The 42,530-nt window shown below is 73.1% G+C and carries 45 protein-coding genes and 1 pseudogene; 26 read left to right on the forward strand and 20 right to left on the reverse strand.

Annotation, left to right across the window (positions count from 1 at the left end; genetic code table 11):
* Positions 1-156 precede the first annotated feature (156 nt).
* Positions 157-1,110, forward strand: coding sequence for a universal stress protein (locus GV155_RS19350; protein WP_160011776.1), 954 nt, complete (start codon positions 157-159; stop codon positions 1,108-1,110).
* Positions 1,111-1,117: 7 nt separating this feature from the next.
* Here the strand turns inward: GV155_RS19350 and GV155_RS19355 are convergent, their stop codons facing one another.
* Positions 1,118-2,815 carry a sensor histidine kinase gene (locus GV155_RS19355; protein ID WP_160011778.1) on the reverse strand — a complete coding sequence of 566 codons (1,698 nt, stop codon included), beginning with the start codon at positions 2,813-2,815 and terminating at the stop codon, positions 1,118-1,120.
* Positions 2,816-2,969: 154 nt separating this feature from the next.
* Here GV155_RS19355 and GV155_RS19360 point away from each other — a divergent pair, with 154 nt between their 5' ends.
* The gene (locus tag GV155_RS19360; RefSeq protein ID WP_160011780.1) at positions 2,970-5,696 is read left to right on the forward strand and encodes an HAD-IC family P-type ATPase; all 2,727 of its coding nucleotides are present in this window, start codon (positions 2,970-2,972) and stop codon (positions 5,694-5,696) included.
* Positions 5,697-5,720: 24 nt separating this feature from the next.
* Here the strand turns inward: GV155_RS19360 and GV155_RS19365 are convergent, their stop codons facing one another.
* Complete coding sequence (locus tag GV155_RS19365; protein WP_160011782.1) at positions 5,721-6,620, reverse strand: carbamate kinase; 900 nt, start codon at positions 6,618-6,620, stop codon at positions 5,721-5,723.
* Positions 6,621-6,665: 45 nt separating this feature from the next.
* Between GV155_RS19365 and GV155_RS19370 the strand changes: the two genes are divergently transcribed.
* Positions 6,666-7,430, forward strand: a complete 765-nt coding sequence (locus GV155_RS19370; RefSeq protein WP_160011784.1) for a response regulator — start codon at positions 6,666-6,668, stop codon at positions 7,428-7,430.
* Between the two features lie 198 nt (positions 7,431-7,628).
* On the opposite strand, the gene GV155_RS19375 is transcribed toward GV155_RS19370, so the two are convergent.
* The 7 genes from GV155_RS19375 to GV155_RS19405 all read right to left on the reverse strand — a co-directional run bounded on the left by GV155_RS19375 (position 7,629) and on the right by GV155_RS19405 (position 14,597).
* Positions 7,629-8,690, reverse strand: a complete 1,062-nt coding sequence (locus GV155_RS19375) for a universal stress protein (RefSeq protein WP_160011786.1) — start codon at positions 8,688-8,690, stop codon at positions 7,629-7,631.
* Positions 8,691-8,875: 185 nt separating this feature from the next.
* Positions 8,876-9,403 carry a flavodoxin family protein gene (locus tag GV155_RS19380; protein ID WP_160011788.1) on the reverse strand — a complete coding sequence of 176 codons (528 nt, stop codon included), beginning with the start codon at positions 9,401-9,403 and terminating at the stop codon, positions 8,876-8,878.
* Positions 9,400-10,494: an ornithine carbamoyltransferase gene (gene argF / locus GV155_RS19385; protein WP_160011790.1), complete on the reverse strand. Its 1,095-nt coding sequence runs from the start codon at positions 10,492-10,494 to the stop codon at positions 9,400-9,402. The genes GV155_RS19380 and argF overlap by 4 nt, the downstream gene beginning before the upstream one ends.
* The gene (locus GV155_RS19390) at positions 10,491-11,720 is read right to left on the reverse strand and encodes an arginine deiminase (protein ID WP_160011792.1); all 1,230 of its coding nucleotides are present in this window, start codon (positions 11,718-11,720) and stop codon (positions 10,491-10,493) included. The genes argF and GV155_RS19390 overlap by 4 nt, the downstream gene beginning before the upstream one ends.
* Positions 11,721-11,749: 29 nt before the next feature.
* On the reverse strand, positions 11,750-13,150 hold the full coding sequence (locus GV155_RS19395) for an amino acid permease (protein ID WP_160011794.1): 1,401 nt from the start codon (positions 13,148-13,150) through the stop codon (positions 11,750-11,752).
* Positions 13,147-13,818, reverse strand: coding sequence for a BON domain-containing protein (locus GV155_RS19400; protein WP_160011796.1), 672 nt, complete (start codon positions 13,816-13,818; stop codon positions 13,147-13,149). Before GV155_RS19400 ends, GV155_RS19395 begins: the two co-directional genes overlap by 4 nt.
* A 110-nt stretch (positions 13,819-13,928) precedes the next feature.
* Positions 13,929-14,597, reverse strand: coding sequence for a BON domain-containing protein (locus GV155_RS19405; protein ID WP_160011798.1), 669 nt, complete (start codon positions 14,595-14,597; stop codon positions 13,929-13,931).
* A 107-nt stretch (positions 14,598-14,704) separates the two neighbouring features.
* Between GV155_RS19405 and GV155_RS19410 the strand changes: the two genes are divergently transcribed.
* The 6 genes from GV155_RS19410 to GV155_RS19435 all read left to right on the forward strand — a co-directional run bounded on the left by GV155_RS19410 (position 14,705) and on the right by GV155_RS19435 (position 19,255).
* Positions 14,705-15,619 (forward strand): universal stress protein, encoded by a 915-nt coding sequence (locus GV155_RS19410; protein ID WP_160011800.1) that lies wholly within the window; start codon positions 14,705-14,707, stop codon positions 15,617-15,619.
* Positions 15,620-15,678: 59 nt separating this feature from the next.
* Positions 15,679-16,725, forward strand: coding sequence for a zinc-dependent alcohol dehydrogenase (locus GV155_RS19415; protein ID WP_160011802.1), 1,047 nt, complete (start codon positions 15,679-15,681; stop codon positions 16,723-16,725).
* 37 nt (positions 16,726-16,762) lie between these two features.
* On the forward strand, positions 16,763-17,260 hold the full coding sequence (locus GV155_RS19420) for a DUF2231 domain-containing protein (protein ID WP_160011804.1): 498 nt from the start codon (positions 16,763-16,765) through the stop codon (positions 17,258-17,260).
* Positions 17,261-17,310: 50 nt separating this feature from the next.
* A complete protein-coding gene (locus GV155_RS19425; RefSeq protein ID WP_328820828.1) occupies positions 17,311-17,982 on the forward strand; it encodes a VIT1/CCC1 transporter family protein in 672 nt (223 codons plus the stop codon).
* A gap of 184 nt (positions 17,983-18,166) precedes the next feature.
* Positions 18,167-18,604: a hypothetical protein gene (locus GV155_RS19430; RefSeq protein WP_236554525.1), complete on the forward strand. Its 438-nt coding sequence runs from the start codon at positions 18,167-18,169 to the stop codon at positions 18,602-18,604.
* A 57-nt stretch (positions 18,605-18,661) separates the two neighbouring features.
* Entirely contained in the window at positions 18,662-19,255 is a 594-nt protein-coding gene (locus GV155_RS19435; protein WP_236554526.1) for a DUF4389 domain-containing protein, read from the forward strand.
* A gap of 165 nt (positions 19,256-19,420) precedes the next feature.
* Here GV155_RS19435 and GV155_RS19440 read toward each other — a convergent pair whose 3' ends face one another.
* Complete coding sequence (locus GV155_RS19440) at positions 19,421-19,747, reverse strand: hypothetical protein (RefSeq protein WP_201300378.1); 327 nt, start codon at positions 19,745-19,747, stop codon at positions 19,421-19,423.
* 240 nt (positions 19,748-19,987) lie between these two features.
* On the opposite strand from GV155_RS19440, the gene GV155_RS19445 reads away from it, so the two are divergent.
* The 7 genes and pseudogenes from GV155_RS19445 (at position 19,988) to GV155_RS19470 (ending at position 24,056) form a co-directional block, all read left to right on the forward strand.
* Positions 19,988-20,920, forward strand: coding sequence for a universal stress protein (locus GV155_RS19445; RefSeq protein ID WP_160011808.1), 933 nt, complete (start codon positions 19,988-19,990; stop codon positions 20,918-20,920).
* Positions 20,913-21,854 carry an ABC transporter ATP-binding protein gene (locus GV155_RS19450; protein WP_201300379.1) on the forward strand — a complete coding sequence of 314 codons (942 nt, stop codon included), beginning with the start codon at positions 20,913-20,915 and terminating at the stop codon, positions 21,852-21,854. Before GV155_RS19445 ends, GV155_RS19450 begins: the two co-directional genes overlap by 8 nt.
* The gene (locus GV155_RS19455; protein ID WP_160011810.1) at positions 21,851-22,651 is read left to right on the forward strand and encodes an ABC transporter permease subunit; all 801 of its coding nucleotides are present in this window, start codon (positions 21,851-21,853) and stop codon (positions 22,649-22,651) included. Before GV155_RS19450 ends, GV155_RS19455 begins: the two co-directional genes overlap by 4 nt.
* Positions 22,652-22,722: 71 nt before the next feature.
* A pseudogene (locus GV155_RS21170) lies at positions 22,723-22,857 on the forward strand (universal stress protein); the annotation flags it as partial.
* Positions 22,858-22,897: 40 nt separating this feature from the next.
* Positions 22,898-23,041, forward strand: a complete 144-nt coding sequence (locus tag GV155_RS20915) for a hypothetical protein (protein ID WP_236554527.1) — start codon at positions 22,898-22,900, stop codon at positions 23,039-23,041.
* 83 nt (positions 23,042-23,124) lie between these two features.
* Complete coding sequence (locus GV155_RS19465; protein WP_160011814.1) at positions 23,125-23,604, forward strand: MarR family winged helix-turn-helix transcriptional regulator; 480 nt, start codon at positions 23,125-23,127, stop codon at positions 23,602-23,604.
* Positions 23,601-24,056, forward strand: a complete 456-nt coding sequence (locus tag GV155_RS19470) for a group I truncated hemoglobin (protein WP_160011816.1) — start codon at positions 23,601-23,603, stop codon at positions 24,054-24,056. The genes GV155_RS19465 and GV155_RS19470 overlap by 4 nt, the downstream gene beginning before the upstream one ends.
* On the opposite strand, the gene GV155_RS19475 is transcribed toward GV155_RS19470, so the two are convergent.
* The 5 genes from GV155_RS19475 to GV155_RS19495 form a co-directional block, all read right to left on the reverse strand.
* Positions 24,051-24,773, reverse strand: coding sequence for a hypothetical protein (locus tag GV155_RS19475; RefSeq protein WP_160011818.1), 723 nt, complete (start codon positions 24,771-24,773; stop codon positions 24,051-24,053). The two genes, GV155_RS19470 and GV155_RS19475, sit on opposite strands and share 6 nt — an antisense overlap.
* Positions 24,774-24,785: 12 nt before the next feature.
* On the reverse strand, positions 24,786-25,502 hold the full coding sequence (locus GV155_RS19480; RefSeq protein WP_160011820.1) for a CDP-alcohol phosphatidyltransferase family protein: 717 nt from the start codon (positions 25,500-25,502) through the stop codon (positions 24,786-24,788).
* A gap of 77 nt (positions 25,503-25,579) precedes the next feature.
* The gene (locus tag GV155_RS19485) at positions 25,580-26,041 is read right to left on the reverse strand and encodes a GtrA family protein (RefSeq protein ID WP_160011822.1); all 462 of its coding nucleotides are present in this window, start codon (positions 26,039-26,041) and stop codon (positions 25,580-25,582) included.
* A gap of 9 nt (positions 26,042-26,050) precedes the next feature.
* Positions 26,051-26,866, reverse strand: coding sequence for a M15 family metallopeptidase (locus tag GV155_RS19490; RefSeq protein ID WP_160011824.1), 816 nt, complete (start codon positions 26,864-26,866; stop codon positions 26,051-26,053).
* Positions 26,867-26,930: 64 nt separating this feature from the next.
* Complete coding sequence (locus GV155_RS19495; protein WP_160011826.1) at positions 26,931-28,607, reverse strand: amidohydrolase; 1,677 nt, start codon at positions 28,605-28,607, stop codon at positions 26,931-26,933.
* A gap of 194 nt (positions 28,608-28,801) precedes the next feature.
* Between GV155_RS19495 and GV155_RS19500 the strand changes: the two genes are divergently transcribed.
* From GV155_RS19500 to GV155_RS19515, 4 genes are all read left to right on the forward strand, one after another.
* Positions 28,802-29,308: a DUF2231 domain-containing protein gene (locus tag GV155_RS19500; protein ID WP_160011828.1), complete on the forward strand. Its 507-nt coding sequence runs from the start codon at positions 28,802-28,804 to the stop codon at positions 29,306-29,308.
* A gap of 4 nt (positions 29,309-29,312) precedes the next feature.
* On the forward strand, positions 29,313-29,975 hold the full coding sequence (locus tag GV155_RS19505) for a response regulator transcription factor (RefSeq protein ID WP_160011830.1): 663 nt from the start codon (positions 29,313-29,315) through the stop codon (positions 29,973-29,975).
* Positions 29,972-31,354, forward strand: coding sequence for a sensor histidine kinase (locus GV155_RS19510; protein ID WP_160011832.1), 1,383 nt, complete (start codon positions 29,972-29,974; stop codon positions 31,352-31,354). Before GV155_RS19505 ends, GV155_RS19510 begins: the two co-directional genes overlap by 4 nt.
* Before the next feature lie 231 nt (positions 31,355-31,585).
* Entirely contained in the window at positions 31,586-32,134 is a 549-nt protein-coding gene (locus tag GV155_RS19515; protein ID WP_160011834.1) for a hypothetical protein, read from the forward strand.
* 17 nt (positions 32,135-32,151) lie between these two features.
* Here the strand turns inward: GV155_RS19515 and GV155_RS19520 are convergent, their stop codons facing one another.
* A complete protein-coding gene (locus tag GV155_RS19520) occupies positions 32,152-32,952 on the reverse strand; it encodes a CPBP family intramembrane glutamic endopeptidase (protein ID WP_160011836.1) in 801 nt (266 codons plus the stop codon).
* Positions 32,953-33,190: 238 nt separating this feature from the next.
* Here GV155_RS19520 and GV155_RS19525 point away from each other — a divergent pair, with 238 nt between their 5' ends.
* Positions 33,191-34,081, forward strand: a complete 891-nt coding sequence (locus GV155_RS19525) for a M48 family metallopeptidase (protein WP_160011838.1) — start codon at positions 33,191-33,193, stop codon at positions 34,079-34,081.
* 56 nt (positions 34,082-34,137) lie between these two features.
* Here the strand turns inward: GV155_RS19525 and GV155_RS19530 are convergent, their stop codons facing one another.
* Positions 34,138-34,563 (reverse strand): pyridoxamine 5'-phosphate oxidase family protein, encoded by a 426-nt coding sequence (locus GV155_RS19530; protein ID WP_160011840.1) that lies wholly within the window; start codon positions 34,561-34,563, stop codon positions 34,138-34,140.
* On the opposite strand from GV155_RS19530, the gene GV155_RS19535 reads away from it, so the two are divergent.
* Positions 34,562-35,437, forward strand: coding sequence for a TetR/AcrR family transcriptional regulator (locus GV155_RS19535; RefSeq protein WP_236554528.1), 876 nt, complete (start codon positions 34,562-34,564; stop codon positions 35,435-35,437). The two genes, GV155_RS19530 and GV155_RS19535, sit on opposite strands and share 2 nt — an antisense overlap.
* Positions 35,437-37,050 (forward strand): MFS transporter, encoded by a 1,614-nt coding sequence (locus GV155_RS19540; RefSeq protein WP_160011842.1) that lies wholly within the window; start codon positions 35,437-35,439, stop codon positions 37,048-37,050. Before GV155_RS19535 ends, GV155_RS19540 begins: the two co-directional genes overlap by 1 nt.
* A gap of 84 nt (positions 37,051-37,134) precedes the next feature.
* Here the strand turns inward: GV155_RS19540 and GV155_RS19545 are convergent, their stop codons facing one another.
* Positions 37,135-37,788, reverse strand: coding sequence for an HAD family hydrolase (locus GV155_RS19545; protein ID WP_328820829.1), 654 nt, complete (start codon positions 37,786-37,788; stop codon positions 37,135-37,137).
* Positions 37,789-37,976: 188 nt separating this feature from the next.
* The gene (locus GV155_RS19550) at positions 37,977-38,612 is read right to left on the reverse strand and encodes an isochorismatase family protein (RefSeq protein WP_160011846.1); all 636 of its coding nucleotides are present in this window, start codon (positions 38,610-38,612) and stop codon (positions 37,977-37,979) included.
* A gap of 252 nt (positions 38,613-38,864) precedes the next feature.
* Between GV155_RS19550 and GV155_RS19555 the strand changes: the two genes are divergently transcribed.
* Positions 38,865-40,025 carry a sensor histidine kinase gene (locus GV155_RS19555; RefSeq protein ID WP_160011848.1) on the forward strand — a complete coding sequence of 387 codons (1,161 nt, stop codon included), beginning with the start codon at positions 38,865-38,867 and terminating at the stop codon, positions 40,023-40,025.
* Between the two features lie 48 nt (positions 40,026-40,073).
* Here the strand turns inward: GV155_RS19555 and GV155_RS20920 are convergent, their stop codons facing one another.
* The gene (locus tag GV155_RS20920; RefSeq protein WP_236554529.1) at positions 40,074-40,733 is read right to left on the reverse strand and encodes a hypothetical protein; all 660 of its coding nucleotides are present in this window, start codon (positions 40,731-40,733) and stop codon (positions 40,074-40,076) included.
* 79 nt (positions 40,734-40,812) lie between these two features.
* On the opposite strand from GV155_RS20920, the gene GV155_RS19565 reads away from it, so the two are divergent.
* The gene (locus GV155_RS19565; protein WP_268892626.1) at positions 40,813-41,349 is read left to right on the forward strand and encodes a SigE family RNA polymerase sigma factor; all 537 of its coding nucleotides are present in this window, start codon (positions 40,813-40,815) and stop codon (positions 41,347-41,349) included.
* On the forward strand, positions 41,346-42,080 hold the full coding sequence (locus GV155_RS19570) for a hypothetical protein (protein WP_160011852.1): 735 nt from the start codon (positions 41,346-41,348) through the stop codon (positions 42,078-42,080). The genes GV155_RS19565 and GV155_RS19570 overlap by 4 nt, the downstream gene beginning before the upstream one ends.
* Positions 42,081-42,530 lie beyond the last annotated feature (450 nt).

A 42,530-nucleotide genomic window follows, 5' to 3' on the forward strand; every position in this document is an offset into this window, starting at 1 on the left:
CCGTGGCCCGGGTCGAGGGACGTCGTCATCCCTCCAGCCTGTGGTCGTCGGTGTCCTGCACTCAGGGGCCGAGGGCCTGGCGTAGCGGGACCTAAGACCGTACGGAGTGACCGATGGACCATGTCCCGGGAGCCCCGGTGCGGCGACGGTGGTCCGGTGACGACCCGCAGGCCGACCCGCTCGCCCGCACCAGGCAGCACCACGCCCGGCAGCACCGCGCCGCCGCCCGGGACCGTGCTCGTCGGGATCGACGGCTCCCCGCAGTCCGACCGGGCGCTCGACTGGGCGGTGCTCCAGGCGCGTCTCGAGCACCGGGCGCTGACGCTCGTCCACGCCGCCCACCTCGGTGCCGCCGCCGAGACGCTGTGGTTGGGGACCCCGGGCACGGACCTGCGTGGAGTGGCCGACGACCTGCGGCAGACCGGTCACGCACTGCTGGTCGCGGCCGAGGCCCGGGCCGCGCGCGCCGACCCCTCCTTGGTGGTGCGGTCCGTGCTGAGCACGCACGACCCCCGCGACGCCCTCCTCGAGCTGGCCGGTGACGCCGCCCTCACCGTGGTGGGCTCACGTGGTCGCGGTCCCGTCGTCAGCCTGCTGCTCGGCTCGGTCAGCGTCGCGGTGGCCCGCCTCGCCGCCGGCCCCGTCGTGGTGGTGCGGGGCGAGGAGCGCACCCGCCGCCCGCGGTGCGTCCTGGTCGACGTCGACGGGACCGCGGACTCGGTCGCCGCCGTCGAGCTGGCCTACCGCACCGCGGCCCAGCGGCACCTGCCCCTCACGGCCCTCAACGTCGTCTTCGACGACGTCTTCCGCCGGACCGGCGTCCACCTGGTCCGCGAGGACGACGACCGGGTCGCCGACCACCGGATGCTGCTGTCGGAGTCCGTGGCCGGCATGCACGAGCGGTACCCCGAGGTCCGCGACGAGCTGGTCGTCGAGCGGGGGCTCCGGGTCGACCAGCTGGTCGGTGCCTCCCGCCACGCCTCGCTGCTGGTCGTCGCGGCCCGTCGCCGGGGCCGGGTGGACGACCTGGTCCACGACTCCGTCGTGACCAGGGTGGTCGAGCACGCGCACTGCAGCGTCGCGGTGGTGGCGGCTGGCCCGACCGCCTGAGGCGCCCTCACCCCGGCGGGGCGTCACCCAGTGGCACCGTCCAGGTCAGCAGGGTGCCGCCCCCCGGCGGCGTGGTCGCCGTGAGGGTGCCCCCGAGCCGTACGGCCCGCACCCGCAGGTTGTCGAGCCCGCTGCGCCGGGAGCCCTCGCCCAGTCCGACGCCGTCGTCGGCGACGGTGACCACCAGGGTGGACGGGTCGGCCTCCACCGACACCGCGACCTGCCGGGCCCGGGCGTGACGGGCGGCGTTGCTGAGGCCCTCCCGGACGACCGCCTCGACGTCCTCGTGCATCGGCGGGTCGACCAGCAGGTCGAGCGGGCCGCGGAAGGTGACGGCCGGTGGCTCGGCCAGCAGCATCCCGACCCCGGCCACCACGGCGAGGACCCGCGTCCGCAGCCCGTCGGTCGGGGCGGCGGTGTCGTGCAGCCCGAAGATGGTGGTGCGGACCTGACGGATGGTGGCGTCGATCTCGTCGACCTGCGCCCCCAGCCGGTCCGGCAGGGGCCCTGGGGGCAGGGCCGAGCGGACGCTCTGGATGCCGAGGCCGGCAGCGAAGAGCCGCTGCACCACGTGGTCGTGCAGGTCGCGCGCGATCCGGTCCCGGTCGTCCACCTGCTCGAGGCGGACCCGGACGAGGCGGGCGTCGGCCCGGTCCAGGGCCAGGGCGGCGTGGTCGGCGAGCGAGGCGGCGACGTCCAGGTCGAGCTCGGTGAAGCGGGGCTGACCGCGGTCGCGGAGCACCAGGATGCTCCCCCGCATGCCGACCTGGGACGTCAGCGGGAGCGCCATCGCCGGGCCGCACTCGGCGACCGGGAGGTAGCGCGGGGCAGGCTCCCCGCCCTCGTCGAGGAGCTCGTCGACCAGCTCGTCCACCAGCTGCGGACGCCGGCTCCGCAGGCAGCGTCGCACCAACCCGTCCCCGGGCGCGATCTGCTTCCCGAGGACCTGGGCGCCCGACCGGCCACTGACCCGGTCCGCCCCGACGTCGGTGAAGGGCTCGTCCGCACCGTTCGTCAGCACGACCGCCACCAGGTCGGCGCCGGCGAGCTCGCGCACCCGGTCGGCGACCAGCTGGAGGGCGTCGACCTCGGTCTCGCTCAGCAGCTCCTGGGTGATCTCGGTCGTCACCGCCGTCCACCGCTCCCGCCGCTGGCTCTCCCCGAACAGGCGGGCGTGGTCGATGGCGATGCCGGCGGTCGTCGCCAGCGCCTCGACGAGCACCTGGTCGTCCTCGCTGAACGCCCCGGGCACGGTGTCGGCCAGGTAGAGGTGGCCGTACACCTCGTCGCGCACCTGCAGCGGGACGCCCAGGAAGCTCGCCAGCTCCGGGTGCCCCGGAGGCACGCCGACCGAGCGCGGGTCGGCGTTCATGGACGCCAGGCGGACGGGCCGGGGGTCCTCCGGCGACAGGGCCAGCAGCCCCCGTCCGACGGGCAGCGCACCGATGGCCGCGACGGTGGCCTCGTCCATCCCGGTGTGCACGAACTGCTCCAGCAGGCCGTCGGTCCCCAGCACGCCGATCGCGGCGTACGGAGCCCCGACCAGGTCCACCGCGGCCTCGACGATCTGGCGCAGCGTGCGCGGGAGGTCGAGGTGCTCCACCGCGAGCCGGTTGGCCTGGAGCAGCCTGCGCAGCTGCGCGGGGGTGGTCGTGCGCAGCTCGGACGCCCCGGGGTGGTTCCCGGTCGGTTCACGCAGTGGCACGGTGTCGCTCCTCGCGTGTCGGTGGGACGTCGTCCGAGGCCGTCGGATCGCGGGGCACTCCCCACCGTACGCACGTCGGGCCGGTGCCGCAGGTCCCGAGCGGCCGGGGCCTCGGGCACTGCCACCACGCGCCCGCCTCCCGCAGGCTCGGAGGATGGACCTCGACCTGGCGCCCTCGGTCTCCTCGCGCCCGTACGCGACCCCCGTCGCCGAGGAGCTCGCCCGGCTCGGCAGCGACGGGCGCGACGGGCTCACCGAGACCGACGCGGCGGCCCGGCTGGCCGAGCACGGGCCCAACGTCCTGCCGGAGGAGGCCGGCGACCCGGTCTGGCGGCGGGCCCTGCGCCAGCTGGCCGACCCGCTGATCTACGTGCTGCTGGCGGCCGCCGCGACGACCCTCGTCCTGCGCGAGTACGTCGACGCCTCCGTCATCGCCGCGGTGGTGCTCGTCAACGCGACCGTGGGGTTCGCGCAGGAGACGCGGGCCCTCGCTGCGCTGGCCGGTCTGCGCTCCCTCGCGCTCGCCGAGGCCCGGGTGGTGCGCGACGGCCGGGTGCGTACCGTCGGCTCGGCCGACCTCGTGGTCGGCGACCTCGTCGCGCTGCAGGCCGGGGAGAAGGTGCCCGCCGACCTCCGCCTGGTCGACGCCGTCGACGTCCGGGTCGACGAGTCGGCGCTGACCGGGGAGTCGGACCCGGTCGCCAAGGCCGACGCGGTGCTGGCGTCGGGGACCCGGGTCGCGGACCGCAGCACCATGCTCCACGCCGGGACCCTGGTGCGCACCGGCACGGCCCACGGGCTCGTCGTGGCCACCGGGGAGGGCACCGAGCTCGGCGCCATCCACCGCCTGGTCAGCAGCGCCACGCCCCTGGCCACCCCGCTGAGCCGCAAGCTCGCGCGGTTCGGCTCCCTGCTGACGGTGGTGATCGTCGCGCTGGCCGCGGTGACGTTCCTCGTCGGGCTGCTGCGTGGCGAGGACGCGCCGACGATGTTCGCCGCCGCGGTCGCGCTGGCCGTCGGCGCCATCCCGGAGGCGCTGCCCGCCGCGGTCACCGTGGTGCTGGCGATCGGCGTGACCCGGCTCGTCCGCCGCCGCGCCGTGGTCCGGCGCCTGCCCGCGGTCGAGACCCTCGGCGGCACCACCGTGGTCTGCACCGACAAGACCGGGACCCTGACCACGAACCAGATGACGGTGCGCGCGATCTGGACGCCCGAGGCCACCTACGACGTCTCCGGCGCCGGGTACGACCCCCGGGGCGAGGTGACGCGGGACGACGTCGTCGCCGACCCGGCCCGGGACGCGGCGCTGCGCTGGAGCCTGACGGCCGGGTCGCTGTGCAACGACGCGGGCCTCGACCACGACGGCTCGCAGTGGCTGGTCACCGGGGACCCGACCGAGGGGGCGATGAAGGTCGTCGCGCTCAAGACCGACGTCGCCGGTGCGGCGGCCGAGCGTTTCACCCGGGCCGCGACCATCCCCTTCGACGCCCGTCGGCCGTTCATGGCCACGCTCCACGAGGCCGGCGACCTCCGTGCCCCCGTCGTGCTGGTCAAGGGCGCGGTCGAGCAGGTCGCCGCGCTGTGCCTGACCCAGATGGGCGCCGACGGCGGTACGCAGCCGCTGGACCACGCGGTGCTGTCGCGGGCGGTCGACGACCTGGCCGCCCGCGGACTGCGGGTGCTGGCCACCGCGGTCGACCTCGACGGGTCGGCCGACGGGTTCACCGCCGACGGGCTGCCCGGCACGGGCCTGGTGCTGACCGGGCTGCAGGCCATGCTGGACCCGCCCCGGCCGGCCGCCGCCGGAGCCATCGCGGCCTGCCTGGCGGCCGGCATCGAGGTCAAGATGATCACCGGGGACCACGCGGCCACCGCGGCGGCGGTCGCCGCGGAGCTGCACCTGGACCCGCGGGCCGCCCTCCCGGGCGTGATGACCGGTGCCGAGCTCGCCGCGCTCGACGAGGACGCCTACCGGGTCGCCGTCAGCGCGACCCGGGTCTTCGCCCGGGTCGCGCCCGAGGAGAAGCTGCGCCTGGTCACGGCGCTGCAGGCCCAGGGCCACGTGGTCGCGATGACCGGCGACGGCGTGAACGACGCCCCGGCGCTGCGTCGCGCCGACATCGGCATCGCGATGGGCCTGGTCGGCACCGAGGTGGCCAAGGACGCCGCCGACATGGTGCTGCTGGACGACGACTTCGCGACCATCGAGGCGGCGGTCGAGGAGGGCCGCGGCGTCTTCGACAACCTGGTGAAGTTCATCCTCTGGACGCTGCCGACCAACATGGGCGAGGGCCTGGTCATCCTGGTCGCGGTGCTCCTGGGCACCGCGCTGCCGATCCTGCCGACCCAGATCCTCTGGATCAACATGACCACGGCGGTCCTGCTCGGCCTCACGCTGGCCTTCGAGCCCCGCGAGCCCGGCGTCATGCGGCGCCCCCCGCGCGCGCCGGACCGCCCCCTGCTCACCGGTCCCCTGGTCTGGCGCACCGTGCTGGTCGCCGGGCTGCTGGTCGCCGCCTCGTCCTGGGTGTTCAGCGCCGAGATCGCCCGCGGGGCGGGCCTCGACGTGGCGCGGACCGCGGCGGTCACCGTCTTCGTGCTGGTCGAGATCACCTACCTGGTCAGCTGCCGCTCGCAGACGCGCGCCTCGTGGCGGCTCGGCCTGCTCAGCAACCCCTGGGTGGTCGGCGGGATCCTGGTGCAGCTGCTGGCGCAGGCCGCCTTCACCTACCTGCCGGTGATGAACACGGTCTTCGGCACCGCACCCCTCGATGCCGGGACGTGGGCCCGGGTGCTGGCCGTCACCGCCGCCGTCACGGTCGTGATCGCGGCCGACAAGGCGTGGGCCGTACGCCGTGGTGCCCCGGCAGCCGTGCGCTGAGCCGGCCTGAGCCGCTCGATCGCGTCAGCGGAGCTGGGTGCCGGCGGTGCCGGCGACCACGGCGGCAGCGTCGTCCAGGGCGCCGATCGCGGCGCGTCCGCCCGTGTCGGCGACGAAGGCGGCGGCCGCCGCCACCTTGGGACCCATCCAGCCCGCGGGGAACTCGTCGGGGGTCAGGTCCGCGGCCCGGACGTCCCTGAGCGGGTGCTGGTCGGGGGTGCCCCACCCGGTCATCACCGCGGGCACGTCGGTCAGCAGCACGAGCACCTCGGCACCGAGCCGGGTGGCGACCAGGGCGGCCACGAAGTCCTTGTCGACGACCGCGTCGACCCCGGCCAGGCCGTGGGCCCCCTCGACGACCGGGACCCCGCCGCCCCCGGCGAGCACCACGGTCGTCCCGTGCTCCAGCAGCAGGCGCGCGGTGTCCACCTCGAGGACGCCGGACGGCAGCGGCGAGGCGACCACGCGGCGCCAGCCGTCGCCGTCCGGCTTCACCGTCCAGCCCTCGCGCGCCGCGAGCTCGTGCGCCCTGGCCTCGTCGTAGACGGCGCCGACGAACTTGGTGGGGTCGGCGAACGCCGGGTCGTCCGCGGCCACCAGGGTCTGGGTCACCAGCGTCACCACCGGGGTCCGCAGCCCCGCGTTGACCAGGCCCTGCTGGAGCCAGTAGCCGATCAGGCCCTGGGTCTCGGCGACGAGCTCGCTGAAGGGGTACGGCCGGGAGAGCCCCGCGTCGGCCGCGGTCTCGAGCGCGAGCATCCCCACCTGCGGCCCGTTGCCGTGGACCAGCACCACCTCGTGCTCTGCGGCGACCGCGGCCAGCGTCGGCGCGGCCCGGGCCACCCGCGCGACCTGGGCGGCGGCGTCGGGGACCTCGCCCCGCGGCAGCAGGGCGTTGCCTCCGAGCGCGACCACGACCTTCATCGCGCGGGCCGGGTGCTGTGGGTGCGGGCGCGCGCGGCGGGTGACATGGTCCTCACGCTCGCACGCGGCACCGGCATCACGCTGGGGACCAACGGCCCTGTGCACCCGGCCCTCCGGGTGCGACGGTCGAAGGAGGCGTCGGCCGACGCCAGGGACAGCCGGGAGGCCACCATCGAGGACCAGAAGATCCGTGTCTACCTGCTCGACGACCACGAGGTCGTACGGCAGGGCCTGCGAGCCCTCCTGGAGGGTGCCGGCGACATCGAGGTGGTCGGCGAGTCGGGGTCCGCGGTGGACGCCACGAACCGGATCCCCGCGCTGCGACCCGACGTGGCCGTGCTGGACGGTCGGCTGCCCGACGGCTCGGGCGTGACCGTGTGCCGCGACATCCGCTCCGTGGACCCCACGATCAAGGCGCTGATCCTGACGTCCTACGACGACGACGCGGCGCTCTTCGCCGCGATCATGGCCGGCGCGGCCGGGTACGTCCTGAAGGAGACCAAGGGCGGTGACCTCGTCACCGCGGTGCGCGAGGTCGCGGCCGGCCGGTCGTTGATCGACCCGGCGCTGACGGCCAAGGTGCTGGAGCGCGTACGCCACCCCGCCCAGACCGCGGCCGAGCTGCGCGACCTCACCGACCAGGAGCTCCGGCTGCTCGCCCTGATCGCGGAGGGCCTGACCAACCGTCAGATCGGCGAGCGGATGTTCCTGGCCGAGAAGACGGTCAAGAACTACGTCTCGAGCATCCTGTCCAAGCTCGGTCTCGAACGGCGTACCCAGGCCGCGGTGCTCGCGACGCGCCTGCTCTGAGCGTCGGCGGACCTCGTGGCCTGCATGGGGAGTCTCGAGATCGGGGTCGACCTCGTGACGAACGTGTCACGAGAAGCAGGCGGCGCGGCCCCCAGGACCTGCTTCTCATGACACGAGCCGTCGGCGCATCCGCGCGACTGCCTCCCGGAGTGTCCGCAAGCGTCACCTCGAGGCGCCGCGAGCGTCATCTCGGCGGGGTCACGACTCCGGGGGCGGGACGACGACGACGGGACCCGGGGCGTGCAGCAGCAGCGCCCGGGTGGACGACCCGAACGAGGCCCCGGGGGTGTGGACCAGGCCGGAGTGACGCCCGACCACGGTCAGGCTGCTCGAGGCCGCCGACGCCACGAGGTGCTCCGAGGCGCGTCCCACGACGGTCTCGACCCGGACGTCGAGGCCGGTCGGGCGACCCGCGAGGCCGGCGACCCACGACTCGATCTCGGAGGCACGACGGTCCTCGTGGGCTGCGAGCTGGTCCTCGGACCAGGCGAGCTCCGGCGGGGGGTCCCAGCTGCAGAGCACGCGCAGTGCGACCCCGTGACGGGCCGCGTACGCCGCGGCAAAGGTCACGGCTGCCGCCGCGGCCTCCACCCGGTGGCGGCGCACGTATCGGCCCGTCCCGCCCGCGGCGGGGGTGCGGAGGTCGGCCGGGTGCAGGTCGACGCCGACCGTCACCGGGTCGGTGGTGTCCCGCGACCCGGGCGGCGGCCAGTCGTCGGGCACCACGGCGACCGGCACCGGGCAGCGCCCAGCCACGGCCATCGAGGTGCTGCCCACGACCCAGCGGCGGACCGTGCCGAGCCGGCGCTGGCCGATCACGAGCAGACCGGCGTCCGGGCAGGCCTCGAGCAGCACCTCCCCTGCGTGTCCGGTGGCGGTCTCGCTCGTGACCTGGGTCGCGGCCGAGCGTGCCTCACGGTCCCGCAGCCCCTCCACCAGGGCGTCGAGCGCGGGGCCGGCCTCGTCCCACCCGGGCTCCGGGTACGGCGTCGCCAGGTGCCCGAAGGCCGGCGTCAACGGCTCGACCGGCGCGCAGGCCGTGAGCAGGTGCAGCGGGCGCCCCGAAGCCCGCGCGTCGGCGACGCCCCAGGCGAGGGCCCCGAGGGGGCGGCCGGTGGACTCGTCGGCCCGCGTGCGTGGGTCCTGCCCGGTGTCGACGCCGACCAGGACCCCACCGGGCGGGGTGCGGGTGGGGCGGGTGCCCGGCAGTCCGGAGACCTGCACGGATCTGCGCCGGGGCCTGCTGCTGGTCATGCTCATGATGCCTCCTCGGGGCGGACGACCCGCCGTACCCCAGGTTTGTCCCGTCCACCCGACGCCGCAGGGGCCGAAGGTCCGCTCAGGTCCTGCCGAGGGTCCGCAGCCGCTGGTGGACGGCATCCACGACGAGAAGGCCGGCGGCAGGCGGACGCCGGCGCCGTAGTCACCTCCCGGTCACCGCGTGGTCAGCGCGTGGTGACCGCGAGGTGGCGGCCCCAGCTGCGCGCCCGCGACAGCTCGCCCTCGGCCAGCGGACCCCGGACGTCCTCGACGTAGAAGCTGGTGACCTCACCGACGTCGAGCCCGCGCTGGCGCAGCAGCCTGGCGGTGCGGCGTGCCGCGGACCCGGGGAGGTGCCGGACCTTCGTGGCCCTGGTGTCGAAGACGGCCACCGCGCCGGGGGCCTCGGCTGCGTCGGCGGACGAGGCCGACCGCGGCTCCAGCGCCTCCAGCCACTCCCGTACGCCGGTGGCCGCGTCGGCGGCCCCCGCACCCTTGATGACAGCCTCGGCCCGGGTGGCGGGCCGGCTGAGGGTGAAGGTGTGGGTCGGGGCGCCCAGGACCAGGAGGTCCTGGGCGAGCTCGTGGTCGCCGGCGTCCGCCACGCGGCACCGGGTCACCTCGGCCCCCTGGTCCCGCAGCCCCTCGCAGATCGCCTCGGCCACCTGCTCGGTGTTGCCGAACATCGACTCGAAGACCACGGCCACCCTCACAGCGACCACTCCCCCGACGGCGGTCCGCTGGCCAGCCCGTCCGACCCGCCCAGGGTCGCCACCATCACGGCCTTGATGGTGTGCAGCCGGTTCTCGGCCTGGTCGAAGACGATCGAGGCACGCGACTCGAACACCTCGTCGGTGACCTCGAGCGAGCTCAGGCCGGTCTGCTGGAAGAGCTCCTCACCGACCTCGGTGCCCCGGTCGTGGAAGGCCGGGAGGCAGTGCATGAACTTCGTCTCCGGGTTCCCGGTCGAGGCCATCAGCGCGGCGTCGACCTGGTACGGCGTCAGCAGCGCGATCCGCTCGGCCCACGTCTCGACGGGCTCGCCCATGGACACCCACACGTCGGTGTGGACGAAGTCGACCCCGGCCACGCCGGCGTGCACGTCGTCGGTGAAGGTCAGCCGGGCGCCGGTGGTCGCGGCCACGGCGCGTGCCGCCGCGACGATGTCCGGGGGCGTCTGGAGCGAGGCCGGGGCGACCATCCGCACGTCCATGCCGAGCAGGGCGCCGGAGAGCAGCAGCGAGTGCGCGGTGTTGTCCGCCGCGTCGCCGACGAAGGCGAACGAGACGTGGGCGTCGGGCTTGTCGACGTGCTCGCGCATCGTCAGGGCGTCGCAGAGCGACTGGGTCGGGTGCCAGAGATCGGTCAGCCCGTTCCACACCGGCACGCCGGCGTGGGCCGCGAGCGTCTCGGCGGTCGCGTGGCTGAACCCGCGGAACTCGATCGCGTCGTACATCCGGCCCAGGACGCGGGCGGTGTCGGCGGTGGACTCCTTGTGCCCCATGTGCGAGCCGGTGGGGTCGAGGTAGGTGACGTGGCCGCCCTGGTCGTGCGTGGCGACCTCGAAGGCGCACCGGGTGCGGGTGGAGGCCTTCTCGAAGATCAGGGCGACGTTGCGCCCCCGCAGGTGCTGGACCTCGCGGCCCTGCTGCTTGTCGGCCTTGAGGCACTCGGCGAGCATGAGCAGGTGGCGCCACTCCTCGGGGGTGAAGTCCAGCTCGCGCAGGAAGTGCCGTCCGCGCAGGTCGAGATGGTGGCGGCGCTCGCTGACGACGGGCTCGACCGGGCCGACCGCGGTGCTCATGCCTCCACCGCGTCACGCTCGATCGGACAGGTCATGCAGCGCGGCCCACCGCGGCCACGACCGAGCTCCTCGCCCACGACGGGGATCACCGTGATCCCCTGCTCGCCGAGGTAGGCGTTGGTCACGGTGTTGCGCTCGTAGCCGAGCACCACGCCCGGCGACACCGCCAGGAAGTTGTTGCCGTCGTCCCACTGCTCGCGCGCCGCGCCCCGCTCGTCGATCGGGCTGCGCAGCAGCCGCAGGTCGGCCACCCCCAGCAGGTCGGCCAGGACCGGGAAGAGCTCGGTGTTCTCCTCCACCTTGAGCTCGCCGGCGTCGTCGAGACGCGTGAGGGTGAAGGACCGCAGCTTCTCCGGCAGGTACGGGAACAGGCAGAACGCGTCCGTGTCCACCATCGTCATCACGGTGTCCAGGTGCATGAACGCCCGGGAGTGGGGCAGCTCCACCACCAGGACGGTGTCGACCGTGCCTGCCCGGAACAGGCTGCGGGCCAGGATCTCGATCCCCTGCGGGGTGGAGCGCTCCCCCATCCCGATCATCACGGCGCGGTGGCCGAGCACGGTGATGTCCCCGCCCTCGATCGTCGCGGTCTCGTGCGCTGCGGAGTCGTTGCCGTAGAGGAAGCGCATCGGTCCGCCGGTGAACATCGGGTGGAAGTTGTAGACGACCCGCGAGTTGAGGGTCTCCCGGCGCCGGGCCTGCTTGGCCATCGGGTTCACCGAGACACCGTCGTAGACCCAGGCGGAGTTGTCGCGCTGGAAGAGGTGGTTGGGCAGCGGCGGCAGCAGGAAGTCGTCCGGGCCGAGGTGCTCCATCAGCAGGCTTGGCGCCTGCAGCAGCGACGACACGTCACGCTTCAGCACGCCCCCGATCAGCAGCTCGGCCAGGACCGGGGCCGGGGCGGAGCCGACCAGCTCGTCGAGCGGGCCGTCCAGCGCCGGGCCGAACCGGGTGGCGGTCGTCAGCCGGTCCTGCAGGAACACCCGGGCCCGGGGGGCGTCGAGCGCCTCGGCGAGCAGCGTGGCGAACTCGTGCACCACGACGCCGCTGTCCCGCAGCTGCTGGGAGAACGCGTCGTGCTCCTCGCGGGCGCGCTCGGCCCACATCACGTCGTCGAAGAGGAGGTCGTCGACGCTGTCGGGGGTGAGCCGGTCGAGCTCGAGCCCGGGGCGGTGGACGATCGCCTGCCTCAGGGTGCCCACCTCGGAGTCCACGTGGAAGGTCATCGGGTGCCTGTCTGTCGGTCGGGTGGTGGTCATCGGTACGCCGGGACGTCGGCCGGCTCGGTCATCCCGCGACGCATCGCGAGGTAGACCGGGATCCCGGCGAGCGAGGCGCCGCCGGCCATCAGGAACGGGCCCCAGACGACGTACCAGGAGCTGCCGGTGTTGCGGGAGTAGTAGATGAACGCCACCGACATCAGCAGCGCGACACCGGCGACCGTCAGGTCGAGCGCGAGCCGCGGCGTCGGTCCGGCGCGGCGGTCGCGCAGCCGCCAGCTGATCTGGGCCAGGGCCGAGAAGGCGTACGGGACGGCGGAGGTGATGCCGGTCATCAGCACCAGCGTGGTGAAGACGGTGGCGCCGCTGGCGCCGAGGTAGCTGACCACGACGGCCACCGAGGCCAGCGCGGTCGAGGAGACGATGCCGAACGCCGGCACCCCGCGGGCCGAGAGCACCCCGAAGCGGGACGGGAAGAGCCCGTCGCGGGTCGCTGCCAGGGGCATCTCGGCGCAGATCATCGTCCACCCGTTGAGGGCGCCGATGCCGGAGACGATGACCGCCAGTGCGACCAACTGCCCGGCCCACGAGCCTCCGACGACCGCGTCCGCCGCAGCCGAGTACGACGCCCGGTTCTCGTCCAGGGCCAGGGCCCCGGCGGGGAGGATGCCGAACACGGCGACCAGGGAGAGCAGGTAGACCACTCCGCTGGCCACGGTGCCGAAGATGGTGGACCGGCCGACGTTGCGGGCGGGGTCGCGGACCTTGGCGGCGGCGACGGAGGCGGTCTCGACGCCGAGGTAGCTGAACAGGCAGATGGCCATGGCTCCGCCGACGGCGGCCAGGTCGGTGTCCCCGCTGGTGTTCCAGGGCGTGAAGTTGCCCCAGGTGATGAAGAAGAGCCCGAGGGTGGACATCAGGGCGAGCGGGATGAACTTGAGCACCGTGGTCCACACCTGGAAGACGCCCATGGAGTGCACGCCGGCGAGGTTCACCGCGGCCGGGATCCACAGCCCCACCAGGGCGATCAGGATCGACCAGCCCACGGCGCTGCCGGTGTTGACGAAGGTCTCGACGTAGTAGACCCAGGCCACGGCGATCGCGGCGTTGCCGGCCCACGCGGTGATCCAGTAGGACCAGGCGTTGCTGAAGCCGATCCCGTTGCCGAAGGCGGCACGGGCATAGGCGTACGGCCCGCCGTCGGCCGGCAGCCGGCGCGACATCACCGCGAAGAGCATGGCCAGGGACACGGCGCCGACCGTGGCGACCCCCATCGCCACGAGGCTGATCGGGCCGTAGCCGGCGATCGCGTAGGGCAGGCTGAAGATGCCGACCCCGATGATGCTGCCGACCACGAGCGCGGTGGACTGCGGCAGGCCGAGCCGGGCGCCGTCGTCCGCCGTGGCCTGCTCGCTGCGGTCCTCGGTCTGCGTCATGAGGAGGCGACCCGGAGCCGGTTGTGCACCGTGCTGACACCGGGCGCCGCCCAGGCGAGGGCGTCCACGTCGTGGCGCTCGGCCCAGGTGCCGACGGTGCCGGTGATGGTCACCTCGCCGTCGGCGCCGGCGGTGACCGTGCAGCGGTGGGCCTCGACGACCGCGTGGCGCACCAGCGCGTCCTCGATGCCCTGACGCAGCTCGATGGTCGAGACGACCGGGGTCACCGTGACGTGGTCGAGTACCTCCTGGACGCCCTTGAGGTGACGCACGCTGCGGACGGCCGCCTCGCGCTGGTAGTGCCACGGCACCTCCCCGCTGACCGTGACGACGTGGTCCGAGACCGTGGCCGTCGCCGCGTCGGCCGCGATGTCGACCGCGGCCTCCAGCGCGGCGTTCGCCGCCCGGGCGATGTCGGTGTCGCTGGTCCCGGCGTACGTGCTGCGGACGGTGATCCGCTCAGCGATGGCGTGCACGCCGGGGACCCGTTGGACGGCCTGCTCGGCCAACCGCTTCTGGGGATAGGAGGTGACCTCGCCCGCGAGCGTGACGGCGCCGTCGGTGACCCCGACCCCGATCCGGGTGGCGTCGACCCCGGGCTCCCGGTCGAGCTCCTCGAGCAGCAGGTGTCGCAGGGTGGCGTCGCTCCGCACAGGTCTGGTCGTCATGACTCCGACACTCGTCCCGCGGGGGCCGACGCACCCAGGGCCCGAAGGCCCCCGAGGGCGTGCCCGTCGGTCCTCGTCCGCCGACGGAGGACCCGGGTCCGACGCCGCGCTCACGGCAGCACCTCGAGCCGGTTCCGGACCGAGGTCACGCCGGGCGCGGCCCAGGCCACCCGTCCGACGGCGGCCTTCTGGGCTGCGGTCGTGACGGCCCCGTCCACGGTCACCTCACCGTCCTCGTCGACCGAGACCAGGCACCTCCGGGCATCCAGGACCGCTTCTCGGACCAGGACCTCCTCGATGTCGGTCCGCAGGGCGCTCAACGACACGGGTGGTGCGAGGACGATGTTGTTGCGGACGTCCCGGACGCCCTCGAGGCGGCGGACCGCCTGGCCCGCGGCCTCGCGCTGGTGCTGGTGCGCCACGGCGCCGTCCAGGGTCACGACCCGGTCCTCGACCATCGCGGTCACCAGGTCGGCGTCGATGGCGGCCTCGCTCTCCAGCGCGAGCCCGACGGCGCGCGCGACGTCGGTGTCGTTGGTGCGGCCGCGGGAGCTGCGCACGGTGATCTCCTCGGCCACCGCGTGGACGCCCTTCACCCGATGGGCCGCCCTCTCCGCCAGCCGCTTCTCCGGGTAGGTCTCGACCTCGTCGGACAGGGTGACCGCTCCGTCGGTGACGCCGACCCCGATCCGGGTCGAGTCCACCCCGGGGGCCCGCTCCAGCTCCCCGACGAGGAGGTCCTTCAGGATCGTGTCGGGGTGCTGCCGGCTGGTGGTCATGGTCCGACCATGACCTCGGTGCACCACCATGGTTCAGGGTCGGAGGTCCTCGCCCCGCGGTCCGGTCGGCCGTGGCGCAGGCCTCCCGACGACCCGAGGGTGGAGGCATGTCCTCCATCTCGTCGCCCACCACCATCACCCCCGGCAGCATCGTCGTCGGCGTCGACGGGTCGGCCTCGTCGACCCGGGCGCTCGACTGGGCCGTGCGCCAGGCCGTCCTCGAGCACCGGCCCCTGGCGCTCGTGCACGCTGCTCATCTCGGTGTCACCGGGGACGGCCTCTGGGAGACCGTCCCGGGCGCGGAGGTCTCGCGGGTGCTGGAGGACCTCGCCGCGACCGGGCGGGCGCTGCTGGCCGACACCGCCGCCCGCGTCCGGGACCAGGAGCCCAGCGTCGAGGTGCAGGAGGTGCTGAGCACCGACGACCCCCGTGACCTGTTCCTGGGTGGCGCCGCCACCGCGGCGATGACGGCCCTCGGGTCCCGGGGTCTCGGTCCGGTGAAGAGCCTGCTCCTGGGCTCCGTCAGCCTCGCGGTCTCCAAGCACGCGACCGGTCCGGTCGTCATCGTCCGGGAGACCGCGCCCGAGGCGGCGCACGGTGGCGTCGTGGTGGACGTCGACGGCACGGCCGACTCGGTGCCGGCCATCGGGATGGCCTACCGCACCGCCGCGTTCCGCTCCCTGCCGCTCACCGCGCTGCACGTCTTCTGGGACGCGGTCCACCGCGACAGCGAGGAGCACACCGTCCGCGACGACGAGGCCGGCCTCGGCGACGTCCGGGCCCTGCTCTCCGAGTCGGTGGTCGCGATGCAGGAGCAGTACCCCGAGGTCGACGACCGGCTGGTCCTGCAGCGCGGGTTCCGCGACCGCCAGCTGATCCGCGCCGCCGAGACGGCTGCCCTCGTGGTCGTCGGCGCCCGCCACCGCGGCCGCATCGACGACTTCCTGCACGCCTCGGTCGCCGCGACCGTCGTCGAGCACGCCCGGTGCGACGTCGCCGTGGTTCCCGCCGGCACCCCCTGATCCACCTCACCCGTCACCACCCCGCCCGTCCTGGTCACTGACACAGAAGAGGTCCTGCCATGAAGGCAGCCGTCGTCACCGCGTTCTCCGCACCGCTCCAGATCCTCGACCGCGAGGTGCCGGCGCCCGCGCCCGGCCAGGTGCTCGTCCGGCTCGAGACGTGCGGGCTCTGCCACACCGACATCCACGCCGCCGGCGGTGACTGGCCGGTCCAGCCCGGTCTCCCGTTCGTCCCGGGCCACGAGGGTGTCGGCCTCGTGGAGCAGCTCGGCGCCGGCGTCCGCGACCGCTGGGTGGGAGAGCGTGTGGCCATCGCCTGGCTGGGGTCGGCCTGCGGCGCCTGCCGCTACTGCGTGGACGGTCGCGAGACCCTCTGCACCGCGCAGCAGAACAGCGGCTACTCGGTCGACGGCGCCTTCGCCGAGTACGCCGTGGCCGACGCCACCTACGTCGTCCCCGTCCCCGACGGCGTGTCGTCGCTCGACGCCGCCCCGCTGACCTGCGCGGGCGTGACGACCTACAAGGCGATGAAGGTCGCCCGCGTCGCTCCGACCGAGCTGGTCGGCGTCTTCGGCATCGGCGGCCTCGGCCACCTCGCCGTCCAGTACGCGCGCATCCTGGGGGCCACCGTGGCCGCGGTCGACATCGAGCCGGAGAAGCTCGCCCTCGCCCTCGAGCTCGGCGCCACCCACGCCGTCGACGCCGCCCAGGAGGACCCGGTGGCCGCCCTGCAGGGGCTCGGTGGCCTCGACGTGGCCGTCGTGCTGGCCGCCTCCCCCGAGGTCTTCGAGCAGGCCTTCGCCTCGCTGCGCCGCGGCGGACGGCTCGTCTGCGTCGCCATGCCGGCCGACGCCGGCACGATGCAGGTCCCGATCTTCGAGACGGTGGTGAAGGGTCTGAGCATCCTCGGTTCGATCGTGGGCACGCGCCAGGACCTGGTGGAGGTCTTCGCGCTGCACGCCGCCGGTCTCACCCGGGTCATCGCCGAGACGCGCGACCTGGAGGACGTCAACGAGGCGATGGCCGAGGTGCTCTCGGGTCGCGTGCCCGCTCGCCTGGTCTTCGAGTTCGCGCCTGTGCCGGCGTCGTTCCCCGTCACACTCTGACGGACCGCGTCACCCCCCACCGACCGAAGGATCCCCTGTGTTCGACACCATCAACGGTCTGCCCTGGCACCCCCTCGTCGTGCACGGTGTCGTGGTGCTGCTGCCCCTCGCCATCCTGGGCACGGTGCTGATCGCCGTGGTGCCGCGCTGGCGCACCCGCTACGGCGTGCTCGTCGTGGCCACCGCCCTCGTGGCGACGGTCCTCGTGCCGATCTCGACCTCGAGCGGGGAGTCGCTCGAGGAGCGCGTGGGCGACCCGGGCGAGCACGCCGAGCTCGGTGAGCAGCTGCTGTGGTTCGCGCTGGCGCTCCTGCTGACCTCGGCCCTGCTGGTCGGGCTGCACTGGCGAGCAGAACGCGCGGCACGCCGCAGCAGCGGCGATGCCGGAGCCGGCACCGCGACCAGCAAGCAGCTCACCGCCGTCGCGGCGGTGGCCGTGCTCGCCGCCGTCGCCTGCGGCGTCCAGGTCTACCGGGTCGGCGACTCCGGCGCTCGCGCCGCCTGGGGTGACGTCCCGAGCGCGTCCGGCGGGTGATGGGCCCCCGCACGCGCCCGCCGCACCTGGGTGAGCCGCACCGCACCGCGATGGCGCCGCGGTTGAACTGGCTGCGCGCCGGCGTGCTCGGCGCCAACGACGGCATCGTCTCGACCGCCGGCCTGGTCGTCGGCGTGGCGGGTGCGACCTCGTCGCGCGGCGCGATCTTCACCGCCGGGCTGGCCGGCCTCGTCGCCGGGGCCGTGTCGATGGCGCTCGGCGAGTTCATCTCGGTGAGCAGCCAGCGCGACAGCGAGGACTCGCAGCTGGCGCTGGAGCGCCGCGAGCTGGCCGAGATGCCCGAGGAGGAGCTTGCCGAGCTCGCGGGGATCTATCGCGCCAAGGGCCTGAGCCCCGCGACGGCGATGACCGTCGCAGCCGAGCTCACCGCCCACGACGCGCTGGCCGCGCACGCCGACGCCGAGCTCCATCTCGACCCCGACGAGCTCACCAGCCCCTGGCACGCCTCGGCGGCCTCGGCGATCGCCTTCACCATCGGCGCCCTGCTGCCGCTGCTGGCCATCATGCTGCCCCCGGCCGGTGTGCGGGTACCGGTCACGGTCGTCGCCGTGCTGCTGGCCCTCGCGCTCACCGGCGTGCTCAGCTCCCGGATCGGCGGCAGCCGGGCGCGGGTCGCCGTGGTGCGGGTCGTCGTGGGTGGCGCTGCGGGCCTGGCGCTGACCTACGCCATCGGCCGCGCGTTCGGCGGCGTCGTCGCGTGACACCCCGCCGCCCGGACCCACCTCCGCGGTCGAGCTGCTGTGGCTCCCCCTCGGCGCGGGGCCGGGATCGGCCCTGGTCCGGCTCAGCGGCCGGGCGTACGAGGCAGCCGCGGCCCGCCGCTGCCACCGGCCCCGACGCGCCCTGGTCCACACAGCGCTACGGCTGACCGTCGACGGCACCCCGGTGGTCGTCGAGATGACGCCCGACTGGAGCCCGTCCAGGCCGGGGCGCGAGGTCGTGGTCCGGGGCCCGGTCGGGGTCCCCTGGGGCGGGGTCAGCCGGCTGCTGCGCTACGAGGTCCACCGCTGGCCCGGCGGGACGGTGGCCGACGCCGTCACGGCCATCGGCGGCGCCCGGTGCCTGAGCGAGGACCGGGCCGTCGCGCTCCGGCTCCTGGCGCTGGTCCCCCGCTTCCCCGCGCTGACCTGGGGTCGCGACGAGCTGGGGACCGGCGACATGTGGTGCTCGAACTCGTTGACCGCCTGGCTGCTGGCACTCAGCGGGCACGACCTGACAGCCGTGCGCCCTCCCACCGGCACCCGCGCACCCGGTTGGTCGGCCGGCCTGCAGGTGGCCGGTCCTGGACCACTGGTCCTGCCGGTCGTCGACCGACGGCCCTGACCGGCCCGGTTCCCCACGGCCACGCTCGAGGTCCACCACGACCACCAGGAGCACACGATGACCGCCTCCCCCGTCCACCTCGAGGGCCACCTCGACCCGCAGCTCAGCCGCTGGATGTGGTTGGTCAAGTGGCTCCTGGCCCTGCCCCACTACGTCGTGCTGGTGTTCCTCTGGATCGCCTTCACCGTCCTGACCGCGGTGGCCGGCGTCGCCATCCTCGTCACCGGCCGCTACCCGCGCTCGCTGTTCACCTTCAACGTGGGGGTCCTGCGATGGACCTGGCGCGTCGCGTTCTACACCGGCAGCGCCGCCGGGACCGACCGGTACCCGCCGTTCACCCTGCTCGCCACCGACTACCCGGCCAGCCTCGAGGTCGACTACCCCGAGCACCTCTCACGCGGCCTCGTCCTGGTGAAGTGGTGGCTCCTCGCGATCCCGCAGTACGTCGTGGTCGGCATCCTCACGAGCGGGGTGCTCTGGGCAGGAGGCTCCGGCACGGGCGGCGGACCCCAGACCGGCGGCCTGATCGGCGTGCTCGTCCTGGTCGGCGTGGTGGTCCTGCTCTTCACCGGCACCTACCCCGCGGGATCTTCGACCTGGTCGTGGGTCTGGACCGCTGGTGCGCCCGGGTCGTGGCCTACGCCGCGCTGATGACCGACCAGTACCCGCCGTTCCGGCTGGACACCGGTGAGGTCGAGCCGTCGCCGGTGGTGGGCGCGGGACCGGCCCCCGCCTGAACCGGACCCACGCGGAGGGTCCTGCGGGCCACGACCACCGCGGTGGTCGTGGCCCGCCGTCGCGGTGCACGGGTCGCCCTCACGCGTCCAGGAGCGCGCGCGTGGACGAGTACTCCTCGGCGCTGACCTCGCCCCGGGCCAACCGGGCGTCCAGCACCGTACGGGCGTCGGTCCCGTGCGACGCGGACCCGCTCGACGCACCCGCGCCCAGCCGGCCGGTGGCGTGCAGCACCAGGTGCGTCGCGACCGCGGCGAGCGCGAGCAGCAGCAGGACGAGCGTCAGCACGCCGAATCCGATCATCCAGCCGCCCCCGTCCATCATCCCGGAGCCGTCGTAGCCCCCGTACCCGCTGAAGCCCTGACCCTGGTCCATCATGTCGCTCGGGTCCCGGTCGATGTCGCTCATGGGCGTCCCTCTCCGTCCGGCCGCGCCCGGTCGGGCACGGCTCGCCTCGAGCCTGGTCCCGGCCCCGCCCGCTGGTCAGGGTCGAAGGTCGTCCGCGTGCGGGTCCTCCGGTGTCTCCGGGGCCGGCCGGCTGCGCGTCCCCACCACGGCACTGCGCAACCGGCAGGACGGGACACAGGTCCCCCCGGTCCGGGGACGAGGACCGTACCCGCCGGAAGCCGCCCGGGGCACCGTCGGCGTATGTCCTCCTCCCCCGTCACCGCAGGTTCCGTCGTCATCGCCCACGACAGCAGCGGACACTCCGCCGAGGCCCTGGCCTGGGGTCTCGAGCAGGCCGCGCTGGAGCGCCGTCCCGTCGCCGTGGTCCGCCTGCTGAACGTGACGGAGGTCCAGTCGGCCGCCTGGATCGCGACCTCCGGCGCCGGGCTGCAGGTGCTGCACGACCTGCGCGAGCAGGCGGTGACCGACATGGAGGCCCTCGTCGCGATCGCTCGAGAGCATCATCCCGGGCTCGAGGTCGACGGGCACGTGATCGAGCGGGAGACCCGGCAGGGTCTCGTCGAGCTCTCCGCGTCCGCCCACCTGGTGGTGCTCGGCTCCCACGGCCGGGGACCGGTCGGCAGCCTCCTGCTGGGCTCGGTCGCGGCCGCCGTCACCCGCCGTGCCGACTGCCCCGTGGTCGTCGTGCGGCCCCCGTCGGACAGCCGCCTCGCCGCGTCGGAGGGCGCCGGGGTCCTCGTCGGCGTCGACGGCACCGCCGAGTCGCTGCCGGTGGTCGAGCAGGCCTTCGCCCAGGCCTCGCTGCGCGGACTGCCGCTGACCGCGGTGCACTGCATCCAGGACCTGGTCGCCGCCTACGCCGGGAGCTCCTGGGTCCCGGAGGTGGAGGAGGTCCAGGAGGCCGAGCGCGGCCGTCAGGCGCTGCTCGACCACCTGGCCGGCGTGGCCGAGAAGCACCCCGACGTCCCTCTCACCGTCCGGGTCGAGCACGGCCTGGTCGCCCAGGTCGTCGGCAACCGCTCCCGCCCCTGGGACCTCGTCGTCGTCGGGCGTCGGCGTCACGGTGCCTGGCACCGCCTGCTCGTGGCCTCGACCACGACCGCTGTCCTCGAGAACGCCCGGTGCCCGGTCCTCGTGGTGCCCGAGGCGAGCGTTCCGGGCGAGCGTGGGTGAGCACGACCGCGGCGCCCCGCGCGTCACGCGCGCACCGTGCGGTCCCGCGCTGGAGACCCGGTCGCTGACCCGCCGGTTCGGTCGACGGGTCGTCCTCGACGGCATCGACCTCACCGTCGCCCGCGGCAGCGTGGTCGGCTACCTCGGCCCGAACGGCGCCGGGAAGACCACCACCATGCGGATCGCCCTGGGCCTGCTCCGGCCCTCCAGCGGTGAGGTTCGCCTCCTCGGCGGCGGCCGGCCCTCGCAGGGTGCCACCCGGGCCCGCGTCGGCTACCTGCCCGGCGACTTCGTCGCCTACCCGTCGATGACGGCGACCGACTACCTCTCCTACCTGGCCCGCCTGCGCCCACCGTTCGACGCGCGGACGACCACCACGCTGTGCGAACGGCTCCGCCTGGACCCCGACCGACGGATCGGCACCCTCTCCCACGGGAACCGGCAGAAGGTCGGCATCGTCCAGGCGATGATGCACGCACCGGACCTGCTCGTCCTGGACGAGCCGACCGCCGGTCTGGACCCCCTGGTCCAGCACGAGTTCCTCGCCCTGCTCCGCGAGGCCCGCGACCGTGGCGCCGGGGTGCTGCTGTCCTCCCACGTGATGTCGGAGGTGGAGGCGGTCGCCGACACCGTCGCGATCATCCGCGACGGCCGGCTGGTCGCCGTCGACGACGTCGCCCGGCTGCTCGCCACCGCCGGCCGCCGCCTCGAGCTGACCTTCACCGACGCGGTGCCGCTGGACGCGCTGCGCACCGCTCAGGGGGTGCGCCACGTCGACGTCACGGGACGCACCGCCTCCGTCGAGGTGACGGGGTCGACCGCCGACCTGCTCCGGCGCGCCGCCCCGCACGGGATCGAGCGGCTACGCACCCACGAACCCGACCTGGCCGAGGTCTTCGCCTCGTTCTACCCCCCGACCGGGGAGTGCAGGTGACCAGCGGCTGGGCGGCCGTGCTCGCCCGGAGCCTCACGGACCTGCGCCGCCCGGTCGCGGCGTGGGCCACCGGCGTGTCCGCGATCGTGCTGCTGGAGTCCGCCCTGTGGCCCACCGTCCGCGACATGCCACGCCTCGACGACCTGCTCGCCGGCTACCCGGAGGCGTTGACCGAGGCGTTCGGGCTGGACGCGATGAGCACCGGACCCGGGTTCCTCGAGGCCGAGCTGTTCTCCCTGGTGCTGCCCGGGCTCTTCATCGCCTTCGCCGTCACCTGGGGAACGCGCACCTTCGCAGGCGAGGAGGAGTCCGGCGCACTCGGACCCGTGCTGGCCTCCCCGCTCTCGCGCGCCGCCGTCTGCACGGCCAAGGCGGCGGCGCTGCTCCTCGCGCTGGCGACCCTCGGGCTCGTCGTCGCCGTGGTCACCACGGTGACGTCGGGCATCTTCGGCACCGGGGTGGGACCGGCCCGGGCCGCCGTCGGCGCGCTGGCCCTGGTCCTGCTGGGTGGCGAGCTCGGACTCCTGGCCCTCGCCGTGGGCGCCGCCTCCGGCCGCCGCGCCGTGGCCCTGGCCACCGCCACCGTCGTGGCGGTCGGGAGCTACGTCCTGTACGTCGCCGCCCTCGTGGTCGACGCTCTCGCGGACGTGGCCGCCTGGACGCCGTACGACCAGGCGCTGCGCGCCGGTCCGCTGACGCCCCGGGTGCCCGGCAGCTTCGCCTGGCTCGTCCTGGTCGGCGGCCTCGTCCTGCTCGCGGCCCTGCCGGCGCTCCGCCGACGGGACCTCCGGGCCTGAGAGGCCGCAAGTCCCTCGCGGGGGGACCACCGGTCCTGGCCGCGCCGGCCCGCGCGGCGCAGGCTGGTGGCATGACAGCAACCGTCGCCCCCGGGTCCGTCGTCGTGGCCTACGAGGCCAGCGAGCACTCGACCCGGGCCGTCGAGTGGGGTCTCGCCCAGGCCGCCCGGGAGAACCGCGCGGTGGACGTCGTCCACGTCCTCGACCTGGGGAAGCTGCCGGCCGAGGCCTGGCTGGGCATCTCCGGTGACGAGCTCCCCCTCCCCGCTGCTGGTCCTCTACGGCGTGGTGGGGATGGCGCTCGTGGTGCTGCCGCTGTTGACGTCGGCGCGTCGCCACCTCACGACCGGCCCGGACGAGGGGCAGGGCCGGCGACAGGGCCGCTCTTGACCCCGATGTGTCACGCGTGATGGATTGACCCCCGGATGTAACGCACATCACACACGGGGGCGAGCATGGGGCAGGCCGGCGCGATGGACCTCCGCCTCGACGACCAGCTCTGCTTCGCCCTGTACGCCGCGACCCACGCGATCACGCGCCGCTACGGGCCCCTGCTCGAGGCGATCGACCTCACCTACCCGCAGTACCTGGTGATGCTCACGCTGTGGCAGGACGGGCCCTCCACGGTCGGTGGGATAGCGCGCCGCCTCGAGCTCGACTCCCACGCGGTGACGCCGCTGGCCGAGCGCCTGGAGACCGCGGGCCTGGTCCACCGGCGCCGCGGCACCGACCGCCGCGAGGTGGTGGTCGAGCTGACCGAGCAGGGTCGCGACCTCGAGGCGGCGGCCGCACGCGTCCAGGCCGAGGTCGCCTGCGCGACCGGGCTGGCCCGCGACGACCTGGCCGACCTGCGCGAGCGCCTCCGCGCGCTGTCCGGCGAGCTCAGCACCCCCAGACGTCCGTCCCGCACCCCGCGGGAGACCCGTAGGACAACCGAAGGGAACGTGCCATGACCCAGATCATCGAGCCCGACGCCGAGGTCGGCGACCTCGCCGAGGCGGCCGACCTGGTCCCCGACGACGCCTCGCTCTACGAGCGTCTCGGCGGGGCGTACGCCATCGCCGGAGCGGTCGACGTGCTGGTCGACCGGTTGTTCGCGAACGCCCTGGTCAACGCCAATCCCGGCGTGCACGCCCACCACGGTGACGCCGCCAACGGGCCGGGGTACAAGTTCCTCGTGACCGCCTGGTCGATCGAGGCCGCCGGTGGGCCGACCTGCTACCCCGGCCGTGACATGGTCGCCGCCCACGACGGCCTCGCCATCGACGCGGCCGGCTTCGACGCGGTGGCGATGGAGATCTCCGCGACGCTGATGTTCCTGGGCGTCCCGCAGCGGGAGCGGGACGAGTTCAACGCCATCATCGAGGGCTACCGCCCCCAGGTGGTCCAGTCGCCGACCTCATGACCCGGAGGGGTCGAACCCGGCCGGGGGCGGCGCCCCGTTGCCCTGGCCGTACCAGTCGAGCATCACCGCGTCGCTGACCGCGCCGCCCGCGTCGGCGTACGCCTGCGAGGTGCGGAACCCGACGGCCGGGTCGGCGACCAGCGCGAGCATCGCGTCCGCGAGGGGCTCCAGGTCGGAGCCGGCGAGACTCTCGGGCACCTCCTGCCCCTGGTACCGAGCCACCACGGCACCCCCGTCACGCTTGGCCATCGCGAAGATCACCCCGGGGTCCGACTCGACGGCCGCCTGCTCCCAGGTCAGGACCCGTTCGTCGCCGTCGTCCGTCGTGTCCTGGACGCACGGCTCCGGCTCGTCACCGGGCTCGCACCCGGACCGGCTGTACCTGCTGGGGCCGCCGATGACCAGCAGCTGGAGGTGGCTGTTGTCCCCGACCTCCTCGTCGAAGGCGACCTCGACCGCCAGGGTTCCGCGCGGCGGCTTCTCGGAGCCGTAGAAGTCACCGGCGTACAACGGGGCCGCGATGGCGGCGGGGCGACCGAGGTGCTCCTCGACCGCCGCGACCAGCGACCGCGGCGTCGCCTCGACGGCGTCCGGCTCCCCCGCCGACCCGTCGGGTTGGCCCGCACCGCACCCGGCAAGGCCCGTCGCCAGGACGGCGACGAGGGTCGCTGCGGCGAGCCCGTGGGCAGTACGTCGCCCCGCGCCGTTGGGTGTCATGACGTGGGCGCCTCAGCGCCGGAGGGTCAGGACGACGCTCGCGGCGAGGTAGTAGCCGACGTACAGCAGCGACAGGGCGACGACGACGACGCTCGGGTCCGGGAACTGCAGCAGCAGCACGGCGTAGGTGACCAGCCAGGCCCCGGCGAGGGAGAGGTTCAGGCCGCGCGCGGTGGCCGTCCGGGAGGGGTAGATGTACTTGATCGGCACGAAGACCAGCACCACGCAGGCCAGCAGGAGCGCCGACGTCACGCCGGACGAGACGTCGAGCACGATGACGTAGAACGCCACGACGTTCCAGTAGCTCGGGAAGCCCAGGAAGAAGTGGTCCTCGGTCTTGGCGTCGGTCCGGCAGAACTGGTAGCTGGACGCCAGCAGCGGCAGCACCGCCACCAGGGTGCCGAGGCTCCCCTCGGGCAGGTAGCCGCCGTACCAGAGCAGGAAGACCGGCGCGAAGCAGTAGGTGATGTAGTCGACGACGTCGTCGAGGCGCGCCCCGTCGAAGTTCGGGATGACCTCCTTGACGCGGAGCCGGCGAGCCAGCATGCCGTCGGTGCCGTCGATCAGCAGGGCCAGCAGCAGCCACCACAGGGCGGCGACCTCGTCCCCGCCGACGGCGGCGGCGAGGGCCAGGAAGGCGATCGCCGTGCCGCTGGCGGTGTAGGCGTGCAGGGCCCAGCCCGCGGCGCGCAGGCGCAGCGGCTCCTCGGCGACGTGCGTCGCGGTCATGTCGGTGGTTACCTCTCGATCGCGCCCGTTCGGCGTCGTGCGCACAGCCAAGCACGCCGAGGTGGGCTCGACACCATTCAGAGGGCGTCGGGTCGGGGTGTCGTGGGCACCATCACGGCCCGGAACAGGCCGAACCTGATCAGCCCGACCCCGAGGTTCGCGGCGGCCAGGACCAGGATCTCGGCCGTCCTCGACGGGTCGGGGTCGCTGACCTGGAGCAGGGCCAGGGACCCGGCCGTCACCGCGAGGCTGAAGGCCAGCAGCGCCAGCCCGAGGACCTGGTGGCGCACCGTCCGCCGGCGGCCGCGGACCCTGAAGGTGACCCGTCGGTGCCCCCAGGTGCCGGCGATCGTCGAGAGCACCAGCGCCAGGGCGTTGGCCGGCTGGGCCTCCAGGCCTTCCCGGAACAGCAGGTACAGCAGGGCGTAGAGGACGTTGAAGGCGGCGCCCACGGCCGCGAAGACGACCAGCTGGAGAAGGGTCCTCCGGGATCGCACCGGGGCAGGCGCGTCGGGGACCGGGGCGTCGAGTGCAGTCATGTCGGGAGGTCAGCCCAGCGCGCGCCGCGCCGCGGGGAAGTCGAAGTACCGGTCCGTGAACGGCTCGGCGGCGAAGGTGTAGTGCCACCACTCGTTGGCGTAGTTGGTGAATCCGGCGTTCTCGAGCAGCGACTTCAGCAGGAGCCGGTTGTCCCGGGCCTCCCCCTGCACGCGTGGGTCGAGGGTGTTCGAGAGCGTGTCGAAGCAGTCGTACCCGGTGCCCATGTCCACGGAGCTGTCGGGGAAGCGCTCCTCGTACGGCGCGTAGCACGGCACGAGGCCGTCGCTCGGGCGCCACCGCGGCTGCCGGACGGCGGGCAGCTCCACGAGCGTGAGGTCGACGGTGCTCCCCCGGCTGTGCCCCGACCTCGCGGCGATGTAGCCGTCCTCGAACAGCGCCGACTTCTCCACGTCGGGGTAGAACTCGGCCTTCATCCGGTCGTCGCGCAGCCGCTCGGCCCACCCGACGAAGTCGTCGACCGCGGTCTGCGGCCGGTAGCAGTCGTAGACCTTGAGCGAGTAGCCCCTCGCCAGCGCTGCGTCCTGCGCCTGCGCCAGCGCCTCGGCCGCGGGCCTGGTCAGGATGCAGAGCGGGTCTCGGTAGGCGTGGATGCGTCGGCCGACGAAGTTGTGCTTCGTCGTGTACCGGATGTCGTGCAGGATCGTCGGGTCCACCTCGTCGAGCGCCACGAAGACCGGTGGTGCCGTCCTCGGCTCGGGCTGGGCCGAGGCGACCTGCTGCGAGGGCGCCAGCAGGACGACCAGGCCGAGCAGTGCCGTCAGCAGTGATCGGGCGAGGCGACGGGGGTCAGGACCGGCGAACATGCTCGGCACCCTAGTCAACGGCGGTCGTCCCCCCTCCGTCCGCCGCGTTCGCCGAGCCGGCGCCCTACTCGTCCCGGCGGTAGACCTCGGCCCCTCGTGCCCAGGCCGTGACCGGGTCTGCGGAGCCGATGTGGTCCTCGTGGAGGTCGAAGGGGTCCCGGTCCAGCACCACGATGTCGGCCGAGGACCCGACCCGCAGGTTCCCCGAGTCGTCCTGGTGGTTGGCGTGGGCGGCACCGCTGGTGTACGCCTGCAGCGCCTGGCTCAGGGTGAGGCCCTGGTCGTCGCGCATGGGCGGCTCCTCGTCGCTCTCGTCGGTCCGGCGCGAGGAGCGGTTCACCAGGGTGTGGATCCCCTCCATCGGCTCGGGCGGGTTGATCGGCCAGTCCGAGCCCCCCGCCACCAGGGCGCCGCTGTCGACGATGTCGCGGAAGGGGTACTGCCAGTCCAGACGCTCCTGGTCGAGGTAGGGCTCGAGCATCTGCACCGCAGGCGTGTTGTAGCGCGCCCACATCCCCTCGACGTTGGCGATCGCGTTGAGGTGCTGGAACCGGGCCCGGTCCCGAGGTGCCACCAGCTGCAGGTGGGCCAGCTGGTGGCGTTGAGCGCTGTAACCGTTCCGCCGCCGCGCGGCGGCGATGGCGTCGAGGGAGGTCCGGACGGCCCGGTCGCCCAGTGCGTGGAAGTGCGCCTGGAAGCCGGCGGCATCCAGCGCGACGACGGCCTCGTCGAGCTGGTCCGGTGGGAGGAAGGTGATCCCCCGATCACCACCGGAGCACGGACAGCGCGCGCCACCGAGGTACGGCTCGTCGACCGCCATGGTGAAGGTCTCCGAGACGCCGTCGACCATCAGCTTGACCGATCCCGCGTCCAGCCCCGCCTCCGCGAGGCGCTCGCGCTCGGCCTGGAGGTCCTCGAGCTGTTCCACGCCCCGGTGGCGGTCCCACCACAGCGCCAGCCGGACCCGCGAGGTCAGCTCTCCCGCCTCCGCCAGGTCGAGATAGGCCTGGGTGGGGTCGTCGATCCCGGCGTACCCGCCCACCAGCGCGTCCTGCCACCCCACGATCCCCCACGACTGCAGGTGCGCCTGGGCCTCCCGGAGCGCGTCGCGCTTCTCAGCGCGCGTGGTGTCGACCAGTCGGTGGACGAGCTCGGCGGCGGCCTCCCGCAGCGTGCCCGTCGGGTTGCCGTCCTGGTCCCGCTCGATCCAGCCGTCCATGGGGTCGGGGGTGTTGCGATCGATGCCCGCGAGCTCCAGCGCGCGGGTGTTGACCCAGGCGTTGTGGTGGTCGTTGCTGGGCAGGAACGCCGGCCGGTGGGAGACGATCTTGTCCAGGGTCGCCGCCGTCGGTCCGGTCGCGTGGTCGAAGTGCTCCAAGGACCACCCGCCGGCGCGGAACCAGGCACCGTCGTCCCGCCCGTCACGGTCGTCCTGCGCTGCCACCGCGGTGGCGATGGACTGCAGGCACGCGTCCGCGTCCTCGCAGTCGGTGAGCAGGCCGTTGCGCATCTCGAGCCCACCGATCAGCGGGTGGATGTGCGCATCGTGGAACGCCGGCATCACCAGGCCGCCCCGGGCGTCGAGCTCCTCGACCCGACCGCCGCCGGTCGCCATCTCGTCGCGCACCTGGTCGAGGGGGCCGATCGAGTAGATGATCTTCCCGCGTACCCCCACCGCGCCGTCATGGTGGTAGCGGAGGCCGTCGAAGACCCGGCCGTTCGCGAAAATCACGTCAGTCATGGGTGTGCCTCTTCGTCGGATCTCCGGTGCGGGTCGCGACAAGGTACGTCATCCGAGAGGTGGTGGGTGCCAGGTGGAGCCACCGTCACCTCCGACACCGGGGTCGGCCCGAGCAGGTGGCGACCATAGTCAGGTTGGTGGCAGGTCCGGCGGGCGATCCTGGCCCCCACACCATCGTCTGAAGGAGCCTCACCGTGTTCGACCTGATCAACGGCCTGCCCGTCCACCCGCTCGTGGTCCACGCCGTCGTGGTCCTCCTCCCCCTGGCGATCCTCGGCACCATCGCCCTCGCGGTCCGGCCGGCCTGGCGGATCTCGTACGGTCCGCTGGTCGTCGCGGTGGCGGCCGTCGCCACCGCCCTGGTCCCGGTCGCCACGTCGAGCGGCGAGGCGCTCGAGAAGCGGGTCGGCGACCCCGGTGAGCACGCCGCGCTGGGCGACCAGCTGCTCTGGTTCGCCCTGCCCGTGCTCGTCCTCTCCCTGGTCCTGGTGGTCCTCGCCCGTCGCGACCGCTCCCGCACCGCTGACGGGACAGAAAGCACGAGCAGCCGCACCCCCGCGCGCGCTACCACCGCAGTGGCCGTCCTGGCCGTCCTCGCCTCCCTGGCCTGCGCGGTCCAGGTCTACCGGGTCGGCGACTCCGGCGCGAAGGCCGTCTGGTCGGACCAGGTCAGCGCGGCGCCCTCGTCCACGGGAGACTGACCCCGTGGCGACGGTGGGGGTCTGCGAGGACGACGAGGGCATCCGGTCGGTGCTCGTCCGCGGGCTGCGCGCCGGCGGTCACGACGTGGTGGCCGCGCACGACGGCGCCGAGGCGCTGCGCCTGCTCGGCACCGACAGCGCGGTCGAGGTGGTCGTGATGGACGTCGGGCTGCCCGACACTGACGGCCGCGACGTCGTGCAGGCGCTGAAGTCCGCCGGTCAGCACGCCCCCGTCCTCTTCCTCACCGCGCTGGGCGCCACCCAGGACAAGCTGCAGGGCTTCGCCTCCGGGGGCGACGACTACATGGTCAAGCCCTTCGACCTGCGCGAGCTCCTCGCCCGCGTCGAGGTCCTCGCCGCCCGCGGGCCCCGGGCGTACGGCCCGTCCGACGGGCTGGTCCTGGACCCCGTCGCCCACGCCGCACGGACCGCGACCGGGGAGGTCCTGCTCACGCCGACCGAGTTCCGGATGCTCGCCGCCATCACGTCCCGCCCGGGCCAGGTCGTCCGCCGCCGCACCGTCGTCGCCGCTGCCTGGCCCGACGGGTCGGTCGTCGCCGAGAACACCGTCGACAGCTTCATCCGCCGCATCCGCACGAAGCTCGACTCCATCGACTCCCCCACCGGGATCGAGACCGTACGAGGCGTCGGATACCGCGTCGCGTGAGCACCCACGGACCGCCACCCGAGCCCGTCGCGCGCCGACGGTGGAGCTGGCGCCGTGACGACGGCTCGGACGCCGGCACGTTCCGCCGTCAGCTGGTCGTCTCCACCGCCGTCCTCGGGTCGCTGGTGGCGCTCGCCCTCGTCGTGGTCGTGCAGGTGGTCCTGTCCGGGGCGGCCGCCAGCGCGATCGACCGCGTGCTGCAGGACCGCGCCGAGGTGGTCGTGGACGCGGCCGACACGGCCCCGGCCGCGGCGGGCGTGGTGGTGCCCGACGCCGTCCTGGACCCGGGCGTCGCGGTCTACGACCAGTCCGGGGCCCTCGTCGCGGGCAACGTCCCCCCGGCCCAGCAGGACGTCTTCTCCGACCTCTCCACCACCGCGGACCCGCAGTCCCGGGAGGTCGACGACACCTACGCAGTGCTGGCCCGGCCCTTCACCACGGCCGCCGGTGCGCCGGGCGTGGTCGTCCTCGCCGAGCCGCTCGGACCGTACGAGAACGACGAGCGCATGGCCCTGCTGGTCTCCCTCGGCGCCGGGGCGGTCATCGTCGTCCTGGCCACCCTCCTCGCGGCGTGGGCCAGCCGCCGCGCGCTCGCACCCGTCGCCCGGATGGCGGCGACGGCGGCAGACTGGAGCGCCCACGACCTCGACCGACGCTTCGACCTCGGACCACCCGGCAACGAGATCCGTGCGCTCGGCGGCACGCTCGACGGCCTGCTGGACCGGGTCCGTTCGACCATCCGCGCCGAACAGAGGCTCAGCGCGGAGCTGGCCCACGAGCTGCGCACCCCGCTGACCACGATCCAGGCCACCGCCGACCTGATGGCGATGCGGACCGACCTCGACGCCGAGCTGCGCCACGACCTCGAGCAGATCCAGAAGACCTGTCGCGACATGGGGGCCACCGTGAGCAGCCTGCTCGACCTGGCCCGCACCGACCACGTCAGCGACGCCACCGGCTGCTCCCTGACCGGGGTGCTCGACGACGTCGCCGACCACCTGGCGGTCGGCGTCGCCCTGCGCCGGGACGTCCCCGCGGGAACGGTCCTGGACCTCCCGCACGAGCTCGCCGTACGGGTCCTCACGCCCGTGATCAGCAACGCGGCGCGGGTCGCGGACCACGTCGAGGTGACGGTGGAGGCCTCCGGCAGCCTCGTGCTGGTGCACGTCTCCGACGACGGGCCCGGCGTCCCGCCCGCCTCGGCCGCGGCCATCTTCCAGCCCGGGTTCTCGACGCACGACAGCAGCGGGCTGGGGCTTCCCCTGGCCCGGCGCGTCGCCCGGAGCGCCGGTGGCGAGCTGGAGCTGGCCGGGATCTCCGAGCTGGGCGGCGCGACCTTCGTCGCGAGGCTCCCGGGCCGGATCGCGCCCGGAGCCTGACCGCATGGCCTGTTCTCGTCGTCATCTCGTTGCCGTCGCCTGGTTCGCCCGCCAGGAACGTGCCGAGCAGCAGGTCGGGGCCGGCTCGGCGGCCCGCTGACGTCTCTGGTGCGACCCCGTCGGGGAGCAGTGCAGGACCACGGATCCACCCCGGGGACCTGGACAAGGTTGTCGCAAGGTGGGCGGCGAATGGTGGAGACGCCCTCCACCGTCGAGCCACCGGGAGTACCCATGAAGCGTCCACTGACCGCGCTGGCGGGCGCCGCCCTGGTGGCTGCCTCGCTGTCCGTCTCGGCCCCGGCGACCGCGAGCGGCGTGTCCTCCGACGACCGCATCCAGATGCAGGACGACTGCGAGCAGGTGAGCTTCGAGGCCGCTCTCGGTGGCGGCGCCTGTGGAGGAGACGGCGACACCACGTTCAGCGAGCTGGTGTCCAGCCTGCTCGCCGGGCGACCGGACGGGAAGTGGCGGATGCACTCCGACGACACGCACGTGCGCCGAGGACATGGCCTGCACATCACGAACACCGGCGGTGAGTTCCACACGTTCACCGAGGTCTCCAGCTTCGGCCCCGGCTGCGTGTCCGCCATCAACGACCTGATGGGGCTGTCGGGCGCCCCGGCGGCTGACTGTGGTGCCGCCTTCGGGGACGCACGCACCGCGCTACCGGCGGGCGGCTCCGGCACGCTCCCGACCGCGGGGATGAGCGTGGGGACCCACCTGTTCGAGTGCATGGTGCACCCCTGGATGACGGCCCGGATCGACGTGCGTCGACGCTGATCCTTCATGCCCCGGTCTCAGCGCACCCGTCGGATCGTTGTCGAGCCGTCAGCGCGCGTTAGGCCGGAGTCCCGGCGACCGCCGCGGAGCACGACTGCCACACCGGCGATCGCCAGGATGAAGGCCACCCACTGGATGAGACCGAGGGCCGACCAGGCGGACCCGCTCTCGACGGACCCGTCGGAGAACGCGAGCGTGGTGAAGTCGATCCAGGCGTGCAGGAGCATGCCGAGGATCAGCGTCCCCGAGACACGTCGGGTCAGGTAGAGCACGGAGCCGGCCAAGAAGGCGACGACGACCTGTTGCACGGTCGAGCCGACTCCCTGCCCGAAGAGCGCGTTCACCGCGTGCAGGAGGCCGAAGAGCAGACAGCTGAAGAACCACGACGCGGCTTCCCCGAACCGCCCCCGCAGACCGACCAGGCCCGTGCCGCGGGTCAGCAGCTCCTCGCCGAACCCGACGAGCAGGCAGCCGAGGCCCAGTGCGACCAGGAAGCTCCTCGATCGATCAGCGGCCTCGAGACCACCCAGGACCGAGCCGACACCGGGCAGGACCATGAGCGCCGGCACAAGCCACACCCAGCGCGGCGCCCTCAGGTCCTCGCGGAGCGCCGGCCTCCACCAGCCCAGCTTGGTCGTCGCGACGGCGAGGAAGACCGAGGCCAGCGCGACCGGGATCACGATCCCCCGCACCACCGTGTCCGTGGAGTCCCCGACCTCGGTGTAGTCGACGCCGAGCACGCGCCACGTGACGGCCATGATGGCCAGGTACGCCACGGTGAGGGCGACGGCGATGGACGGGCGGGGTCTGACGATCATGGCGCACCTCCGGGAAGACCGGTCCTGCAATCCACGGTAGGAACCGGCGACCCTCTCGACCAGAGGCCCGAAGTCCCGGCTCCCCCGGCCGCCGGGGTGCACCTCCACGGCGGGCCCTCGCGACTAGGACCAAAGAACCAGATGCCGGCGGACCGATGGCCCCTGGACGCCTCATGGACGCCGGATCACCCTGGAACGATCGGTGATCGCCGAGGTCGCCGCGACCAGGAGAGCCGCCATGACGGACCTACGCGCGAAGCCCACACTGCAGGCCGGCCCGACGCCCACGTCCGGGCCTCCGCCCGTCAGCCGGCTCCGTCACCGCTCCGAGCTGCCGATGCTGGTGGTCGCCGGGGCTGCCTCCGCCGCTGCCATCGCGCTCGTCCTCGCCCTGGCCATCCTGGGGATCGACGAACCCAGCTGGTTGGTCTCGGCGGTGGTGGCCGCGGCCGTGGCGCCGGTCCTCACCGCCCTGGTCATCATGCGGCTCACCTACTGGACGACGATCAGCAACGGCGTCGAGGTCACCTCGGACCAGCTGCCGCGCCTGCACGAGATGTTCCAGGACCTCGGCGCGCAGCTCGGGATGAGCCCGGAGGGCGAGGGGATGGCGAAGCTGCCCCGCCTCTACGTCGTGAACGGCAACGGCACGATGAACGCCTACGCCACCAAGTGCCGCATCCGCCGCGGGTACGTGGTCATCTACAGCGACCTGCTGGACGTGGCCTACCTCAACGGAGACTTCGACACCGTACGTTTCATCCTCGGCCACGAGCTGGGGCACATCCACTGCGGTCACGTCAGCGTCTGGAGGGCCGTCCTGCGGCCGGTGTCGATGCTGCTGCAGCTGGGCCAGAGCGTCAGCCGCGCCCAGGAGTACACCGCTGACCGGGTCGGCTGCTACCTGGCGCCGGACGGTGCCCTCGGCATGGTCTCCGTGCTCGCCGGCAAGCACGTCGGCACCCACGTCGACGTCGATGCCTACTTCGCGTCCGTGCGGGACCACGAGGACGGCTTCTGGCTGAAGGTTGCGAACTTCCGCAGCGACCACGCGGTCGGCTTCCGCAGGATGACCGCGTTGCGCGAGGCCACTCGCGAGGGGTGGGACGTCCAAGGCCGCATGCTGTAGACCCCGCCCCAGCTGGGCAGACTGACGATGGTGGGACCTCCACGGGCCCTCCCTGGTCACACCGGCAGGGCGGCGCCCCGGCCTCGTCGGAGCTTGAAACGACGCCCGCTCACGTGTGCCGGCTCGAGAGCGACCAGGTCGGACCGTGGACCGTCCACCCAGGGCAGCGCCACCGTCTCGTCGAGCCGTTCGTGCTCGTCGTCCTCGAGCCGGCGGAGCTGCCCGCGCACCTCCACCGACCAGGCGGAGTGCGGTCCGAACCAGTCGACCTCGAAGGCGACGGCTTCCCCGAGCGCCGCGGCCAGCAGCTTGTTGCCGGCCGAGGTGCGGAACAGCAGGACGCCGTCGCGGACGACGTGGTTGACGGGGACGACGTGGATCTCGTCGACCAGCCGGTAGGCCAGGCGGCCCACCTCCTCGTGGGCGACCAGGTCCCAGCACTCGTCCAGGGCGATCTCGACACCGCCGGCGTTCTGACCCATGTGCTTCTCCCTTTCGTCGGTCAGCACGAACGTAGGCACGACGATCCGGTCGGGCGAGGGTCGATGGGCCGTCGGCCCAGGGTCGCTGGGCCCGGGCCGGATCGCACCGGCCCCGCGCGAACAGTTCATCAGCTGTTCGAAGAAGTCTGGCTGGACGGGAATAGAACCGATCCGTACCGTCTTGATGGAACGAAACAGTACCGTTCCATCGAGTGACCAAGGACACACGATCATGACCACCCCTGCCGGATCGCCCGCGAGTGAGGCCGCCCAGCGACCCCGCGTCGAGGGGGACCGGGAACAGGAGATCCTCGACGCCACGCTCGACGTCCTCGCCGACGTCGGCTACGACCGCCTCACCATGGACGCCGTCGCGTCGGCCGCTCGCGCGTCCAAGGCCACTCTCTATCGCCGCTGGACGAGCAAGGCCGTCCTGGTGATCGACGCGCTGAAGTCGCAGAAGGAGCCGCAGACGGCCCCCGACACCGGCACCCTGCGCGGCGATCTGCTGGGAATGTTCTGTGGCATGGGCGGGCTGACCGACCAGCGCCAGACCACGATCCTGGCCAGCGTCATCACGGCCATCGGTCGCGACCAGGACTTCGCCGAGGCCTTCCGCCGCGACTTCATCGGCCCGAAGGCCGCGCTCAGCCTGATGGTCTTCACGCGGGCCCGCGACCGCGGGGAGATCCGCGACGACGTCGATCTCGACCTCGTCATGGCCGCCCTGCCCGGAATCGTCCTCCACCGCCAGTTCCTCCTCGGGGAGACCCCCGACGCCGCCGCCATCGAGCGCGTCGTCGACCAGATCATCCTGCCCGCCGTCGCCGTCGGGCCCGCCTCGCACCGCTCTCACGAACAGAAGGACTCCTGATGACCAACCTTTCCAACGCCGAGGTGGCTCCCACCTCGGACGACAAGCCGGAGAAGGAGCTCCACCTCGGGTGGGCGCTCGTCCTGATCTCCATGGCCCAGCTGATGGTGGTGCTCGACGCCTCGATCGCCAACATCGCCCTGCCGTTCATCGGCGCGGACCTCGGCATCGCCGACGCCAACCTCACCTGGATCGTCACCGGCTACGCCCTGGCGTTCGGTGGCCTGCTGCTGCTCGGTGGCCGCCTCGGCGACCTCTACGGCCGTCGCCGCGTCTTCATGATCGGCCTCGTCGTCTTCGCGGTCGCCAGCTTCATCGGCGGGTTCGCGCAGAACGAGGCCATGCTGCTCGCCTCGCGCGGCCTGCAGGGCCTCGGTGCGGCGCTGGCCTCCCCGGCCGCGCTCGCCCTCATCGCCACCACGTTCCCTGCCGGTCCTGCCCGCAACCGCGCCTTCGCCGTGTACGCCGCCATGTCTGGTGCCGGTGCCGCCGTCGGCCTCATCCTCGGTGGTTGGCTCACCGGTCTCGACCCGATCGTCGGTCTCGAGGGCTGGCGCCTGACGTTCCTCATCAACGTCCCGATCGGCCTCGTCGCCGCCTTCCTGGCCCCCCGTTTCCTGCGTGAGTCCGAGTCGCACCCCGGCCAGCTCGACGTGCCCGGTGCCATCACCGGCACCCTCGGCCTGCTCGGCCTCGTCTACGGCTTCAGCCGCGCCGGCGAGGCAGAGCACGGCTGGGGCGACCCGTGGACGATCGCCTCGCTCGCGGCCGGTGTCGCGCTGCTCGCCCTCTTCGCGGTCGTGGAGTCCCGGGTGTCCCACCCGCTGCTGCCGGTGCGCGTCTTCAACAACCGCACCCGCGCCACCAGCTTCCTGGTCATGGCTCTCGTGCCTGCAGCCATGTTCGCGATGTTCTACTTCCTCAGCCTCTTCATCCAGCTGGTCATCGGCTACAGCCCACTCAAGACCGGCTTCGCCTTCCTGCCGTTCTCGTTCGGCATCGTGATCGGCGCGGCCCTGTCGTCCAACCTGGTCAACCGGGTCGCCCCCCGCTTCATCGCCGGGGTCGGCACCCTCATGGCCGCGGTCGCCCTGGTCGGCTTCTCCCGCCTGGAGGTGCCCACGGGCACCGCCGACCTCCTCGCCGTCGCGAACGGTGAGGGGTTCCTGGGCGCCGACGTCAACTACTGGACCTCGATCTTCCCGTTCATCGTCCTGATGTCGATCGGCATGGGGATGACCTTCGTGCCGCTCACCCTGACCGCCGTACACCACCTGCGTGCCGAGGACTCCGGGATCGGCTCCGGCGTCCTCAACACGATGCAGCAGGTCGGCGGCGCACTCGGCCTGGCCATCCTCGGCACCGTCTCGCTGAGCGCGGCCGACGACACCAAGACCTCCCTGGTCCGCGACCTCACCGCCCAGGGGATCCCGCCCGAGGGCGCCAACGGCCTGGCCTACATCGGGTCCTTCACCGAGGGTGCCACCGCCGCGTTCCTGGTCGGCGCCGCCCTCATCGCGCTCGGCTCGGCCGCGATCTGGGCGTTCCTCAACGTCAAGTCCAGCGAGCTGGCCACCGACGGCGCCGAGGGCGCACCGGTCCACGTGGGCTGACCCCCGCGACCACCGCTCGACGGCCCGTCGCCCCCCTGGTGGGGGCGGCGGGCCGATCGTTGCTCCGCGCGAGGGCGGAGGGGGTCACCTGCTGCGCACCAGGCCTTCCAGGTCGGCGACAATCCGGCCCTGGAGGGTCGGCCAGACATGCCAGCTCCCGGGCGCGGGGAGGGGGGCGTCGTTCGGCACTGCGATCGCGACGGCGCCCGAGGCCACGGCCGATGCCAGACCGTTGGGCGAGTCCTCGATGGCGACGCAGTCGGCGATGCCGACGTCGAGGAGTCGCGCTGCCTCGAGGTAGGGCTCTGGGTGCGGCTTGGAACGGCTGACGTCCTGGGATCCGACGATGCAGGTGAACGTGCCGTCGGGCGCACTACAGGCAACGAGATCTGCCATCTCGTGGGACGAGGTCGTCACGATCGCGGCAGCGATCCCACTGCTCGCCAGGTCACGCAGCAGCTCGAGGACACCTGGTCGCCACGGCACGCTGCTGGCGAGTGCTTCCATGACTCCGGCTTCAAGTGTCGCGATGATCGCCGTGTCTTCCAGGACGACCCCGGCGGCGCGCATCGCGTCCGCGGTCTTGTGCATGTCGGAACCGACGAGCTCGAGGCCCTGTCGGTGCGACCACGTTCCGCCGTGACGGTCGACCAGTGCGAACTGCTGCGCGATCCAGATCGGCTCCGAGTCGATCAGCGTGCCGTCCATGTCCCACAGGACGGCCGCCGGCCGGCGCACCTCGTCGTCATGCGGCTGACCGGCGGAAGCACGAGGCTTGGTGGTACTCAGGGTGCCCTCCGAGGAGTGTGGTGGACGTTCTGTCGACGGACCACCCTAGAACGTCACCTCGGCCGGGACCCGGGGCGTGCCTGCCGCCTGCAGACTGCCGCCTGGCGGGTCCGGTGGCGGCCCTTGCGAGCCGGAGCTCACGCGTCGAAGACGGCGCGGCCCTGCGTCGCGGAGCTGCCGAGGTCGCTCTTCGGGAGGGCCTCACCGGCAGTCACGGCCGCGACCCACGCCTCCGTGGTCGCGACGGCGGCGAAGTTGGAGTGCAGCAGCACGAGGAGGGTCTGGTGCAGCTCCTCGGCCGACACCTGGCCGGCCTCGTTCGCGAGGTGGATCGCCCCGGTGGCGTCGGAGAGGACCTCAGCCGCCAGGCCCAGCTCCTCGGCGCCCACGGCCGAGGCGAGGTCGCAGTTGTTGGTCATGTAGCCGACGATCGTGACGGTGTCGACGTCCCGCTCGGCCAGCCACTGCGCCACGTCGGTGCCGGCGAAGACGCTGCCCTTGTCCTTCGTGGCCCGCTTCCAGGAGGGGTCCAGGCGCCGCTCGATCTCCGGGTGCAGCGACCAGCTGTCGCTGCCCACGGCGAAGACCGGCGCACCCTCCGGCAGCTCGTGCTGCACGACGACGACGGGCAGGTCGCGCTCCTGCGCGGCGTCGAGCGCCGCGACCACGTTGACCAGGGTCTCCTCGCGCGACGGGGACTGGATCTGCAGGATCCCGTCGAAGTACTCCTGCTGGACGTCGACGACGACGAGGGCGCGGCGGGGGGTGGTCATGGTGTTCTCCTGTGGGCTCCGACGGGTGGTCCGCCTTCACCATGGCGCAACCGGGCCCCTACCGTGAGCGGCACGACGACGTCGTGGCGAGATCGGGCCACCGACGAGGCGCCGACCGGCGGCATCCGGGCCGCGCACGCCCTGGGATCGGCACGGGGTGTCACTCCCCCGGGCGTCCGGGGCGAAGTGCAGCGGTCTGATCCGCATTCACTAGGCTCGCGGGGCCCTGGCTCCCCACCACGACGAGGACTCATGACTCCGTCGACCGAAGCGCACGTCGAGACTCCCGAACCCGGGGACAGCGGCCTCACCGCTCCGCGGCCGGGCCACGAGTCGCTGCTCATGCTGCGGGCCGCGCTCGACGCCGTTCCGGACGCGGTGCTGGTGGTCAACCCCGACGGCGTCATCCAGCTCGCCAACCTCCAGGTCCGGCACGTCTTCGGGTGGGAGCCCGGCACGCTCGAGGGCGAACGCGTCGAGACCCTGGTCCCGGACGCCGCCCGCGAGGGCCATCCCCGCCGCAGGACGGACTACAACCGGCGACCGATGGGCCTGCTGCAGCTCAGCGCCCAGCACCGCAGGGGCCATGTCTTTCCCGCCGAGATCTCCTTGGCCCCCATCACCCTGTCCGGCGGCGAACCGTTGTGGACCGTCGCCACGGTGCGCGACATCACCGAGCGCCTGGAGCTGGAGCAACAGGCCGAGAAGGTCCGCGACGACGTCCTCGCCAACGTCACCCACGAGCTGCGCACCCCCCTCTCCTCGATCGTGGGGTACGCCGAGCTCATGGACGACCTGCCTCCCGGTGAGCTGGGCGACCAGGCGCGACAGATGCTCGACGCGATCCGCCGCAACGCCCAACGAGAGCTGGGCCTGGTCTCCGACCTCCTCACCGTCGCCCTGTCCGGAGCCGGGCGCCTCGCCATCGCCCACCACATGATCGACCTCGTCAGCCTGACTCGACAGGTGGTCGACGAGCACACCGTGACGGCCCACCGCTCCACCATCTCCCTCCGGCTCGAGGAGCCGGCCCACCGTCCCCCGCAGGCGGCCTGTCTCGTCGTCGGTGACCTCGGACGCATGCGCCAGGTGCTGGACAACATCCTCGGCAACGCACGCAAGTTCTCTCAGCCGGACGCGGAGGTCGTGGTGGCGTGGTACCCCACCGACGAGCACCTGTGCGTCTCGGTCGCTGACAGCGGACCCGGGATCCCCGACGACGAGCAGCCCCACGTGTTCGACCGCATGTTCCGGGGCCGCGCAGCCATCGCGGGCGAGATCGAGGGGGCCGGACTCGGTCTGGCCATCTGTCGCGCCATCGTCGAGGCGCACCACGGGACCATCACCATGCAGAGCAGCACGAGCGGCACCACCGTCACCATCGCGTTCCCGCTCGTCCGCGCCGCGACCTGACGTCAGCCCGGGGCACGTCCTGCGTGGTGCCGCGGAGCGGCGTGCCCGTCACCAGAACCAGCGCAGGCCTGCTCGCCCGGGGTCGTAGGACTGCGCGGTGAACGCGGCCGTGCTGAGCCCCGTGAGATCGACCGGGGAGTGCCGCTCCTCTCCGCTCGAGGTGTCGTAGACCTCGGCAGCCCTCGGGATCGCCCCAGCCGCAAAACGGACCCAGATCATGAGCTCGCGCACCCGGTGCTCGACGACGTACTCGACGTAGTCGTGCGACGTGGGCGGGAGCGTGATGGCGTACTCCACCACGGCTGTCTCGTTGACCCGGAGCGGACGTTCCAGCTCCAGCTCCCACGCGTTGACGCCCAGCTGCGGGTCCACCACCAGTCGCACCGAGGCGCCACGAACCCACTGCAGGTGCGCACGTTCACCGGCCGAGAGCCCGGCCAGACCCACCGGGTACGTCCCGACGCCATCGACCAGCGCACCGACTCCCAGCCTCGTGGTGGCACACCAGTCGTTGCGCTGGTCGTCGCCGTCGATCGTGACGTGGATGCTGGTCGTGAGTGCGACCGTGTGGAGCTGGTCGAACCCGAAGTCGTCTAGCGTCGCCAGCGAGACCGTGGGATCGAGGTCCGCCAGCTCCGCGAAGCGCGTGACGGGCTGCCGCCGGCCGTTCCACCCTGGTCGAGCAGGGCAGCTCGTCCGCGCCCTCACGTCACCAGGACGGACGACGCGCAGGTTGCACGCAACCGAACCGGTGCCCGCACCGGTCAGGTGGGTGAGAGGAGAAAACGTGAGAGACGACGAACAAGCGGCCGAGTTCGTGGCGTTCACCCGTGCTCATCGCAGGGACCTGATGCGGACGGCCTCACTGCTGTGTGCCGGGGAGGAGGCCCACGCCGAGGACCTGGTGCAGACGACGCTGACCAAGCTGTACCTGGCGTGGTCACGGGTGCGACGCGCCGACAGCCCGCTGGCCTATGCGCGCAGGAGCCTCACCCACCTCTTCATCGACGAGGCGCGGAGAGCACACCGACGACGTGAGTCGACCTCGGCAGATCCCGCAGAGGCGCTGCCGAGCGATCCGGTGTCCGCCGGCACCGACCTCGAGCTGAGGGAGGTGATGCTCGCGGCGCTGTCGTCGCTCGGCCCGCGGCAGCGCGCGGTCGTGGTGCTGCGGCACTGGCTTGATCTCGACGTAGCCGAGACCGCACGGATCCTCGGTTGCAGCACCGGCACCGTGAAGTCCCAGAACGCCCGCGCCCTCGCTCACCTCAGGGCCTACCTCGACACCACCGACCATCACCCGATCCTGGAGGACACCCCATGACCGACCACGACCTCAAGCGGGCCCTGGCGCTCGCGGCCTCGACCGAACGGTCCTCGCCCGACCCGGTTGACGACCTTGCCCGGGCCCGCACCGCGCGCACCGCCCGCACTCGTCAGCGTGTCCGCGTCGGCCTGTCCGGCCTCGCGGTGGTGGCCGTCGTCGGAGTCGGGGCGAGCGTCGTCGTCATCGGGCAGGAAACCCCGGCGGGGCCTTCGGCAGGCAACGGCGCGACGTCAGCGCCGCAGACACCGGAGGTAGCGGAGGGCGTACAGCTGGTTGCCGCGACGTTCGACGCGACGCCGTACAGGTTCGACCTGACGCCGCAGGGGTGGTCGGTCCAGGGCCAGAACGCCTTCGGCGTGACGATCGCGCCCGAGGACGGCTCGACCACGGACATCCCCGACGACTTTGAGGGCAAGCTGGTCATCATGTTCGACGCCCGCCCGCCCGGCGGGCGGACGGTCGACCTGGACGGGCGGACGTTCTGGATCACGGGCGACTCCGGCTACACGACGATCTCCACGCGGACGGCGGCGGGCGAGCCCGAGGGTGCTGTGCGGATCCAGTACCCCGACCACACGGGTTGGACCGAGGACACGATGCTCGCCTTCACCGCTAGCGTGCACGTCGGCGAGGGCGCCCGGTACGGAGGCGGTCAGGAGGGGACGACGGGGCCCGACGGCATGCAGAGCCTGGAGCGCGTGGCGTCGAAGCGCGCAGCGTCCAGGTGAGCGGGGCGCTTCACGATCCAGGGTGCTGTCCTGGCTTGACCCCGTTGGTCTCGAGCGACGCCTACCGCCTGCTCTGTGCAGGGTGGGTCCGACGCGTCACCTCGTTGTGCACCAAGCCCGTGCGTCTGCCTGCCATGGTTGCGCCGGTTCGTGCGCCGAAGGCCTGGGAGCTCGCTTGTCGGATCACCATCTCGTGATCCGGTAGTCCGGGGCTGACAGGATTTGAACCTGCGACCCCTTGACCCCCAGGCCGATAGTGCGTCGTTTCGAGTTGTTGCCCGTGGGTGCACGCTAGGCCGTTCTCGCAGGTCAAGTCACAGATAGGGTCTGCTGCACGGATCGGTGACATCTGATCTGCGTCGATGTGTGTCGACGCTGGAAGGATGTGCACCATGCCGAAGGCGTTCCCCAAGGAGTTCCGCGAGGACGTGATCCGGGTCTTCAAGTCCT

It is taken from the genome of Nocardioides sp. AX2bis, assembly GCF_902506435.1.
GTDB lineage: Bacteria > Actinomycetota > Actinomycetes > Propionibacteriales > Nocardioidaceae > Nocardioides.

Bases quoted from the DNA above. Each gene is read 5' to 3' on its own strand.
- GV155_RS19360 (WP_160011780.1), top strand. From the start codon at position 2,970: ATGGACCTCGACCTGGCGCCCTCGGTCTCCTCGCGCCCGTACGCGACC.
- GV155_RS19365 (WP_160011782.1), bottom strand. From the start codon at position 6,620: ATGAAGGTCGTGGTCGCGCTCGGAGGCAACGCCCTGCTGCCGCGGGGC.
- GV155_RS19370 (WP_160011784.1), top strand. From the start codon at position 6,666: ATGGTCCTCACGCTCGCACGCGGCACCGGCATCACGCTGGGGACCAAC.
- GV155_RS19375 (WP_160011786.1), bottom strand. From the start codon at position 8,690: ATGAGCATGACCAGCAGCAGGCCCCGGCGCAGATCCGTGCAGGTCTCC.
- argF (WP_160011790.1), bottom strand. From the start codon at position 10,494: ATGAGCACCGCGGTCGGCCCGGTCGAGCCCGTCGTCAGCGAGCGCCGC.
- GV155_RS19390 (WP_160011792.1), bottom strand. From the start codon at position 11,720: ATGACCTTCCACGTGGACTCCGAGGTGGGCACCCTGAGGCAGGCGATC.
- GV155_RS19395 (WP_160011794.1), bottom strand. From the start codon at position 13,150: ATGACGCAGACCGAGGACCGCAGCGAGCAGGCCACGGCGGACGACGGC.
- GV155_RS19400 (WP_160011796.1), bottom strand. From the start codon at position 13,818: ATGACGACCAGACCTGTGCGGAGCGACGCCACCCTGCGACACCTGCTG.
- GV155_RS19405 (WP_160011798.1), bottom strand. From the start codon at position 14,597: ATGACCACCAGCCGGCAGCACCCCGACACGATCCTGAAGGACCTCCTC.
- GV155_RS19410 (WP_160011800.1), top strand. From the start codon at position 14,705: ATGTCCTCCATCTCGTCGCCCACCACCATCACCCCCGGCAGCATCGTC.
- GV155_RS19415 (WP_160011802.1), top strand. From the start codon at position 15,679: ATGAAGGCAGCCGTCGTCACCGCGTTCTCCGCACCGCTCCAGATCCTC.
- GV155_RS19425 (WP_328820828.1), top strand. From the start codon at position 17,311: ATGGCGCCGCGGTTGAACTGGCTGCGCGCCGGCGTGCTCGGCGCCAAC.
- GV155_RS19435 (WP_236554526.1), top strand. From the start codon at position 18,662: ATGACCGCCTCCCCCGTCCACCTCGAGGGCCACCTCGACCCGCAGCTC.
- GV155_RS19440 (WP_201300378.1), bottom strand. From the start codon at position 19,747: ATGAGCGACATCGACCGGGACCCGAGCGACATGATGGACCAGGGTCAG.
- GV155_RS19445 (WP_160011808.1), top strand. From the start codon at position 19,988: ATGTCCTCCTCCCCCGTCACCGCAGGTTCCGTCGTCATCGCCCACGAC.
- GV155_RS19465 (WP_160011814.1), top strand. From the start codon at position 23,125: ATGGACCTCCGCCTCGACGACCAGCTCTGCTTCGCCCTGTACGCCGCG.
- GV155_RS19470 (WP_160011816.1), top strand. From the start codon at position 23,601: ATGACCCAGATCATCGAGCCCGACGCCGAGGTCGGCGACCTCGCCGAG.
- GV155_RS19475 (WP_160011818.1), bottom strand. From the start codon at position 24,773: ATGACACCCAACGGCGCGGGGCGACGTACTGCCCACGGGCTCGCCGCA.
- GV155_RS19480 (WP_160011820.1), bottom strand. From the start codon at position 25,502: ATGACCGCGACGCACGTCGCCGAGGAGCCGCTGCGCCTGCGCGCCGCG.
- GV155_RS19485 (WP_160011822.1), bottom strand. From the start codon at position 26,041: ATGACTGCACTCGACGCCCCGGTCCCCGACGCGCCTGCCCCGGTGCGA.
- GV155_RS19490 (WP_160011824.1), bottom strand. From the start codon at position 26,866: ATGTTCGCCGGTCCTGACCCCCGTCGCCTCGCCCGATCACTGCTGACG.
- GV155_RS19495 (WP_160011826.1), bottom strand. From the start codon at position 28,607: ATGACTGACGTGATTTTCGCGAACGGCCGGGTCTTCGACGGCCTCCGC.
- GV155_RS19515 (WP_160011834.1), top strand. From the start codon at position 31,586: ATGAAGCGTCCACTGACCGCGCTGGCGGGCGCCGCCCTGGTGGCTGCC.
- GV155_RS19520 (WP_160011836.1), bottom strand. From the start codon at position 32,952: ATGATCGTCAGACCCCGCCCGTCCATCGCCGTCGCCCTCACCGTGGCG.
- GV155_RS19525 (WP_160011838.1), top strand. From the start codon at position 33,191: ATGACGGACCTACGCGCGAAGCCCACACTGCAGGCCGGCCCGACGCCC.
- GV155_RS19535 (WP_236554528.1), top strand. From the start codon at position 34,562: ATGTGCTTCTCCCTTTCGTCGGTCAGCACGAACGTAGGCACGACGATC.
- GV155_RS19530 (WP_160011840.1), bottom strand. From the start codon at position 34,563: ATGGGTCAGAACGCCGGCGGTGTCGAGATCGCCCTGGACGAGTGCTGG.
- GV155_RS19540 (WP_160011842.1), top strand. From the start codon at position 35,437: ATGACCAACCTTTCCAACGCCGAGGTGGCTCCCACCTCGGACGACAAG.
- GV155_RS19550 (WP_160011846.1), bottom strand. From the start codon at position 38,612: ATGACCACCCCCCGCCGCGCCCTCGTCGTCGTCGACGTCCAGCAGGAG.
- GV155_RS19555 (WP_160011848.1), top strand. From the start codon at position 38,865: ATGACTCCGTCGACCGAAGCGCACGTCGAGACTCCCGAACCCGGGGAC.
- GV155_RS19570 (WP_160011852.1), top strand. From the start codon at position 41,346: ATGACCGACCACGACCTCAAGCGGGCCCTGGCGCTCGCGGCCTCGACC.